Below are 46,601 nucleotides of genomic sequence, written 5' to 3' on the forward strand. Positions count from 1 at the left end.
CCGAGCACCCGGCGAACACCACGCAAGAGGCGACGGCCAGCAGGGTCGCGGCAGCGACCGACCGTCCTCTTCGGCTGTACGGAATCATGCGCCCCCCTCGTCCCCGACGAGCCTCGCTGAGTCCTTCACCTGCCAGAAGTTGTTGCCGTGTAAGCGGATCCCCCCGCATCAGACGGCCGATCGTACGATGAACTCCGCCGATATAACAAGGGGTGAGGAATAGCCACACGGACAGTGTTTGCCGTCGGATCTTCCATTTACGACTCACGATCATTCCGAACTCGGGGTACGGCCCGTCGCGGCAGATCTCCCTGACAGCGGGCCGCCATCCATCGACCATGACAAATGGTAAGACAAGCGCCCCGCGTCATGAATGCGACGGCCGGCGCGAGTGGCACACCGGTTCGTCAATTCCGGCAAATCAGCTCTGGTGCCCCGCTAAGATGACAAAGTTATCGACGGGGAGTGATGGCTGTGGTGACGGTCGACAAGAGCACGGGCTTCGCCACGGTGCCCGCGCAACTGGACGAGGTGCTGGACTGGTTCGCGCGGATGCGCGAGGGCGACCCGGTCAGCTGGGACGAGCACTACGGGGCTTACCACGTCTTCCGGTACGCCGACATCGAGAAGGTGCTCTCCGATCCGGCGACCTTCTCCTCCGACCTGACCGGGCTGGTCCCGCCACAGGAGGAGATCGAGCTGTTCAGCCGGGGCAACTTCGTGCGCATGGACCCGCCCCAGCACACCAAGATGCGCCGCATCGTGAGCAAGGCGTTCACCCCGCGGGTAGTCGCCGGGCTGGCCCCGCGCATCGAGACGATCACCGACGAGCTGCTCGACCAGGTCGCCGGGCAGGAGCGCGTCGACCTGGTGCAGGCGCTGGCATACCCGCTGCCGGTGACGGTGATCGCCGAACTCATCGGCGTGCCCGCCAGCGATCGCGACGTCTTCCGGCGCTGGGCCGACGAGCTGCTCAACGCGCAGGTGCCGGACACCGTGATCCCGGACGAGAAGATGATGCAGCAGGCCGGCGCGCGGCTGCGGGGCATGATCGACTACTTGCTGGCGCACATCCGCCACCGGCGGGCCAACCCGGCCGACGACCTCACCAACGCGCTGATCGAAGCCGAGGTCGACGGCGAGCACCTCACCGACGAGGAGATCGTCGGCTTCCTCGGCGTGCTGCTCATCGCCGGGCACATCACCACCACGACCCTGCTCACCAACACCGTGCTCTGCCTGGACGCGAACCCCGGCGCGGCCGCGGCGCTGCGCACCGACCCGGACCGTGTCGCGCCGGCGCTGGAGGAGGTGCTGCGTTACCGCGCGCCGTTCCCCCGGCTGGCCCGGCTCACCACCACCGCGGCCACGGTCGGGGAACGGCCGGTGCCCGCGGGCAAGGTGCTGATGCTGTGGGTGGCGTCGGCCAACCGGGACGCCGCCCGCTTCGTCGAGCCGGACACCTTCGACATCACCCGTACGCCGAACCCGCACCTGAGCTTCGGCCACGGCATCCACTTCTGCATCGGCGCGCCGCTGGCCCGCCTGGAGGGCCGGATCGCCGTGCAGACCCTGCTGCGGCGCTGCGCCGACCTGGCCGTCGACGACGGCGTGCAGCTCTACGACCCGCGCATGATGACCGGCGCCCGCGTCCTGCCCCTGCGCGTGGGCTGGTCCTGAGCCCATCCGCGCCGTCGCTCACCTGAGCGTCGCACCTGCCCGGCAGGTGGGCGAAAGCGGGCGCAGGATACGCACAGGTGCCAGGCGGGTCCGACGATCACCGCGGCGCGGGTCAGGCCGTGCCCGTGCGCTGATGGGCGCTGACGGCCAGCTCCACACGGGAGTGCACGCCCAGCTTGGCGAGGATGCTCGACACGTGTGACTGCACCGTGCGCCGGGACAGGAACAGCTGCGCGGCGATGTCGGGATTGGACATCCCGGAGGCGACCAGCAGCGCGACCCGGTGCTCGGTCTGCGTGAGCGCCTCCCAGCCGTGCTTGGGGCGTTTGCGCGGGCCCTGCCGGCCGCGGCGCACCCCGAGCCGGCGCAGCCGCGCGTCGGCTCGGAAGATGTCCCGGCTGGCGTCCATCGCGGTGTAGAGGTCCAGCGCCCGGGTCAGCGCGGCCCGCGCCGGTTCGAGGTCGCCCCGTGCTGCCAGCGCCACCGCGGCGTCCTCGGCGGCCTGCGCCTCGTACAGCCGCCAGCCGCAGGCACGGTAGGACTCCACGGCGGCCAGCAGCATGCCCGCATCGCCCTCGGCGAGTCCCCGGCACAGCGACGCGGTCGCGGTCAGGCTCACCGCGGGCTGCGCGGCGGCCAGCTCCTCCGTCTTGGCGACCAGCGCGGCAGCCCGGTCCCGGTCCCCCGCCGCGGCCGCCAGCCGGGCCAGGTCGGGGCAGATGTGGTACATCACGCGGTGCGGCAGGTGTTCGAGCGCGGAGGCATGCTCCCAGAACGGGAAGAGCAGGTCGAGCGAGTGCTGTGCCCGCGCGGGCTCCTCCTGCAGCACCCGCGCCCAGGTGTCCAGGTAGACGTACTGCGCCTCGGCCGAGCCGCCCTGGCCCTGTGCCACGATCGTGGCATCGGGCGCCGGCTCGCCGCGGTGGATGGCGATGAGCCTGCACAGGCCGCGCAGCCACGGCTCGTCGCCCAGCGGGTCCGGATACTCCAGCCCCGCCTCGATCTCGGCGAGCGCGTCGTCCCAGGCCCCGGTGAGGAAGCGCAGCTGCGCCCGCAGCGCGTGGATCAGCGTCAGGTACGGCCCGCCGTAGCGCTGGTTGCTCTCCAGCGCGTCGGCCAGCACCTGCTCCGCCTCGTCCAGCCGGTCCAGTTGCAGCAGGCAGTAGCCGCGCAGCACGCACTGCCCCGCGGGCATGTCGGGCAGCACGCTCTGGCCGAGGTCGGCGATGGCCTGCTCGCTCAGGGCCAGGCCCTGCCCGATGTCTCCCTCGACGAACCGCAGTCCCGCCTGCACCAGCCTGCCCAATCCCACCGAGTACCCGTCACCGGCCCGCCCGCCGTACTCGATCGCCAGCGCGGCGGCGGACGCGGCGGCCTCGTGCTCGCGCAGGAAGAACCGGCACTTGGCGCAGAACCCGTGGAATCGCCCGACGTCGGCCGGGGGCAGGTCCGCCGCCGCCAGCGCCACCGTCGCAGCCTGCACCGCCTCGGCCTGTCGGCCCTGCCGGAACAGCGTGTCCATCAGCAGCCAGTGGAGCGCGCTGCGCCGGTGCGGGTCCGGGTCGCGCCCGATCGCCTCCCGGGCCTCCTGCTCCGCCGCGCGCAGGCTGCTCTCCCAGATCAGCGCCCGCACCAGCTGGAAGCGCAGCTCACCGGCACGCTCCTCGGAGACCGCGGCCAGCGCCCGGCGCAGCAGCCGCACCGCCGCGCCGGGCGCTCTGGTGATCAGCTCGTCGGCGGAGGCCACCAGCCAGTCCAGCGTCGCGGCGTCCAGCGTGGTGCCGGCGACCAGGTGTTCGGCGACCCGCTCGACGGAGGCCCCGGACGCGGTGAGCACCTGCCCGGCACGCAGGTGCAGCGCGGTGCGCATCTGCTCGGGGACTCCCTCGCGGAGCGCCTCACGGATCAGCGCGTGCCGGAACTCCAGGTAGCGCCCGGCGTCGACGACCACGCCGGCGTCGAGCGCCGCGAACATGATCTCCGACAGCGCCATGACCGGCATCTCCAGCACCGCGGCCAGTTCCGCCACATCGATGGTGCGGCCCAGCACGGCGGCCTGCTGCAGCGTCTCGCGCTCCCTGCGGGGCAGGAAGGCCAGCCGGCGCAGGATCATGTCGAGCAGCGACCGCGGCATGCCCGCCTCGGCCGGGTCGGGGGGCAGCTCGGCGCTGCCGCGCGCCACCCTGATCCGGCCCTCGCGCGTCAGCGCGGCCAGCAGCTCGGTGAGGTAGAACGGGTGGCCGCCCGCGTCGGCGACCAGACGGGCCAGCCGAGGGCCGGGCGGCGCGCCCAGCCGGTCGGTGACCAGCGCGGTCACCGCGGCGTCCGGCAGGGCGGCCAGCTCGACCAGGTCCGCGCCGCGTGCCTGCAGGCTGCGCAGCAGCCCCGCGGCCTCGGTGCGGCCGGCGGCCCGGGTGGCGACGGCGACCAGCAGCGGGTACTCCTCGATACCGCGGCCCAGCCGGTGCAGCACCACCAGGCTGGCCGGATCGGCCCACTGCACGTCGTCGACGATCACGGCCACGGGACCCGCCGCGCACCAGGCGTCGACCAGATCGAGGATCGCCTCGGTGACCGCGAGCTGGTGGTTGGCCGCGGCCGTGCTCAGCGCCAGCACGCCCTCGCCGCGCAGCAGCCGCGCGACCTTCGCCTGGGCCGGATCGTCGGTGACGACCAGCAGGCCGAGACACGCGCCGATGGCGGAGAAGGGCAGCTGCTGTTCGAGGTCCTCAGCCGCGCCGCGGCACACCCGCATGCCCAGCCGCCCGCATTCCGCTGCGGCCATGTCCAGCAGGCTGGTCTTGCCGATGCCGGGTTCGCCCTCGACGAGGACCGCGGCACCGGTTCCGGCTGCCGCCGCCCGGGCCAGCGCGCGCAGTCGACCGACCTCGGGTTCGCGGCCCACGAAAACAGGCGCCGCCATGGAACAAGCCTAGTCGTGAGGCATGTCCCAGGCGGCGCCATGGGGCCGAACGTGGGGTGTCCCTGTGCTCCCGCGGGGGCGGGCCGGGGACACACCGTGTCCGGGGTGGGGTGGGATGGGTGCGAGGAACGTCAGTGGTCCGCGCGTCCGGCGTACATCTCGTTGACGACGGTGAGCACGTCATGGATGGAGGTGCGGGCACGGGTGGCGATGTGTTCGACGGGGGCGTTGCTGGCGAACGCCGCCCGGATCGCCGAGCGCAGCGAGCCGGCGTCGCGGCCGGTGGCGACGGCCTGGTCGATCAGGCACAGCGCGTGGTCCGCGGTGACGTACATGCATCATCTCCCAGCTGCCGGCTCGTCGTCATGATCGGTGCGGAGGACCGCGTGCCTCCGCTCGACCCGCTTGACGCGGCCGTAGAGGCGCCGGTGCTTCCGTGACATCCACGATCCGGCACCCGGCAGACCGAAACATCCGCCACCCGGCGGTACTGCGCGCCCGACTCATTCCTGTTTTATAGGAAAAGCTCCGTTCATGCCGTTGTTTCGGCAGGAACGGAGCCCCGATCACGGTCCGCGGCGGGCTCAGCCCGGGTGCACGCCGACGGCGTCCCGGATCTTGAAACCCTCCCGCGCGTCGGCCGAGCGGGCGCAGTGCGCGCAGCAGTAGAAGTGGCCGGACACCTCGACCCCATGTCCGATGATCTTGGTGGCGCAGTGCTCGCACACCGGCGCCAGCAGGTGCACCGCACACTCGAACGAGTCGAATACGTGCACCGCGCCACCCGCGGTGTGCACCTCGAACGACAGCCAGTAGTCGTTCTTGCAGACCTCACACGTGCCCACAGACAATCCCTCCCATCGGCGTATCCATGAACAGTGTCGGGTCAATCACCATGGGTTAGCGGCAAAACGACCCATTTGCCCAGGCCACCAGCGTGATCAGCGCGTACGCAGCTCGACGTACGCCCCCGCGCGGATGCGGCCGGGCGGCCGGACTCCGTAACCTCGCCCTGTGCACCTGCTCCATCGCCTGGCCGCCCACCCCCAGCGCTACGACGCCATGTTCGCGCTGGTCACCGGCGTGCTGGTGATCGGCTGCTCGTGGCCGACACAGAGCGAACAGCCCGACCGGATCCGCCTGGACGCCGCCGCGTTCGCGCTGCTCGCCCTCGGCGCCCTCGCGCTGGCCGTACGCCGCCGCTGGGCGGTGCTCGCCTGTGTGACCACGTTCGCGGTGGTCGCCGTGTTCATCGGCGTCGGCTACCCCTACGGACCGGTCTTCGCCTACGTCATGATCACCGTGTACTCGCTGGCGGCCTGGCGGGACACCCGCTGGTCCGTCCCCGTCACGGCGGTGCTCGTCGTGGTCTACCTCTGGCTGAGCGGATGGGTGGAGAACGAGCCCGACGGGCTGCTGTTCAACCTGATCACCACCACCTTCTGGCTGGCCACCCCGCTGGTCACCGGCATCGCGGTGCGCATGCGGCGGGTGTCGATGGAGCAGTCGGCTCTCGAGGAGCGGCGGCGGCACGCGTACGAGGAGCGGCTGCGCATGGCCCAGGAGGTGCACGACGTCGTCGGGCACAGCCTCGCCGTGATCAGCATGAACGCCGGCGCGGCGCTGCACGTGCTCAGCCGCCGGCCGGACACCGCGCCGCAGGTCGAGGAGTCGCTGCGGGCCATCCGCCAGACGAGCACCGCCGCCCTGGACGAGCTGCGGGTCACCCTGTCCGCGTTCACCGGCGCGTGCCCCGCCCCCGACCGACCCGCGGCCGGGCTGGGCCTGCTGCCCGAACTGGTCGCCGCGACCACCTCCGACCGGCTCGCGGTCCGGCTGACCCTGCACGGCCCGACCCGGCCCGTCCGGCACGCGGTCGACCTGGCCGGATACCGCATCGTGCAGGAGGCCCTCACCAACGTGCTGCGCCACGCCGCGGCCCGGCAGGCCACGGTGGACGTGGCCTACGGCCCGCACGGGGTCGCGCTGACCATCACCGACGACGGCCGCGGCGGTGCCCCGTTGCCCGGCGGCTCCGGGCTGGACAGCATGCGCGAACGCGCCCGCGCCCTGCACGGCGTCCTCGACGCGGCCCCGATGCCCGGCGGCGGCTTCCGCGTGCACGCCGTGATCCCCTACGGCGACGCCCCCGACCCGCGTCCGCTGCCCGCCGGGCCCCAGCCCGGCGAGTCCTTGTCGGCCGAGCCTATGCCCGTCGTGGCCCACCCCGACGGGCCTCCGGCCGGCGAGCCGCTGTCCGGCGTGGCCGCTGCCGGGCCCACTGCCGGCGACCCGCTGTCCGGCGTGGCCGCTGCCGGGCCCACTGCCGGCGACCCGCTCTCCGGCGTGGCCGCTGCCGGGCCCACTGCCGGCGAGCCGCTGTCCGGCGGGCGTCGGACCGCCCGCCCGGTCCCCGGCGGGGTCGCATGATCCGCGTCGCGCTCGCGGACGACCAGGCGCTGCTGCGGCTGGCCATGCGCACCCTGCTCAGCTGCGAATCCGATCTTGAACTGGTCGGTGAAGCCGAGGACGGGATCGGCGCGCTGGATCTCGTCGCCGCCCACCGGCCGGACGTGTTGCTGCTCGACATCCGCATGCCGCGCATGGACGGGCTGGAGGTGCTGCGCCGCCTCGACGGGCCCACCCGCGTGATCGTGCTGACCACGTTCGAGCTGGACGAGTACGTGTTCGAGGCGCTGCGGGCCGGGGCGTCCGGCTTCCTCACCAAGGACGCCGAGCCGGACGAGCTGCTGCGCGCGGTGCGGGTGGTCGCCGCCGGAGACTCGCTCCTGTCGCCCACGGTGACCCGCCGGGTCATCGAGCGGTTCGGCGCGACGCCGGGCGCGGCCCCGCCGAAACGCGTACACCCCGATCTGCACCTGCTCACCGAGCGGGAGCGGGAGATCGTGGGCTGGGTCGCGACCGGCCTGTCCAACGACGAGATCGCAGCCAGCCTCGTGGTCAGCCCCGCCACGGTGCGCACCCACGTCAGCCGCGCCCTCATCAAACTCCACGCCCGCGACCGCGCCCAACTGGTCGTCATCGCCTACCAATCGGGCCTCCCCATCCCCCACCCCTGACCCGCCCCTGATCGTCCGGATCCTTGATCGTCCGACTTGCCAGGCACCTGGGCGAATGCGAGCTCAAGATACGCACAGGTGCCAGGCAGGTCGGACGATCTTGCGCCTGCCGCGCACGGCTGGGCGCGGGGGAACGTAGGCGGGGATACGCGCGCACGCTGATGTGCGCGACGCAGGCGGGGCGCGAGCCTGTCCGGGTTCTTTGACCCGAAGAGGAAGGCCCGCCCATGTCCTCCGCCTGGCAGCGGATCGCCACCGCCCCCGCCGGCCGCCGCACCGCGTGGTCCGTGCTGACCGCGTGGCTGCTCATCGCCGTCGCCGCCACCATGTTCGCCAAGACCGGCGACGTGGAGACCAACGACCTCAGTTCCTGGCTGCCCGCCTCGGCCGAGTCGACCCGTGCCCTCGAACTGGCCGAACGCGAGTTCCCGGCTGCCGAACCGGAGCAGCTGCTGCTGGTGTACGCCCGCGACGGCGGCCTGACCACCGCCGACCGCGACGCGGCCGCGGCCGACGCCACCGCGCTGGCCGCCCTCGCCGCGGGCCCGGTGCCCCCGCCGATCCCGTCCCAGGACGGCGCGGCGCTGCTGGTCACCGTGCCGCTCAGCCCGCAGCAGACGGCCGAGGACGCCGTCGGCCCGGTGCTGGACCAGGCCGGATCGGTGCTGGCCGAGGGCCTGCCCGTGGGCCTGGGCGCGTGGCTGACCGGCGGACCCGCCGCCGGGGCCGACTTCGACGCCGCCTTCGACTCGCTGGACACCACGCTGCTCGCCGTCACCGTCGGCGTGGTCGCGCTGCTGCTCCTGCTCACCTACCGCAGCCCGGTGCTGCTGCTGGTGCCGCTGTTCACCGTCGGCGTCGCCAGCCAGCTCGCGAGCGCGCTGGTCTACCTCGGCGCGAAGTATCTCGGCCTGGTCGTCAACGGGGCCAGCGCGGGCATCCTCACCGTGCTGGTCTTCGGCGCGGGCACCGACTACGCGCTGCTGCTGATCTCCCGCTACCGCGAGGAGCTGACCCGCCACGCCGACCACCGGCAGGCGATGCGCCTGGCGCTGCGGCACAGCCTGCCCGCGATCATCGCGTCCGCCGTCACGGTGATCCTGGCGCTGCTCACCCTGCTCGCCGCGGGCCTGAACTCCACCCGCGGGCTGGGTCCGGTCGCCGCGCTCGGCATCGTCTCGGCGCTGCTGGCGATGACCACACTGCTGCCGGCCCTGCTGGTCATGTGCGGGCGGCGGGTGTTCTGGCCGCTGATCCCGACGGTACGCGACACCGCCGAGCCGGCCCGCGCACCGGGCCTGTGGGCGCGCACCGCCGGGTTCGTGTCCCGGCACGCCCGTCCGATCTGGATGCTCACCGCGCTCGGACTGGCCGCGTTGAGCCTCGGCGCGACCACCCTCGACACCGGGCTGCGCCAGTCGGAGTCGTTCGTGACCAAACCCGACTCGGTACGCGGCTTCGAGGCTCTCGCCCAGCACTTCCCCGCCGGTTCCGGCGACCCCACCGAGGTGTACACCAACACCACCGACGCGGACCGGGTCACCGGCACGCTGCGCGCCCTGCCCGGCGTCGCCGAGGTCGGCGAGGCGGAACCGTCGCTCGCGGGCGGCTGGACCAGGCTGCGCATCGTGCTCGCCGACCCGCCCTCCAGCGACCGGGCCGAGCAGACCGTGCTGCGGCTGCGCGACGCCGTGCACACCGTCGACCCGTCGGCCCTGGTCGGCGGCGCGACCGCGCAGGAACTCGACGAGAACACCACCATGGACGCCGACCTGCGCCTGCTCATCCCGCTGATCCTGGCGGTGGTGCTGGGCGTGCTGATCGTGCTGCTGCGCTCCCTGGTCGCGCCCCTGCTCCTGCTGGGCAGCGTGCTGCTGTCCTTCGGCGCGGCGCTGGGCGCGGCCGCGCTGGTCTACCACGCGATCGGCTTCCCCGCGATCGACCGCTCCGTGCTGCTGCACGGCTTCCTGTTCCTGGTCGCGCTCGGCGTCGACTACACCATCTTCCTGATGACCAGGGCCCGCGAAGAGGTCGCCGTACACGGCCACGCCGAGGGCGTCACCCGAGCCCTGGCGGTCACCGGCAGCGTCATCACCAGCGCCGGCGTGGTGCTCGCCGCGACCTTCTCGGTGCTCTCCCTGATGCCGGTCGTCTTCATGATGCAGGTCGGCATCCTCGTCGGCATCGGCGTCCTCCTCGACACCTTCGTCGTCCGCACCCTCCTCGTCCCCGCCCTCGTCCACCACGTTGGCCCCCGCACCTGGTGGCCCCGCCACCCCTGAAAGGAAGGGCACCTTCACATCGCTATGCGTTGTAGAAGGTGCCCTTCTTAACCGTCCCCGCGAGGGCCCTCTAGTCCAGGCAGGCCACCGGGACCTGCTGCACCGCGTTGTTGGCGAAGCCGCCGCGGTTCCAGGCCTGGTCGACCGGCTGCACCCCGCCCAGCGCATCGACGGCGCGAGCGGTCAGCAGGTGCCGGCCCGGCACCGCGTCCCAGGCGTACGTGAAGCGCCGCCACGCCCACCGGTGACCGGTGTCCGGCTCCAGCTCGGCCGCCGACCAGGTCTCGCCGCCGTCCACGCTGACCTCCACCGAGGTCACCGCGGCCCGGCCGGACCAGGCGCGTCCCTGCACCAGCACCGGTCCCGGGCGCACCACCCGGGCGCGGGACATGAAATCGGGGAAACCGGGCGGGGCGAGCAGCGCCCGCGGCGCGATCCGGGTCACCGGCACGCCCGGATCCTCGGCGTCGCGGCGCACCCGGTACGCCACCGCCTGCTGGAAACCCTCGAACGGCCGGTCCACCAGCGTGATCTCGCGCAGCCACTTCACGTGCGCCATGCCGTACCAGCCGGGCACCACCAGCCGCACCGGGAAACCGTGCTGCGGCAGCAGCGGCGAGCCGTTCATCTCGTACGCCAGCAGCACGTCCTCACCGAGCGCCTCCGCCACCGGCAGGCTGCGCTGGTAGTCCTGCTCGACACCGCGCTCCACGCCGTGATCCGCGCCGGTGAACACCACCTCGACCGCGGACGGGTCGACCCCGGCCGCCGCCAGCACGTCACGCAGCGGCACGCCGGTCCACTCCGCGGTGCCGACCGCCTCCACCAGCCACGGCTGGCTGACCGGGCGGGGCAGCAGCCGGGCCCGGCCGTTGCCCGCGCACTCCATGGTCACCCGTACCGTGCGCGCCGGCATCGCCCGCAGCGCCGCCAGGTCCAGCGTCGACGGCCGGTCGACCAGCCCACCGACCGCGACCTGCCAGGACGCCTCCTCGGCGTACGGGATGTCGTAGTGGATCAGCAGGTAGTGCAGCCCGGCCGGGGTCACGTCGTAGCGCAGCGCCTCCAGCGGCATGCCGTGGTTGCGGGCGGCCAGCGCGAGTTCCTCGGCGCTGATGCCCTCGTCCGGCTCGGCCAGGCGACCGGGGCGGCTGACGTCGTTCAGGGTCGTGTCCACCCGACCAGCATCACCCCTGACCCCGGCGGCACGGAACCCGCCCCACCCTGATCACGGCGCGGTATCCGCGTTCCGTCGACGCCCGCGGTCGCCCCTGGCTGCCGCGGACGGCCCGGGCGGCGTCCACGGGGTTCGCACGGGGCGGCACGGCGCGATGCACTGTGGCACGATCACCCGTCATGAACGGGGAATCTGATCGACAGAAGTCTATTGCAACCGTCGTCGTGGCCGGGCTCGCCGCCTGCGCCGCCGGCATCGTGCTGACCCGCTGGGGTTTGGCCGCGATGCCGCAGCGACTGTTCGCCGGCTATCCGGGAGCACAACTCGCCGTCGGCGCGTTCGAGCCGGGCGTCACCGCGCTGGCGGCGGCACTGACCGTGCTCGCCGCCGGGTTCGTCCCCGCGATCACCCGGCTGAGCGGCTGGGCGGTCAGCGCGGCCGGGGCGCTGCTGACCCTGGCCGGCCTGCAGTTCGCCACCCCGGGCGGCGCGGGCGGCGGTGTCGCCTCGCAGGCACTGCTCGCCGCCGGACTCGGCGTCATGAGCGGCGGCCTGCTGCTCGCGGCCGGGCAGCAGCCGCGCGCCGGGCGGCTCGCGACTGCGGGCGGATTCACCGCCGGACTCGTGCTGGCCTCGTCGGTCGTCCTGCTGCTCGCCCCGCGCGGCTACGATCCCGACGCGTTGTCCCCGGAGATCTACCTGCCCGGGATCGCGCTCGCGCTCGCGGTGGCCGCGGCCGTCGCCGCGATGTCCCGTCCCGTTCCCGCCGCGTCGCCGACCGCGAGCGTGTGGGGTCCGGCGGTCGCGACCGCTGTCGCCGCCGCCGTGCTGTACGCGGGAAATGCCGCCCTCGCCGCCACCGTCGACAGCCTGCGGCTCAGCCGCGACGGCCTCGCCTCTCAGCGGCGCATCGACTTCGTGCAGGACCTCGCCCGCTACGGCATGCTCGCCGTCGCGGTCGCGGTCGGCCTCGTGCTGACCTGGTACGCCTACCGCCGCGGGCGCGCGGACCTGGCCCGGTGGACGGTGCTCTGCCTTGCGCTCGCCGCGCCGCTGCACATGGGCCTGGTCCGCGCGCTGTACCTGCCGTCGGCTCCGTACCTGATGCTGCTCGCGGCCCTCACCGCGGCGGCTCTCGGCGTCGCCGCGGCGGTCTACGCCGACCGGTGGCTGCCCGCGGACGCGCTGGGCATCTGCCTGGCCGGCGCCGGGATCGCGGTCAGCGCCGTCGCCTACCGGCAGGGCCCCTCCTGGGGGTACGCGTCGGCCGTGCTCATCGCGACCGGCACCGGGTTCGCGCTCGCCGCCGGGCTGACCCGGGTGCTGCGCACCGCTGCGGGCGCGCCGGTCGACGTGGCCGGTTCGGCGCTGCTCGGGCTCGGCACGGTGCTGCTCGCCGGGCAGGCCCTCGGCCTGCTGACCATGGAGGCCGCCACCTCGACCGGTTACGGCGGCGACGTGCCGCTGACCCTGCCCGGCCTGTCCGGCGCGCTGGCCGTCGTGTTGCTGCTGCTGTTCGGCCTGTCCCGGGCCGTCGACCGGATCCGCCGCGACATCCAGGACGAGGCCCGCCGCCCTGTGTCGTGACCCGAGGCGGCGGAATCCGATTGCGGAGCACGAGATCATCGAAGGATGACCCCGAACCGCGCCGCGGCGCTGCGATCGCTGCGCGGGCTGGCCCTGGGCGACGCCTTCGGCGAGACCTGGTTCTTCCAGCCTGCCGACAAGTTCGAGTGGCTGCTGTCCGAGCGGCAGGTCCGCTCCGGACCCTGGCCGTGGACCGACGACACCGCGATGGCGCTGTCCCTGGTCCGCGTGCTGACCGAGCACGGCGAGGTGGAGCAGGACGCGCTGGCGGCGGCCTTCGCGAACGCGTACGACGCCGACCCGTACCGCAACTACGGGCCGTCGATGCACGGCGTGCTGCGCGCGGTGTTCGAGGGCGAGCCCTGGCGCGCGGCCACCGGGCGGCAGTTCGGCGGTCAGGGATCGTGGGGCAACGGCGCGGCGATGCGGGTCGCACCGCTGGGCGCCTGGTTCTCCGGCGAACTCGACCGGGTCGTCGCGCAGGCCCACGCCTCGGCCGAGGTCACCCACGCCCACCCCGAGGCGGCAGCGGGAGCGGTCGCGGTCGGCGTGGCGGCTGCCCTGGCGGTCTCCGGAATCGCCGCCGGTGAGCTGATCGAAGCCGTCCTCGCCCGCACCCCGGACGGCGAGGTCGCCTCCGGGCTGCGCCGGGTGGCCCGGCTGCCGTTCGACAGGCATCCGACCTGGGTGGCCGGCGAGGTCGGCTGCGGCCTGCGGATCTCCGCGCCGGACACGGTGCCGTACGCCGTGTGGTGCGCCGCGCGGCACCTCGACGACCTGCGCGAGGCACTGTGGGCGACCGCGTCGGCGGGCGGCGACATCGACACGACTTGCGCCATCGTGGGCGGCATCGTGGCCGCCCGCACCGGCCTCGACGAGGTGCCCGCCACCTGGCTCGACGCCTGCGAGCCGCTCCCCACCTGGGTCGCCACCGCAGGCTGACCGCCACGTTCCACGGCCGTGTTCGCTGTTTCGGGTCGAAACCTGGGGACTGACCGCAGGTTTCGGCACGGAACGGCGATCATGGCGCGGGTGGCCGAGGCTGGTCGGGCCTGGGCGGTGTCAGGGGCGCAGGGTGCCCGTGGGCGGGAGGCCGGCGGAGGCGGTGACGTGGACGGCGGTGGTCCACCAGCCGCTGTCCAGGCGGCCCGCGGCGGTCCAGTCGATGACCCAGTCGAGCATGCTCATCGGCGGCTCGTCGTAGGCCTCGGGCAGCGGGAGCAGGGTGATGCCGCCGTCGGGCTCGACGTACCCGTCCAGCGGCAGCTGCCGCGGCATCGCCAGCCGGGACGGCAGCAGCTTCCACGCCCGGTGGGACGGGTAACTGTGGTCGGTGGCCCAGGTGTCGATGATCCCCGCCCGGACCAGCGGCCGCAGCAGGGACGCGGTGTCGGTGCACAACCGGTCCCGCTTGGGCTGGTATGGCGTGAAGCTGAGCAGCCGCGCCCGGGTCAGCTCGACGCCCGCGGGCCGTCCGGCCGACTCCCGGGTCCGTCCGTCGTGGGATTCGGCCTCCGGCCGCCCGTCCCACTGGTCTGCGGCGGGCTGCCCGTCCCAGGGCTGGGCCTCCGGATGCCCATCCCACGGCTCGGCTTCCGGCCGGGCGTCCGGCAGGTCTGCCGTGCCGGCATGGTCGTCCCACTGCTCGCCGGCCACGGGTCCGGTGTCGTCCGGCTCGGCGTACGCGCGCCGGCGGCGGCCACCGCGCACCTGCCGGTCGTAGGACTCGGCGAGTGCCGTCTCCTCGTCCGGGTCGAGGTCAGCCCCGTGCCGGGCGCGATGCGGCGCGTCCTCGGCGTACGGCAGCTCCTCGACGGCGAGCCCACCGGAGCCGGACACGGGGTCGTCCTCGCGCCGCACGGTCGAAGCTCGCAGTCGTGACGCCCACATCGGCGCACCTCCTGGGGTCCCGGGGAATGGGACGGGACGGGATGAATTCCTGTCCGCCAGAAGGAGTAACGGGTGATCTTTCCGCCGGGTTAGCGGTGATCAGGCAGTACACAAGGCCGATGTGACAAGTTCCTTCCCGGTAACATTCGTCCGAACGTATGTGGCGAGACGCCTTCATGTTGACGAAACATAGCTTCTTGTGCCGGGCCGCCATCGCAACGTACGCCGTATCCACCCCGTCACCAGCGCCATCGCCGCAGTCTTCGCGGTCGCGCTGGTCGTCTCGGGTGCCTTCCTCGTCTATCGCCAGCTCGCCGAGCCGGGCTGCTCCGGGGAGGCGCCGCTGACCGTGGCCGCGCCCGCGGAGATAGCGCCGGCGCTGCAGGAGACGGCCGCCGCGCTGTCCGCGCAGAAGGCCGAGATCGACGGGGCCTGCATCGCCGTCCAGGTGACCGCGGCCGACCCTGCCGACGTCGCGGCCGCGGTGGCCGCGTTGCGCGGGCTCTCGCTGACCGGCGTGGGTCAGCCCAGCGGCAGCACGAAGGTGCCCGACGTCTGGATCCCGGACTCCGCGACCTGGCTGGCCCGGGTGAGCGCCGCCGCGCCCAACACCGCGGTCCAGGAGTCGCCCTCGATTGCGCGCAGCCCGGTCGTGGTGGCCATGCCGGAGCCGGCCGCGACCAGCCTCGGCTGGCCGACGGCGAAGCTGACCTGGCCGGCCCTGCTCCAGCAGATGACCGCCGGCACCAAGCTGCACGTCGGCATCGTCGAGCCGACCCGCGACTCCGCCGGCCTGTCCGGCCTGCTGGCCATGGCGTCGGCGGCGAGCACGTCGTCCAACGCCCAGGCCGCCACGACGGGCGCTCTGCGCACCCTGGCGGCGGGTCGCTCCGCGCTGCGGCAGGACGTGCTGGCGCGTTTCCCACGCGCCAACGACCCCGCCGCGATCGCCTCCGGGCTGAGCGCGGCCCCGCTGTCCGAGCAGGCCGTCATCGCATACAACGCGGCGAAGCCGCCGGTGCCGCTCGCCGGGCTCTACCTGGAGCCCGCGCCGATCGCCCTGGACTACCCGTACGCGGTCATGCCCGGCATCGAGCCGGAGCGCCAGGCCACGGCGGCCCGCCTGCTGGAGGCGCTGCAGACGCCCTCGTTCCGGGACCGGCTCGCCAAGATCGGCCTGCGCGGGCCGGACGGCGGCTTCGGCACCGGCGCGACGACCCCGCGCGGCGCTCCCGAGGTGATGGGCGCCCCGGCGCCCGCCGCCTCGCCGACCGCGGCGACCACCACGGCCGCCGTCGAGCGGCTGCTGTCCACCTGGGTGGCCGTGACGCTGCCGGCGCGCATGCTCGCCGTGATCGACGTTTCGGGCTCGATGCTGCAGCAGGTCGCCACCGCTGGCGGTGCGACCCGTGCCCAGGTCACCCTGGAGGCGGCGCGGCGCGGCCTGGGCCTGTTCGACGACTCGTGGGCGGTCGGCCTGTGGACCTTCTCCACCGAGCTGGACGGCAAGAAGGACTACAAGCAGCTGATGCCGATCGGGCCGCTGTCGTCTAACCGTACGAAGATGCTGTCGACCCTGGCCGCCATCCAGCCCAAGCCGACCGGTGACACCGGCCTCTACGACACGATCCTGGCCGCGTACCAGACCGTGCAGAAGGACTGGGATCCCGGCCGGGTCAACTCCGTGGTGCTGATGACCGACGGCGACAACGACGACAACAACGGCATCTCGCACGATGCGCTGCTGGCCAAGCTCAAGGAGATCGCCGACCCGGCTCGCCCGATCCAGGTCGTCATCCTCACCATCGGCGACGTCAGCACCGACCCGCTCAACAAGATCACCAAGGTGACCGGCGGCGGCGTCTTCTCCGCCAAGGATCCCGCCAAGATCGGCGAGATCTTCCTGAAGGCCATCTCCCTCCGCTCCGGCCAGCCCAGCTGACCCACCAGGGGGGCGGCCCCTCCCGGCCGCCTTCACACCCACGCCCACACCCGGCGCAACTCTTGAAGGCCTGCGGCCTCGGATCACCCCGAAGGCCGCAGGTCTTCAAGAGTTGCGGCCCGAGAGGCGAGGCGGGCGGTCGGTGGGGCGTGGGAGTATCCGGGGATGCTGAGTCAGGAGCTGCGGCGGTTGCCGGGGGTGGCGCGGGGGATCGCCGAGGCAGCGGTGGATGCGGTGGACGCCGCTCGGGTGCGCGACGCCGAAGGGCTGCGTGAGGCGGCCGACCGGCTGGCGGCGGCCGACTCGGAGCACGTCGGGCTGGTGCTCGGCAGCGTCGTCCGCTCGCTGCTGGAGGACCTGCACCCGGACGGGCTGGCCGGCGAGGACATCCAGGACGTGCTGGAGCAGTGCGCACGCGAGACGCTGTCGTGGACCGGCGAGCTGGACGTCGACACCCTGGTCGTGGTGCTGACCGGGGCGCTGGGCGTGCACCAGCAGGAGGACGGGGCGGCCCGGCCCGACCCGCGGCTGCTCGCCTGGCACGCGCCGGTGCTGCTGGCATACCTGCTGACGATCTCGAACCGGCGGCTGGACCCGTATCTGGCGGCCGCCTTCGCGGAGATCATGCGGGCCGAGACGGTGGAGATGCCGTAGCCCCGAGCGCCCTTTGTCCTAATATGAGGTGAACTCACGGGGCGGGGGTACGGGGTGCTCGACTGGCTGGGCGACCTGCTGCGCAGCATCCCCGGGCTGGCCCTGTTCGGCTGCCTGGCGGCCGGATTCACGCTGGGCCGGGTGCACTTCTGGAAGATCACGCTCGGCGGGGTGGCCGGCACGCTGCTGGTCGCGCTCGCCGTCGGCATGCTGGACGTCACCCTGAGCCCGGAGCTGCGCAACGTCGCGTTCGCGCTGTTCATCTTCACGCTGGGTTATCTGGCCGGACCCTCGTTCTTCGCGAGCCTGAACCGCAAGGCGCTGCGGTATGCCGTCTTCACCGTGATCCAGGTGGTGACGCTGGTCGCGCTGGTCTGCGTGGCGACCGTGGCGCTGCGGCTGGACCAGGGCACCGCGGCCGGGCTGCTGGCCGGCGGGACGACGTCGTCGTCGGTGCTCGGCACCGCCGGGGAGGCGATCGGCGCGCTGCCCGTCGGCCCCGCGCGGGTCCGCGAGCTGCAGTCCAACCTGGCCACCGCGTACTCGATCGCGTACATCTTCAGCCTGGTCACCCTCATCCTGTTCACCAGCCAGTTCGTGCCCATGCTGATGCGGGTCGACCTGCGCGAGCAGGCCCGCGCGCTGTGGCGCGAGCTGGGCGGCGAGCCCGAGCGGTCGGACAGCACGACCCAGGCGGTGCCCGGCATCGTGGGGCGGGTGTACGAGGTCACGGCAGCCCACGGGCGCACTCTGACGCAGCTGGCGGAGGCGCTGGGTCCGGACGCGGCGGTGGAGCGGCTGCGTCGCGGTGGCGAGATCACGCCGGTCGAACCGGGCATGGTGCTGCGGACCGGGGACCGGCTCGTGGTGGTCGGCAGGCGGGAGGCGCTGCTGCAGGCGGAGCAGCTGATCGGGCCGGAAACGCTCGGCACCGGAGGCGACCCGCTGAGCCTGGACGTGGCGGAGGTCGTCATCACCGATCCGCGCTTTCGCGGCTGGACGCTGGAACGGCTGCACCAGCAGGTCCCGCCGCGCGGGGTGTTCGTCACCGGCCTGTCCCGGATGGAGCACGAACTGCCGATCAAGCCGTTCACCGACATCACCACCGGTGACACGGTGCGGCTCACCGGTGCGGCGCACGACCTCGACGCGTACACGCCGCTGCTGGGCGTCCGGATCGACCCGGCGGTAAAGGCCGACCTGAGCTTCATCGCGCTCGGTGTCGTGGTGGGCATGCTGGTCGGACAGCTGTCCGTACCGGCGGGCGGGGTGCCGCTGTCCCTCGGCATCGGCGGGGGCTGCCTGTTCAGCGGCCTGTTCTTCGGCTGGCTGCGGGCCCGGCACCCCACCTACGGGCAGTACCATCCCGCCGCCGCCCAGGTGATCCAGCAGTTCGGGCTGGCCACGTTCGTCTGCGCGGTGGGGCTCAGCGCCGGCCCGGCCGCGATCACCCTGCTCGAGCGGTACGGCGTGCTGCTGCCGGTGATCGCTGTGCTGGTCACGGTGATCCCGGCGCTGCTGAGCCTGTGGGTGGGCGCCCGGCTGATGAAGCTGCCCGCCCCGCTGGTCGCCGGATGCATCGCGGGCCAGCAGTGCAGCACGCCCGCGGTCGACGCGGTGCGCAAGGAGGCGGGCAACACCACGCCGCTGCTGTCGTACACCATCGTCTATGCCTTCTCCGCGGTGCTCCTGCCGCTGCTGGGGCCGCTGATCGTGGCCCTGGCGGGGGCGCTGCGATGAGGCGTGATCTTTGGCAGCCTGCCCGGTTAGCGCGTTATGGTCGCTTTGTGAAGTGCCAGGTCAGGCGGCCCGCACGGGTCCGCACCGGGTACCGGGAGTGATCATGACTGTCGACGATCCCGCGGGCCGGACCGAGCGGACCGCCACCACCACGACCGAGCCGCTGCGCGTCGGCGTGGGCTACAGCGACGCCGCCGACGCGGCCGAGGCCGGGCGTGCAGCTTCCGCCGACGCCCTGGCCGGCCTGCACGGTGCGGCCCCGGCACTGATCGTCATGTACGCCTCCGTCTCCTACGACCTGGTGGCCCTGCTGCATGCGGTGCGCCGGGCCACCGGCAAGGCACCCCTGGTCGGCGCGACGACCAGCGGGCAGTTCCACGACGGCAGGCTGATCAACCCCGGCCTCGGGGTGTCCGTGCTCGCGCTGTCCGCCGGGCCGTACCGCTTCGGCACCGCCTCGGTCACCGGCGTCACCGAGGACGGCGACGACGCAGGCCAGCGCCTGGCCCGAGCCGCCCGCGCCGCCGCCGGGCCGGGAACGGCCCCGCACGCCGCCGTACTGCTGCTCACCACCGGACTGGCCGGACACCAGCAGGAGCTGCTCAACGGCGTACACAAGGTGGTCGGTGCGCCGGTGCCCGTGGTCGGCGGCAGCGCCGGCGACGACCGCCTGCTCATCCGCACCTGCGTGTTCGAGAACGACAACGTGCTCACCGACGGCGGCGCCACCGGCGTCTGGATCGCCTCGCCGACGCCGCTGTCGGTCGTCGCCGAGCACGGCTGGCACGACGTGGGCCTGCCGCTGCTGGTCACCAAGTCCGACGGCCTGGTGATCCACGAGATCGCCGGACGCAACGCCGTCGAGGTGTTCCGCGAGCACTTCCACGACGACGTCAACTTCGAACGCCCCGGCCTGATCAAACCCGCGCCCGGCTACCTGTCGGCGTACGCCTTCGGGCTCATCCAGCCCGACGGCAGCAAGCTCGTGCGCGGCGCGTACATCGACGAGGACGGCCTGCTCAAGACGTTCAGCCCGCTGCCGCTGTACGCCCCGGTGCAGATCGTGTCCTGCCGCGCCGAGGACCTGCTGCGCGTCACCGGCGACGTGGTCCGCCGGAGCCTGGCCGGCCACGACGCGTCGGTGCTGCTGGCGTTCAGCTGCGTCGCCCGCCTCGACGTGCTGGCCGAGCAGGGCGCCGAGGAGGCGGCGCTGATCCAGGACGCCGCCGGCGACGTCGCCACGTTCGGCTTCTACACCTACGGCGAGTTCGCCCGGACCACCCGCGTCGCCGGATACCACAACGCGACCCTGACCGCGATCGCGCTGTGACCGCCGCCGTGCCTGCCGACAGCGAGACCGAGCAGCTCAGACGGCAGCTTGCCGAGGCCGTCGACGCCGCCCGCGATGCCTACCGCGACACCACGCGACTCATTCAGCTGCTCGACCTGCTCGGCCGCCCGGCCGGATCGGCGGAGCTGATCGGCGACATGCTGAACGTGCTGTCCGACGCCTTCTTCGCCGACGTCGTCTGCATGGCCCGGGTGACCGGGGACCGGCTCGTCGTGTCCGGGTCCTGCGGACTGCCCGAGGACGACCCTGCGTACGCCGAGGGCTGGCCCGTGGGCGAGGCCGCACGCCGCACGCTGGCCACCACCGAGCCGACCGCCCTGCACGGCGACGTGCCCGGCGAGGACGCCCCGGGTTCGGTGGCGGGACTGGGCATCCGGTCGGCCGCCTGGATCCCGCTGTCGACCGAGCCGTACGCCGATACCCTGCTCATCCTGTTCCGCAGCCTGGACCAGCCCTTTGCCGTCGCCGACCTGCGCATGCTGACCTCGGTCGCGGCCCGGCTGCACATGGCGCTGGAGGAGCGCGAGCGCCACGCGACCATCGAACAGCTCGCCCACTACGGCCACCTGCTGGCCCGCCACCTGGCGGTGGAGCCGCTGCTCGACGAGGCCGCCGAGCTGCTGCGCCGGCTCACCGACGCGGACCGAGCCTGGGTGGTCACCGTCGAAGGCGGCCAGGGGCAGCTGCGCGCCCACCGCGGCCTGCCGCCCGAGCTCACCGCCGCCTGGCCGGTCGCCGCCAAGAGCCTCGACGACCTGCCCGCCTGCGACACCGGGCTGCCCGAGATGCTGAAGGTCGCCGTCTCCCGGGAGAACGGCGCGACCACGCTGCTGTGCGCCGGACGCGAACGCCCCCGGCCATTCGCCCAGGGCACCCTCGAGATCATGACGATCTTCGCGAACTACCTCGGCGTCGCGCTGACCAACGCCGAGCTGTATCGCGCGCTCGCCGACCGGGCCACCCGCGACCCGCTCACCGGCCTGGCCAACCGCAGCGCGCTGGTGTCGCACCTGGACACGCTGCTGCACACCGACGACCCGACCCGCATCGGCGTGCTCTTCTGCGACCTCGACGGGTTCAAGGCCGTCAACGACCTGCTCGGCCACGAGGCCGGCGACGAGCTGCTGATGCAGGTCGCCGACCGGCTGCGCAGCAGCGTACGCCCCGACGACCTGCTCGCCCGGTTCGGCGGCGACGAGTTCGTCATCGTGCTCGACCGGGTCAAGCAACTGTCCGAGGTCGCCGAGATCGGGGCCCGGGTCTGCGCCGACCTGGACGACCGGCTCGTGGTCAGCGGCGAGCAGGTGCACGTCTCGGCCAGCATCGGCGGCGTGCTCGGCATCCGCGGCCAGGCCACCCCGAGCACCATGCTGCGCGACGCCGACGCGGCCATGTACGTGGCCAAGGCCCGCGGCAGCGGCCAGGTCGAGGTGTTCGACGAGGACGCCTCGCACCGCTCCCGCGACCGGCTCGACCTGCGCTCCGAGCTGCCGCTGGCCCGTTCGCGCGGGCAGCTGCACCTGGCGTACCAGCCGATCTTCGCGCTCGACAGCCGCGCCATCGTCGCCTTCGAGGCGCTGCTGCGCTGGACCCACCCGCACCACGGCACGGTGCCGCCGGACGTGTTCATCCCGCTGGCCGAGGAGACCGGGGCGATCGTCGAGATCGGCCAGTGGGTGCTGGCGCAGGCCTGCCGACAGCTCGCCCAGTGGCACCGCCTGCCCGAGGGGCGCGGCCTGGGCATGAGCGTGAACCTCTCCCCCGTGCAGCTGCACCAGGCTCGAGCCGCCGAGCGCACGCTGGACGTCATCCGGGCCGCCGGGCTGCACCCCGCCGACATCTGGCTGGAGATCACTGAACACAGCTACCTGCGCCACGAGGTCACCGAATACGCCGGTGCGCTCGGCGCGGCCGGGGTGCACCTGGTGCTCGACGATTTCGGCACGGCGTACTCGAACCTGAGCTACCTCAAGCGGCTGCCGATCGAGATCCTGAAGATCGACAAGTCCTTCGTCAGCGGCGTGACCGGCGCGGGCGGCGGCCACCTGGACCTGAGCATCGTGCGGGCCATCCTGGCCATCGCCGACTCGCTCGGGCTGGTCGCCATCGCCGAGGGCATCGAGACCGAGGACCAGCGCGCCACCCTGCGCTCCCTCGGCTGCCGCCTCGGTCAGGGCTACCTGCTGTCCCGCCCGCTCCCCGCCGCCCAGGCGGGCCTGCTGCTGCGCCCCCAGGAACAGATGCCCGCCCGCGCCCACCGCGCCGACTGACTCGTTTTCTGATCGACGGTGGCCTATCTCATCGAATTTTCGTCGATCGGATTCGATGAGATAGGCCACCGTCTACGCGAGGGTGGCGGTGCGTCGGGTGGCGGTACGTCGGGCGGCGGTGCGTCGGGCGGCACGGTTGCGGCGGCCCGTCGGCGGTGACGGGGGTTCGGGGCTAGGTGATCAGCAGGGGCGGCGGCCGGCGAAGCCGGTGTCGCTGCGGTGGTACCAGTCGATGCCCTCGTCGCCTTCCAGCCAGCACCAGCGCACCGCGCGGCCGTCGTGCTCACCGGGGAAGTCGAGCAGCAGCGGGGCGAAGCCCTTGACCTCGATGTCCTGGTCGGCGATCTCCTCCAGCGCGGCGTAGAGCCGCGCTTCGAGGGCCTTGGCCTCGGCCAGCCCACCCAGCTCGCTGTGCCCGCCGGTGTCCAGATCGGCGCGCAGCTCGGCGAGGTCGGCCCGTACGCCGATCAGCTCTTCGAGCTGCGGCATCAGTGCGGCGAGCCGGGTGCGCGCTTCGTCCAGGGTGAACATCACCCCAGTATGTCGACCCCGCACCAGCTCACGGCACCGGGGCGACACCGCCCGGCGGGTCAAGGTCATCCGACTTGCCAGGCAGGTGGGCGAAAGCGGGACCAACATACGCACAGGTGCCTGGCAAGTCGAAGGATCGAGGGCGGGCCGGATTCACTCACGGACGACTTGGTCACTCTGCGCGATCCTAATACAACGCTGAAGCGTCGGAGGGGTCGTGATCACCTACTATCGTGATGAGACGGTGGCGGTGACCTCGACGTACGTCCAGGTCGAGGACCGCCGGTTCCGCCTCTCCGAACTGCGCTACGTCTGGCACCGCCAGGAGCGCCCGGACTGGCAGGTACGCCGCCGCACGGCCGGCCGCGGGATCCTCAACCTTCTGATGATCCTGTCAGCCTTCGCCGGTTTCGTCGCACTGGTCGGGTTGATCGCATCTGCCTACGGCGAGTCCCGCGTCGCCGCCGCGCTCGGCAGACTGCCGTTCCCGCGCGACACCCTCCTGCTGGTCGCGGTGCTGCTCCTGGTGCTCGGGCTGGTGCCGCTGCTGTGGGAGTGGGCGCTGCACCGCATCGACGACAGTTACGACCGCGGCAACGCCATCTACGAAGTCTGGGCCGATACCCAGGGCACCCAGGTCCTCCTGCTGCGCATCGACGACGCCGCCCGCTTCGGCAAGATCTACCGAGCCCTCCAACGCGCCCTCGGCCAATAACCCTGCCCGACCCGCCGCCCACCCTGGCGCAACACCCTGGCGCAACTCTTGACGAGTCGCGGTCTCACGGGCCTGCCGAGGCCGCATGTCATTAAGAGTTGCGCCAGGTGAGGCGGCCGCCCGGCAGGGCGGGGGTGACGGGGCGGATGGTGGGGACGGGTGAGGTGGGACGGGTGGGTCAGGTGAGGGTGACGGTGCCGGCGGCGCCGTCGACGGTGATCTGCCGGCCGGTGGTGATGCGCGTGGTGGCGTCGGGGACGCCGACCACTGCGGGGATGCCGTACTCGCGGGCGACCACCGCCCCGTGCGAGTTCGCCCCGCCCATCTCCATGACCAGGCCGCCCGCGGTGAGGAACAGCGGGGTCCAGCCGGGGTCGGTGGACGGCGCGACGAGGATCTCGCCGGGCTCCAGGTGCGCGCCGACCGGGTCGAGGATCACCCGGGCGGTGCCGGTGACCCGCCCGGCCGAGGCGGGCGTGCCGGTGAGCGCCCCGTCGGCACTGCCCGCGGCCGCCTTCGCCGCGGGTTCGGTGCCGTCGGACAGCAGCACCCGCGGGATGTGGCGGCGGCGCAGCTCCTCGTCGTACGCCCGGCGGCGCGCCTCGACCAGCTCCCGCTGGTCCGTTCCGGACAGTGCCGCGCGGGCCTCGGCGAGGTCGAGGAAGAAGACATCGTCGGCCTCGGCTAGCCGCCCGTCCTTGGCCAGCTCGGCCCCGACCAGGGCGACCTGCTGCCGACATGCCGCGATGATCCGCACCATGTAGTACTTGGGCAGTTCGCGCACCCCGGCCAGCTGCCGGGCCCGGCCGAGCATGGCGCGCACCAGCCTGCCGCGCAGGCGGCTGCGCTTGCCGGCTCGGCCGGCCAGGGTGTCCACCATCGCCTCGGCCTCGGCCGCGCCCTGGGCGAACAGCCGGTCGGGCGTCAGCGTGGCGCCGTCGGACGGGTCCATCCGCAGGTAGTTGGCCAGTACGCCGAGGATGTAGCGCGGATCGTCGGACCAGCGCGGCATACCCATGTCTATCTCCGCGACGGCACGGTGGCCGTACCGCGCCAGGAACTCCGCGGTCCCGGCCTGCGCCGCGGCGGGCATGGTGCCGGCGGTGTACCGGTGCGCGAGCTCGTCCACCTTCGCCGCGGCGAACAGCCGGGCCGTGGTGTCGTCGGCGTGCAGCCGGACCGCCAGGTGCCACAGCTCCAGGTCCATGTCGGTGGTGACGTTGTGCGGAATGCCCCGCAGCACCGCCTGCACGTCGCCGACCTGGGCGTCGGACCCGAGCAGCTTGTCGGCGATGCCGAGCGCGGCGAAGCCCGCCGCGGCCACCGGCATGACGCGCGGCAGCAGCGGGATGACCTCCGTCCCGAGCACGGTCTCGACGAAGTCCAGCCGCTGGGCCCCGGTGGCCCGCTCGGGCGCGGTCAGCCGGCTTTCCAGCTCCGCACCGACCCGGTCCACGGCAGCCAGCCCGCGCTGCGGCCTGGCCAGCGCCTGCACCAGCTTCACCGGCACCCGGTGCCGGAACGCGACCCGGCCGACCCGCCGCACGAACGGCAGGCGCGAGCGGCGGGTCACTGTGAACCGCGGGTCCTCGAACAGCTCCAGGAAGATCGCCGCGGAGCGGGCCTCCATGACCCCGAGGATCTTCGGGATCAGGGTGCGGCCGATGGTGCTGCGTACGCCCGTGGTGACGTCGATGAACAGACGCTGCCCGGCGGGGGCGAACACGGCGGGTCCGGCGAGCGGGTCGGCGACGACGAAGCCGAACAGGCGCGCGGCCGACGAGGCCAGCACCCGGAACGCGGCCATGCCCATCGGCGTGATCGGACGGTACAGCCCCTGGGCCACGCTGAAGCAGAAGTAGGCCCGGGTGTCCGCGCCGCTCGCGGCAGTGCTGTCCAGGGCGGTGTGTTCCGGCAGTGGGAACAGTGTCGTGACGGGACGCGCCTGGGTGAGCCACAGCGTCCCGTCCCCGTCGATGGCCCACTCGGTGTCCTGCGGCGCGCCGTAGTGCGCCTCGACCCGGTCGCCGAGCGCGGCCAGCGCGAGCACCTGCGCGTCGGTGACGCAGGCGGTGTCGCCGCCGGCAGGCAGCGCGACGTGCTCGGTGCCGCCGCCGGGCAGCGACCGGATGGCGAGGCGCTTGTCGCCCAGCCGCCGGTCGAGGATGACCCCGCCCGCGGTGTCCACCACGAAGTGGTCGGGGTTGACCGCGCCGGAGACCACCGCCTCGCCGAGGCCCGGGCTGGCGTCGATGACCGCCTGACGGCGGCGTCCGGTCACCGGGTTCGCGGTGAACAGCACCCCGGCCACCGCGGAGTCGACCATGCGCTGCACGACGACGGCCAGGCGCACCGTGCGGTTGTCGATGCCGTTGGTGGCCCGGTAGACCACGGCTCGGTCGGTCCACAGCGACGCCCAGCAGCGGCGTACGGCGTCGATGACGGCGTCCTCGCCGACGATGTTGAGGTAGGTGTCCTGCTGCCCGGCGAAGCTGGCGAACGGCAGGTCCTCGGCGGTGGCCGAGGAGCGCACCGCCACCGGCACGTCGTCGCCGAGCCGGGCATACCCTGCGGCGACCGCGGCGGCGATGTCGGCCGGGATCGGGGCGGCCAGCAGCGCCGTCCGCGCCCGGCCGGCCAGCACGGTGAGCGCGGGTACGTCGGTCGGCGCAGTGCGCGCCAACGCCTGGTGGATCTCGTCGAGCTGCGCGGTGTCGGCGACCACCCGGTATGCCTCGGTGGTCAGGCACAGGCCGGGCGGCACCGGCAGCCCGGCCCGGGTCAGCACGCCCAGGTTGCCGGCCTTGCCGCCGACCACCGCCAGCATCCCGGCGTCGATGTCGGCGAAGTCGAGGACGAGGTCCGTGGCGGGGGTCAGCGTCGCGCTCATGCCTTCTCCTCCCCACGCTCGTCGGCGGCAGGGGTCTCACGCCGCATGTCCTGCTCCCGGTGCTCGCTCATCCAGGTGCCTCCTCGAGGCCTTGCCGAGCAGCGCCATGGCCTGGCTCACCTGGCGCTGCTCATCGTCGGTCAGGTACGTCATCAGCTGCCGCTGGGCCTGCGCCCGTACCCGCTCGAAGGCGCGCAGGTAGTCGCGGCCCGCCGGGGTGATCTGCAGCCGTTTGGCCCGCCGGTCGGCGGGGTCCTCCGTGCGCTCGACCCAGCCGCGCCGCACCATGTGCTCGATCAGCCGGCTGGTCACCGACATCGACCGGCCGACCTGCTCGGAGAGATCGCGGACCGTGGGGTGCGGGCCGCTGTCGAGCACGTAGAGGGTGGCCATCTGCAGCAGGTTGGGCTCCTCGTCGCCCATCCGGCGGAGCAGGCCGAGCAGGAAGTCCGGGATGAGCGCACGCCGGAACAGCCCGATGTCCTCGGCGAGCTGGTCGCGCTGAGTCTCCACGGCACCCCTCTATGTTTGCGACTTCGCAACTAATGCGTTAACACAATCTTAACGCGCCACGTCGGCATCAAGTCAACGTGCGATGAAATATCCGCCGGGTAATGCCCGCCACACGAACGGCCCGGCGCTGCCCGGCTCAGCCGTTGTCCAGGCCCGCCCGGTACGCCATCCGGGCGGCCTGCACCCGGTTCTCCGCGGCCAGCTTGGCGAGGATCGCGCTGACGTAGCCCTTCACCGTGCCCTCGGTCATGAACAGCTCCGCACCGATGTCGGCGTTGGACAGTCCTCGCCCGACCAGGCGCAACACGTCGACCTCCCGCGCGGTCAGCGACTCCAGCTGCGCCTTCTCCTGCGCGGACAGACGCGGCGCCTGCTCGGCGATGGCATCGATGACCTGCCGGGTGACCGCCGGGTCGAGCATCGCGTGGCCCGCGTACACCGCCCGCAGCGCCCGCAGCAGCTCGTCGGCTGGCGAGTCCTTGAGCAGGAAGCCCGCGGCGCCGGACCGGATCGCCTCGTCGACGTACTCGTCGGTGTTGAAGGTGGTCAAAATGATCACGTGGGGTGGCTGCTCCAGGTCCAGCAGCTGCCGGGTGGCGGTCAGCCCGTCCATGCCGGGCATCCGGATGTCCACCAGGGCGATGTCCGGCTTGGCCCGCCGGGCCGCCTCGATCGCACTGCGCCCGTCGCCCGCGTCGGCGACGACCTGCAGGTCCTCCGCCGCGTCGATGATGGTGCGCAGGCCGCGCCGGACGATGTCGTTGTCGTCGACGACCATGATCTTGATCATTAGCCTTCTCCCGCGGTGACCTGGGGTGACGCCACGACACCGTCGCCCGGCGGCACGGCCCTGGGCTGCCCGGCGGGTGGGATGACCGCCGTTACCCGGAACCCGCCACCGGGCAGCGGCTGTGCGGCGAACTCGCCGCCGAGCAGGTCGACCCGCTCGCTCAGCCCGATCAGACCGTGCCCTGAGCTGGGCAGGCCCGCCCCCAGGCCACCCGGCGGTCCGTCGTTGTCCACGGTGATGTGCACGCCGTCGGCGGCGCACCGCACCCCGACCCGCACCGGCGCGCCCGGTGCGTGCTTGACGGCGTTGGTCAGCGACTCCTGCACCAGCCGGTACACCGCGCGCTGGGTCTGGTCGGCCAGCAGCTCGGGGAAGCCGGTGACGTCCAGTTCCACCGGCATCCGGCCCACCCCGCGCATACGCTCCACGAGAGCGGGCAGGTCACGCGCGGTGGGCTGCGGGGCCAGCGGGGCCCTGTCGCCGGCCGCGCCGCGTGCGTTCAGCAGGCCGAGCAGGCCGCGCAGCTCGGTCAACGCCTCGCGGCCCTCGTCGCGGATCCGGTCCACTTCCGGACGCACCGACGGCGCCTGGGCCTCCGGGACCGACTGCAGCGCGGTGGCCGTGACGACCATGTTGCTGACCCGGTGCGCCACCACGTCGTGCATCTCGCGGGCGATGCGGGCGCGCTCGGCCCGGCGCGCGGCCTGCGCCATCATGTCCCGTTCCCGCTCGAGGTCCCCGGTCCTGGCGCGCAGGCTGACCACCAGGTCCTGACGCACCCCCGCGGCGAAGCCCAGCACCAGCGGCCCCAGAGCGAAGGACAGGGTGTACGCCCACGCGCGCACATCGGCCGCCAGTCCTTCGAGCGCCGACAGCGCCTGCACGCCCACCCCGAACACGGACAGCACGCCCAGCTGCCACCAGTGCCGGGCGATGACACCCATCGTGTACATCATCACCGCGAACACGAACGGCGTGAACGCGAGCAGGTGGCACGCCGCCACGAACAGGGTGACGGCCAGCGGCCGGCGCCGCCGGGCGAGCAGCGACAGCCCGGCGGCGAGGGTCAGCACCTCGGCCGCCACCGATCGGCCGAGCAGCCCCGGCGTACCGGCGCCGACCAGCTCGTCGATCTGGCCGACGATCAGCGCGACAGCGGTGATGACGAAGTCGAACCAGGTCAGGCGGGGCTTCTCGGCGGCGTCGCCGGGCATCCGCGGCCGCAGATCCCCCATACCCGACATCTCATCACCAACACAGCGGCGCAGGGGCCGAACGGGCTACTCCACGGCCCGCGCCAGCGTCACCGCGAAGCGGCCCTGCGGGTCGGTCCACCAGCGCGCCGCCTGGAAACCGGCCCGGGTCAGCTCGGCCTCCACGCGTACCCGGTCGAACTTCGCCGAGACCTCGGTGCGCAGCTCCTCGCCGGCCTTGAAGTCCACTTCCAGGTCGAGCGCGGGCACCTCCACCCGCATGTCCCGGGTAGCCCGCAGCCGCATCTCGATCCAGTTGTGCCTCGGGTCCCAGAGCGCCACGTGCTCGAACGCGGTCAGGTCGAAGTCGGCGCCCAGGTTGCGGTTGAGCACCCGCAGCACGTTCAGGTTGAACTCCGCGGTCACCCCTGCCGCGTCGTCGTACGCCGCGACCAGCATCTGCGGGTCCTTGACCAGGTCCGTGCCGAGCAGCAGCCACTCGCCCTCGTGCAGCACGTCGCGCAGCTCCTCCAGGAATGCCGCCCGTTCCACCGGGGGCAGGTTGCCGATGGTGCCGCCCAGGAACACCACCATCCGGCGCCCGCCCTCGGGGATGCGGTGCAGGTCGTGGCTGAAGTCGCCGACGATGCCGTGCACCTCCAGGTCGGGGTAGTCGCCGTCGATCGCCTTCGCGGCCGAGCGCAGCGCCGTCTCCGACACGTCCAGCGGCACGAACTGGGCCAGCGTGCCCGTGTCGTGCATGGCGTCCAGCAGCAGCCGGGTCTTGTCCGACGACCCGGAGCCCAGCTCCACCAGCGTCTTCACGCCGGTCTCCTGGGCGATGTCGACCGCGTGTTCGGCCAGCACCGCGCGTTCGGCCCGGGTCGGGTAGTACTCGGGCAGTTGCGTGATGCGTTCGAACAGGTCACTGCCGTACGCGTCGTAGAACCACTTCGGCGGCAACCACTTCGGGGACGAGGTCAGCCCCTCGCGGGCGTCCTCGCGCAGCTGCTCACTCAGGTCGTCGGGTGTGAGGTACACGTCGAGCTTCATAATTCCTCCACGGTGTACGTGGCCGGGTGCGCCACCACCAGTCGGCGGTCGGGCACCTGCACCCAGCCGGGGTCGTCGTCGAAGGGTTCGGAGGCGACCACCACCCGCCCGGGCGAGTGGTGCACCGCCAGCGCATGCCCGTGGGTCGTCGCGTACGCCTTGTCGCCGTCGGTGAGCAGCAGGTTCAGCCGGGAACCGTGCGCGGCAGCGCTCACCTCGGCCACCGTCGCGCGCAGCGCCTCGGCCGGGCCGTAGCCGGCGCGCAGCCGGTCGCGCACCAGCGTCCAGACGAACGCCGCGTCCGTCGGCGCGTCCATCGTCATCAGATCCGTCACCGGCAGCCGCTCGGCCAGCTTCGCCGCCGTGTCCGGCCAGCCCGCGACGAAGCCGTTGTGGCTGAAGAACCAGCCGTCCCCGCTGAACGGCGCGCAGGCGTCGTCGGTCACCGTCAGGCCGGGCGTCGCCGAGCGCACCGCCGCCAACACCGAGCCGGTGACCGTGACCCGGGCCAGCGCGGCGAAGTTGCGGTCCGTCCAGATCGGCACCGCCCGCCGGTAGCGCACCGGACCGGCCGGGGTGTACCAGCCCGCCCCGAAACCGTCCACGTTGATCGTCCCGCCGCCGCGCATGTCGCGGGGCGCCCAGGACTGGTGCTGCAGCCCGTACGGCGGCTCCACCAGCAGCGCCGCCAGCGGCACCGGCGGACCGAGATAGACCAGGTGGCGGCACATCAGTCGGCCAGCTCCCCCGGACGCGGATCGCGGGCGCAGCGGAAACCGCTGAAGATCTGCCGCCGGATCGGGTAGTCCCAGTTGCGGAAGGTGCCCCGGCAGGCCGCCGCGTCGGTGCCGAACGAGCCGCCCCGCAGCACCCGGTAGTCGTCACCGAAGAACACTTCCGAGTACTCCCGGTACGGGAACGCCCGGAAGCCCGGGTAGCCGCCGATCGGCGAGCTGGTCCACTCCCACACGTCGCCGATCAGCTGGTGCACGCCCGCGGGTGAGGCGCCCGCCGGGTACGCGCCGACCGGCGCCGGCGACAGGTGCCGCTGGCCCAGGTTCGCGTGCTCCGGCGTCGGATCCTCGTCGCCCCACGGGTAACGGCGCGAGCGCCCGGTCGCCGGGTCGAAGCGGGCCGCCTTCTCCCACTCCGCCTCGGTGGGCAGCCGCCGCCCCGCCCAGGCCGCGTAAGCGGATGCCTCGTGCCAGCTCACGTGCAGCACCGGCTCGTCGCCGACGATCGGCTCCCGCCGCCCGAACCGGGTGTACGTGCCGTCGCCGTGCCAGTGCCCCGGGCCGGTCAGCCCGGCCTCCTGCCGGTGTGCCCAGCCCTGCGGGCTCCACCAGCGCGGGTCGTCATACCCGCCCGCATCGATGAACGCCTGGTACATCGCGTTGGTGACCGGCGCGCGGTCGATGAAGAACGGCGGCACGTCGACCACGTGCGCGGGCCGCTCGTTGTCCAGCGCCCACGCCTCCAGCGAGGTGCCCATCTCGAACGGGCCGCCGGGGATCAGCGCCTCGCCCGCCACGATCGCCCGTGACGGCGGGGGCGGCTCGGCGACCAGCACCGGGTCACCGGTACGCAGCTGGTGGGTGGCCAGCATGGTCTCGTCGTGCTGCTGCTCGTGCTGGATGATCATGCCGAAGGCGAAGCCCTGCTCCACCAGCGGCCGGCCCTCCAGCTCCACGGTGTCGAGCAGGTCCAGCACCTTCTCGCGCACGGTGCGCACGTAATCCCGCGCCTCGGCGGGCCCCAGCAGCGGCAGCTGCGGCCGGTCCCCCCGCGGGTGCTTGAACGCGTCATAGAGCTGGTCGATGTCGGCGCGGACCGGCTCGCGGCCGCCCACGTCGCGCACCAGCCACAGCTCCTCCTGGTTGCCGACGTGCGCCAAGTCCCATACCAGCGGCGACATCAGCCGCGAGTGCTGGCGCACCAGGTCGTCGTCGTCCACCGCGTCGGTCAGCCCGACGCTGCGCTGCCGGGTCCGGGCCAGTTCGGCAGCGGCCCGCTCCCGCAGTCCGGTGCTCATGGCTTCACCTCGCTCCGCTCGTCGGCGACGCAGTCCGGGCGATCATCTGACGCCCCCTTCGCGTAGTCGCCGTGCCACCACGTCCCTCACCGCCTCGGCGGTCGCGGGCGGCAGGTCGGTGTGGTCCAGTGCGGCGCAGGCCAGGTCCAGCAGGGGCGGGGCGACCGCGGCGATCGCCGGGTCGGTCAGGCCGTGCCGGGCCGCCTGCACCCAGCGCCCCGCCGCCGGGGCGGCCAGCGCCGCCGCCGCGTCGACGGTCTCCTCCCGGGCGAACAGCGCGACCAGCACCGCGACCGGAACGGCCCAGTCCATGCCGGACTGCATGTCCAGGTATCGCACCTCGAAATAGCCGCGCGCCCGCACCGGTGGGAACAGCGTGCTCAGGTGGTAGTCGAGGTCCGCATAGGTCGGCCCCGGGGGGAGCGCGCCGTCGATCCAGTCCGCGAACGTGACCCCCGGCGGCACCTCCCACGAGCCGTCCCGGCGTACGCACAGCAGCGGTGTGTCCAGCACCCGCCGCGCCCAGCCGGCCACCGGATCGGCGTCGTCGGCGGGCGGGCCGTTGCGCATCGGGTCGGCGGCGAGGCAGGCCCGCATCCGGGCCGACGCCCAGCCGGTGTCGACGCCGGCGTGGCGGGCCGAGTTGGCGAACGCGGCGACCAGTGCCGGGCCCACCGCGTGCAGCGCCCGCCAGCGCGGCGCGACCCGCTCGGGCAGCCCTGCGTCGAGGCACACCTGCACACTGGCCGTCCCGCACATCCACTGCCTGCCGTACGGGCCGAAGCGGTCGAAGACGCGCTCCATGATCGCGTACCGCGGGGTGTCGAGGATGCGTCCCGGCCGGCGGTGGGCGTCGCAGCCCCGCCCGTCCAGTGCCAGGCCCGCGTTTTCGAGGAGGCCGGTCAGCTGCCGAAGATCCGCCGTGGTGGCGTCGAGCAGCCCGGCAAGGGAGTCACTGGTATCGGTGGAGATCTCCACCTGCCCGCCCGGTTCGAGGGTGACCCGGCCGCCGTACGGCAGCGGGGTCTGCGGGCTGTCCGGCACCAGACTGCGCGGGGCGTGCTCGCCCAGCGCCGAGCCGAGTGCTCCCGGATCGACCGGCCGTGCCGGATCGTCCAGGTGGTGCGTGGTCCACTCGAGCTCGATGCCCACCCGTCCGGGCGGCCCGGTCTTGAAGCACACCTTGGCCACATAACCCTCGGCCTCGGCCCGGTCCGCGATCCGCACCCCCGCGTCCCGCACCATCTCCCGCTGCACCACCACATTCACCCCCGCCCATCACCACCGGTACGTGAGACCGCCCAACCTACTCCCCCAACCCCACCCCCACCCCATGATTCCCCCTCACTCACCACCCCCCTTCCCCGTTGATCATGAACTTATGGCACGGCTCGACGGCGTGTCGTCGCCCTAACTTCATGATCGATGCTCGGCGGGTTCGGCGGGCTGCCGGTGGGATTCCCCGATCAGGCGATCTCGAACCCTCGGGCGGGCGGACAATGACCACATGCAGCCCGAACCCCGCGAATCGCCGAGCCTGGACGAGGTGCTCGCCGAGGAGGCCGACTTCGCCAGCGAGCACTCGCGCACCAATACCAGCGAAGCGGTCAGCGCCGGCGAGGACCTGCACTCAGGTCCCGACACACCACGCGGCCTGGGCGGAATGGACATGAAACGCCTCCGCCTCCTCGACTGACCGATCGGCCCCCAGGCCGCGACCCATCGCGTTGATCATGAAGTTAGGGCGACGACACGCCGTCGAGCCGTGCCACAAGTTCATGATCAACGCGGGGGAAAGGGTGAGCCCCGCCGGGCCGGGGGGCCGGGCGGGGCTCGGTGGGCGGGTGGCTACGGGAGGGCGTTGAGGAAGGGTTCGTGGGAGTTGCTGAACTCCCAGTTGTAGTAGCGGTCCCAGTTGATGGACCACGTCATCAGGCCGCGGAAGTCGGGGCTGGTGCCGCCGCGCAGGGTGTAGCCGCCGCAGTTCTGGTTCTTGACCAGGCAGTTGACGGCCTGCTGGACCTGGGCGGGGGTGGTGTAGCCGCCGCCGGCGCTGACCGCGGCCGGCACGCCGAACGCGATCTGGTCCTCGCGGAGCGCCGGGAACGTGACTCCCGTGTTGGCCACCGGGAAGCCCGCGGCCAGCATGTCGGTCATGGCGATGTGGAAGTCCGCCGCGCCCATGTTGTGGTACTGGTTGTCCAGCCCCATGATCGGGCCCGAGTTGTAGTCCTGCACGTGCAGCACCGTGATGTCGTTGCGCAGGGCGTAGATGACCGGCAGGTACGACCCGGCCCGGTTGTCGCAGCCGCTGCAGGTGCCGCCGTAGAACTGGTACCCCAGCTGCACGAAGAACGTCTCCGGCGCCATGGTCAGGATGAAGCCCGAACCGTAGCGCGCCTTCAGCGTGCGCAGCGCGGAGATCAGGTTGACGACGACCGGGGTGGTCGGGTTCCTGATGTCGCCGTCACCGGCGTTCAGGTACAGCGAGTGGCCCTCGAAGTCGATGTCGAGGCCGTTCAGGCCGTACTTGTCGATGATGGCGCTGACCGAGTTGACGAACGCGTCGCGGGCGGCGGTCGACGTGAGCTGGACCTGCCCGTTTGCGCCGCCGATGGAGATCAGCACCTTCTTGCCCTGGGCCTGCTTGGCCCGGATCGCGGCGATGAAGTCGGCCTCGCTCTCCACATTGGGGCACTCGGCCACCGGGCACTGCCGGAACCGGATGTCACCCGAGGTCGCCGAGGTCGGCTCGCCGAAGGCCAGGTTGATGATGTCCCACGAGGACGGCACGTCGGCCATCCGCAGGTATCCGGATCCGTTGGCGAAGCTGGCGTGCAGGTAGCCGATGAGCGCGTGCTTGGGCAGCCCGGTGTTGACACAGCCCGTGGTGGTCGCGCCGACCGCCCCGCTCTTGGCCGACTCGCCGGAGGCGTTGTACGCCGCGACCGTGTAGCTGTGCGCCGAGCACACGGCCAGCCCGGTGATCGTCGTCGAGGTGCCCGAGACGGTGGCCCGCAGGGTCGTGCCCTCGTACACCCGGTAGCCGGTCGCGCCCGAAGACGCGTTCCAGGACAGCGCGATCGACGTGTTCGTGACCGTGCCGACGGCCAGGCCGCCCGGCGTCGGCGGCACCGTGCTGCAGCCGGTCGTACTGGCGCTGACCGCCCCGCTCTTGGCCGACTCGCCGGAGGCGTTGTACGCCGCGACCGTGTAGCTGTGCGCCGAGCACACGGCCAGCCCGGTGATCGTCGTCGAGGTGCCCGAGACGGTGGCCCGCAGGGTCGTGCCCTCGTACACCCGGTAGCCGGTCGCGCCCGAAGACGCGTTCCAGGACAGCGCGATCGACGTGTTCGTGACCGTGCCGACGGCCAGGCCGCCCGGGGTCGGCGGTACGGAGGTGCACCCGGTGGTGGTCGCGCTCGCCACGGACGTCTTGGCGGACTCGCCGGTGGCGTTGTACGCCGCGACCGTGTAACTGTGCGCCGAGCACGCGGCCAGGCCCGTGATCGTCGTCGAGGTGCCGGTGACGGTGGCGCGCACGGTCGTGCCCTCGTACACCCGGTAGCCGGTGACCGTGCCGCTGGACGCGCCCCACGACAACGCGATCGAGGTGTTGGTGATCGTGCCGACCGACGGATTGCCCGGCACGCCGGGCACGCCGGTGCCGCCGGGGCCGTCGAGGCTGATGTCGTCGGCGAAGTAGGTGCCCTGGCCGTACCAGCCGTGCGTGTACACCACCACGCTGGTCTGCGACGCGCCGGTGGCGAACGCCACGCTCAGCTGCGTGAACGCGGCCGCGCCGGGGGTCCAGGTGGACGCGCCGCCGTCGACACCGAGGTACACGTAATTGCCGCGGACCCAGCCCGTCAGCGAGTACGCCGTGTTCGGCTGCACCGCGACGGTCTGGCTGCACTTGGCGTTGTCCGAAGCCGACGCCGCGCCCTGCAGTGCCTTGGTGCCGGTGCGCACCGGGCTGCTCACCACGGAGCCGAGGCCGCCGGTGCAGCTCCACGGGGAAAGTGTGCCGGTCTCGAAACCGGGGTTGGCCAGCAGGTTGGCCGCCGAAGCCGGGGTGGCGACGGCGAGGACGCCGACCGCGACCAGCAGCGACAGGGCGGCGGCGAGTGAGAGTGGTCTTCTGGTCACGGGCCCTCCTCCAAGGATGGATGGCCCTGATTATTAACTCTCTTAACTGTTAATGTCCATGCCAGATTGATGAAGCTCCACAACGGACCGTCAGGCCAGCAGCGCCGTGGTCGCCACGCCCACCCCGACCACGATCACCGCGGACGACGTGACCAGCGGCAGCAGCCGCCAGGCGCGGTGCGACATCCAGGCGCGCGGCGCCCGTTCCAGCCGGTCGCGCATCCGGGTCAGCAGCAGGCCGACGCCCAGCAACGACACCGCCATGCCCGCTCCGTACGCCGTCACCAGCAGCACGCCATACCAGGCCCGCCCCAGCGCCACCGCGCCCAGCAGCACCACCACCGCCGACGGGCTCGGCATCAGACCGCCCGCGAGTCCCATCGCGACGATCCCCCGTCCGCCCGGCCGCCGCGCGCCGTGCCCGGCGCAACCGCCGTGTCCGGCGGCACCGTGCGCATCATGCGCGTCCGCGACGGGTGTGTGGCCGCCGTGCCGGTGCCCGCCGGCCCTGTCCCGGTCGCGCCAGGCCCGGCGCAGCAGGGACAGCCCCACGGTGACCACCAGCGCCCCGCTCAGCACGGTGAGCAGCGTGTACACCCGGTGCGGGACGAAATGCAGCCCGGCCGCCAGCATCACCCCCAGCACCAGTACCCCGGCGGTATGGGTGAGCGCGACCGTGCCCGCCACCGAGACCGCCTGGCGCAGCGAACCGCGCTCGTTCACCAGGTACGTCGCCATCAGCAGCTTGCCGTGCCCGGGGGCCAGCGCGTGGCCCGCACCGAGCGCGAGAGCGACCCCCATCGCCGGCACGGCGAACCCCGGCGTCAGCTCCTGCCGGCCGACCAGCCCGGCGAACTCGGCCGTCAGCCGCCCGAGCAGCAGTCCGTGCTCGTGGCCGTCGTCCGCGAGGCCTACGGCCCCGCCGCCGGTGTCCCCGGTCGCCCACCAGACGGCCACTCCCACGCCGACCAGCCCGGCGACGACCGCCAGGACCGGCGCGGCACGCAGGCCCCGACGCGCCATCCCCGCAGGATCCGTCATCACCCGCCCTCTCGCTCTGCGGGCTCAACGGGGGACATACCGGCACAGAAACGGCTGCCGATCGTGGTATCACGCGCCCGTTTTAGGGGGTCTAGTCCGTGATCGTGCGTATCCGGGGCAGGCGATCCGCGTTGACCATGTGGTGCCGCAGCCCGGCCAGCCCTCCTACCCGCCGCCCACCCGGACGGCCAGAGAAGGACGACCCATGCGTATGTCCCGAGTGCAGTCCCGCCCGGCCTGCCTCGCCGCCCTCGCGACCGCGGTCACCGCGATGCTGGTGGCCTCCGTGATGTTCCTGTTCGTCGCGCCCGGACACACCGCCGGCCCCGACGACCGCGGCAAGCACCGCGGCTACGGCACCCACAGCCCGTCCACCGCCCCCAGCGACGGCCCGTCCCAGTGGCCGTCCGACGGCCCGTCCGAGGCACCGTCCCAGTGGCCGTCCGACGGCCCCTCGGAATCGGCGACCCCGTCGACCGGCGTGTCCGGCGCCCACCACGACGGCGACGACGATGACGATGACGATGACGGCGGTGACGACCACAACGGCGGTGGCGGCGATGACGATGACGACGAGCTGCCGCGAACCGGCGTCTCCGGTCCGTCGACGTCGACGCTGGTGCTGACCGGCGTCACCGTGCTGCTGCTCGGCGCGGGCGCGCTGTGGCTGGCCGCCGCGCTGTCCCGCCGCCTCGAAGGCACCCGCTTGAAGGCACAGGCGGCCGGGGCCGTCGCGGCCCTGCGCCGCCGCCCCAGCCCGCGCCCTCGCGACTGAGCGCACGGCAGGAACCGGCGCAAGGGGCGGCGGCCGGCACAGCCGGCCGCCGCCTGTCGTAGACCGATAGTTTCGCGGCGGTGGACGGGGCGCGCCGGGTGCGCGAAGCTGGCCGTCATGCCCGCACCCTGTACCGCCGAGGTCTTCCTCGACCCGCACTTCACCACCGGTGAGGTCGACCCGCTGCTGTTCGGCTCCTTCGTCGAGCACCTCGGCCGGTGCGTGTACACCGGACTGTTCGAACCCGGCCACCCCGCCGCCGACGCCACCGGCCTGCGCACCGACGTGCTGGCGCTGATCCGCGAGCTGGGCGTGACCATGGTCCGTTACCCGGGCGGCAACTTCGTCTCGGCATACCGCTGGGAGGACGGGATCGGCCCGGCCGACCTGCGACCGCGGCGGCTGGACCCGGCCTGGCAGTCGATCGAGACCAACCGGTTCGGCCTCGGCGAGTTCACCGCATTCACCCGGGCCGCCGGCGTGGAGCCGATGATGGCGGTCAACCTCGGCACCCGGGGCGTCGCCGAGGCCGGCGAGCTGCTGGAGTACTGCAACCACCCGCGCGGCACCACGCTCTCGGACCTGCGTGGCGCGCACGGCGCGCCGGAGCCGTACGGCATCCGGCTGTGGTGCCTGGGCAACGAGATGGACGGGCCGTGGCAGGTCGGGCACAAGACCGCCGACGAGTACGGCCGCCTGGCCGCCGAGACCGCCCGGCTGATGCGGATGATCGACCCGTCGGTGCGGCTGATCGCCTGCGGCAGTTCCGGATCGGGCATGCCGACGTTCGGCGAGTGGGAGTCGACCGTGCTCGCGCACGCATACGACCAGGTCGACTACCTGTCCCTGCACGCCTACTACGACCCGGACGCCACCGACCAGGCCTCGTACCTGGCCAGCGCCCAGGACATGGAGCGGTTCATCACCGACGTGATCGCCCTGTGCGACGCGGCCCGCGCCCGCCACCGCGCGACGAAGCGGCTGTCGCTGGCGTTCGACGAGTGGAACATCTGGTACATGTCCCGGCAGCGGCCCGGCCAGGGCGAGTGGCCGCGAGCGCCGCGGCTGCTGGAGGACGTGTACACGGTCGCCGACGCGGTGGTACTGGGCAGCCTGCTGATCACGCTGCTGCGCCACTGCGACCGGGTGACCGCGGCCTGCCTGGCGCAGCTGGTCAACGTCATCGCGCCGATCATGACCGAGCCGGGCGGGCCCGCCTGGCGGCAGACCACCTTCCACCCGTTCGCCCAGGCCGCGCGGTACGCCCGCGGGCAGGTGCTGCAACTGCACGTGGTGTCACCGACGTACGAGACCCCGAAGTACGGCGACGTGCCGCTGCTGCACGCCACGGCGGTGCACGGCGAGGACGGCGTGCTGACCGTATTCGCGGTCAACCGCGACCCGGCGGCGAGCCTGCCGCTGACGCTGCACCTGGGCGGCTTCGTCGCGGCCGCGCCGGTCAGCCACTCGGTACTGGCCGACGCCGACCCCACGGCCGCGAATACCCTGGCCGAACCCGACCGGGTAACGCCCCGGGACCTGGCCGGGACTGCGGTCGTGAACGGACGCCTCACGGTCACCCTGCCGCCGCTGTCCTGGAACGTGATCCGGCTGCCGGTCGCTTCTGTCCGCTGACCGTCGGCGCGCACCGCCCCCCGCCGGGACCATTGCCGCAGGTGGCGACCGCCTTGGTGTTAAGAAGGGCACCTTCTACAACGCATAGCGATGTGAAGGTGCCCTTCCTTTGCTTGTTACCAGCGGTGGTGGATCTGGGGGCGGATCAGGTCGTCGTAGACCTCGGTGACGACGCGGAGCTGGTCGGGCAGGAGCGCGGGCAGGTCGGCGGCGGCGGCGTTGGCGCGGGCCTGCTCCGGGTTGCGGGCGCCGGGGATGACGACGCTGACGCCGGGCTGGTCGATGATCCAGCGCAGCGCGAACTGGGCCATGGTCGCGCCGGCGGGCACCACGGGGGCCAGGCGGCGCACCGCGGCCAGGCCGGTGGCGAAGTCGACGCCGGAGAAGGTCTCGCCGACGTCGAACGCCTCACCGTGGCGGTTGTAGGTGCGGTGGTCGTCCGCCGAGAACGTGGTGTGCTCGTCGTAGCGGCCCGACAGCAGGCCGCTGGCCAGCGGGACCCGGGCGATGATGCCGACCCCGGCGGCCGCGGCGGCGGGCAGCACCCGCTCCAGCGGCTTGAGCCGCAGCGCGTTGAAGATGATCTGGACGGATGCCACGTTCGGCCGGGCGATCGCGGTCAGCGCCTGGTCGCAGGTCTCCACGCTGACGCCGTACGCCCCGATGCGCTTCTCCTGCACCAGGGTGTCCAGCACGTCGTAGACGGCGTCGTCGGAGTAGACCCCGGTCGGCGGGCAGTGCAGCTGGACCAGGTCCAGCGTGTCCACGCCGAGGTTGGCCCGGGACCGGTCGTTCCAGGCCCGGAAGTTGTCCATGCGGTAGTTGCCGGGTTCCTGGGCGACCCGGCGGCCCATCTTGGTGGCCACGGTGATGCCGTGGCCGGGGCCCCGCTCGCGCAGGAACCTCCCGATCAGGGTCTCGCTGCGGCCGTCGCCGTACACGTCGGCGGTGTCGATGAAGTTCACGCCGGCGTCGACCGCGGTGGCGAGCACCGCCAGGGCGTCGTCCTCACTGACGCTGCCCCAGTCCGCGCCGAGCTGCCATGCGCCGAGCCCGACCACGCTCACGTTCCGGCCTGTCCGGCCGAGGATTCGCTGCTGCACCTCGACAGCCTACGGCCGGCGGCGGTCAGCTCCGGTCCCGGCTGTGGCGCGATGCCGTGGTGTTCGCCTTCTCGATGGCGCGGGCCAGCTCGGCCTTGGTCATGTGCCAGCGCCCGGTGACGTTCAGCTTCTTGGCCACGCCGAGCAGCTGCTCCTTGGTCTGGTTCGACTGGTAGCGCAGCTTGCTGCGCATCTCCCGTTGGATCGGCATCGGGGCCTCCCGCTCCTTCGATCCTGCCTACACGATCCCCAGCGTGCCGTCGCGGGGACGCTCGGGCCCCTCCACCTCGGCGTTGAACTCGTAGCGCCGGTTGATGTCCGGGGTGTCGTCATATTCGTAGATCAGCGCGTTGACCACGTCGATCACGCCGGGAACTCCGCGCACCAGGCGCTCGGCGATCTGGGCGGAGCTGCGCCGGCCGGTGCCGCCGGTCAGCGTCACCACGCCGTCGTCGACGACCGCGTCGATCTCGGGCGGCTGTACGAAGAGCATGCCCTGGATGATGTCGTGCACCACGTCGTGCCGGATGGCCTCGTCCGAGCGGCGGTACGTGCGCAGCAGGTCGCGCCGCGACACGATGCCCACCAGCATGCCCTCGGCGTCCACCACCGGCAGCCGCTTGAGCTGCTCGTCCTCCATGATCCGGGCAGCGGCGACGACGGAGGCGTCCGGCGCGACGGTGATCACCGGGGTGGTCATCAGGTCCTCGGCCTGGTCGCCCTCGGCCTTGGCCCGCGCCACGGCGCGGCGTCGCCGCTCGAACAGGTGCCGCTGCGGTTCCTCGCCGCTCAGGGCCAGCTTGTGCAGCAGATCGGCCTCGGAGACGATGCCGACGACCGTGCCGCCGGGATCCAGCACCGGCACGGAGCTGATCCCGTGCTCGGCCAGCCGGTCGATGATCTCCTTGTACGGCGTCGCGGTGCCCACACTGACCACCGGTGCGGACATCACCTCCCGCACGGTCCGCACCGTCATCGGCGTACCCCCTCATTCGACCGGTGTGACCCACCCGCGCAGGCCAGACTGGAGAGGTGAGCCACCGCGGCCGGTGGGTACATGCCCACTGTGATCGTACCGAGCCGGACGTGCCCGTCCGGCCCGGTTGACCCACCCGGAGGTGCATGATGAGGTCCGACGTGGCCGACCGCAGCGGTATACCGGCCGCCGCGCTCAGTAACCACGAGCTGTCCCGCGAGCTGGCGTCGCTGCACCGCACCCGGCACGACACGTTCGTGCACGGGTCGGACAGCGCGCTGGCCAATCATGATCAGCGCAGCCGCGAGCTGGAGCTGGAGTACCTGCGCCGGTTCCCCGAACGTGATCCCGACCCGCGGCGGCTGCGTCCCGCCGAGTGACGACGGCGGCCCGGCCGGCCACCTCGCCAAACAAAAAGGACGAACTCGTCCCTTTTGGACATGAGACGAGGGGTGTCCGAACCGGTCAGTGCCCGGTGAAGAGGACCTTCACCCGGTGCTGACCCTGCTGCACCGTGGACCCGGCGCTCAGCCGGCCGGCGAGGGTGTCGGCGGCGTCACGGGAATCGGCGGCGTGCTCGGCATCGCGCTGCTCCGGCCAGCGCAACTCGTCACGTCCACCACCATTCGGGTCAAGCGGACGAACACGGCTGACCACGACAATCCACTTGCCGGCGGCCGCCTTTCGCCTCCTCCACCAGAACATCTCTGCCTCCGTCTCCCCAGGCGCCGAGTGCCCACCGTACCGTGGCGCGTTTAAACGAACAGCCCTCGGTCGCGGGGTACGTTGGGAGACCGACCAGCCTCACTGGGGAGGGCAAGGTGACAGGCCTTTTCGCTTCGATAGGCGTCGACCTCGCCCGGGAGAACCTGCGGCAGTTCACGATGTCGGTCGTCACCGCAGGCGTCGCGGTGACCCTGTCCCGCCGTTTCTGCGACCACGTATGGACCGACGCCTCCGGCGCCCGGGTGGTGGCGCGCGCCCGCTGGGGCCGCATCCACCACATGCAGCCCTCACTGGCCGGCGGCGCGGTGGCGGTCGCCTGCGAGAACATCCGGCTGATCGACGACCGCACCGCGGTCATGGACCTGCTCGACGAGACCGACGGTGGCCTCGTCTGCCCGGTCGCGGTGCACCTGGAGGACCACACGGCGCTACACGTCGCCGGCGGCGGGCTGGCCCGCGGCCAGGTGACGCTGTCCGCCCTGGCCGAGGCCGTCGAACTGGGGCCGTCCGCGGACGGCCCCTCCGAAACCGCCCCGCGTGGCCTGGTCTGCGACGACCTGGTCCGCCCCGGACTCGCCGAGCCGGGCTGGACGCCCACCGCCCGAGCCCGCCTGCACGGCACGGTCCGCCAGGCCGAACTGCGCACCAACACCCTGACCGGCGAACCCTTCCACTGGCTGCGCCTGCGCGTGCATCCCCGCATCGACATCGACGTGGCGGCCCCCGCCTCGACCCTGCCCGCCAGCCCGGCCCCCGGCGTTTCCCTGCGCGCCCGCGCCGTCCTCACCGGTCGCCTCGACCTGCAACCCGACACCCTCAAGAAAGGAAGGGCACCTTCTTGATGCCGACCCCGGGAGACCTCGGCCGATACAGTCCGGGACCTGTCTCACCATGCAGAGACAGGTCCCGCCTGACGCCTGAAGGTCGTGCCCAGCGTGGTTGCGCCGCGTCCGGGGACCTCGTGGGACCCGGGCACGGCGCGGCTGAGATCTGGCGCCATCATCACACCCGGCGGTCACCGGCGCGTCCCCCGTCCGACCATGTGCGGACGGGCTTCGGGCGAGGTCACCGCCGACCGGTGGCCAGCCGCAGCGCGGTGTGCGAGACCGGCGCGAAGCCCAGCGCCCGGTAGAGCGGCTCACCGTCGGCCGTCGCCCGCAGATCGACCGTCGACACCCCGCGTCGCGCGAACCAGCCCAGCAACGAGGCCATGCAGGCCCGCGAGAAACCCCGGCGGCGGTACGCCTCGTCCGTCACCACGTTGTACACGTACCCGGTCCGCCCCGACGGATTCGCCGGCCCGCCCAGCCGCAGGTCGATGGTGCCCACCGCGCACGCGGCCAGTCCCACCCCGTCCGGCACGTCCACCACGTACGCCGCCATCGTCGGCTCCGGCTCCGCCAGCCGCGCCTGCAGCATCGCCAGCGCCTCCTGCTGCCACGGCCCCGGCTCGACCGGCTGCCCCGCCATCGCGCCGAGCATCACCGCCCGCAGCCTGACCAGCTCCGCCACATCCCCCGTCACCGCTCGCCGCGTCTCGATCACGACCCGCAGGGTAGTGGGAATGTCGTACGGTGTCCGACCCCGCCCGCCCGGTCAGGTCACGTACGGGCAGTGGCGGCAGCCGCGGGTGCAGCAGAAACCCCGCTCGGCGAGGAAGCCGGCACTGAGCACGAACAGGCCGGAGGACGGGTCGAGGTAGCCCGGGGTGCCGTCGCGCAGCGCCTCGGCGTGCCGGGCCAGGATCTCGGCACGGCCGGGGTGGTCCTCGCGGAGCCGGGACGGATGCGGTTCGTCCAGCTCACGCGGTGCCAGGGGCCATCGTTGCCCGGATGCGGCCATCCGGCGACGATAGCGTGCGGCGCGCGGCCCATCGACCGCCGGTGACATCATCGACACCATGCCAGCCATCGAGATCGTGCTCGGCGACATCACTGCCGAAGACGTCGACGCCGTCGTGACCGCGGCCAACGAATCGCTGCTGGGCGGCGGCGGGGTCGACGGGGCCATCCACCGCGCGGCCGGCCCGGAACTGGCCCGGGCGGGCGGGGCGATCGCGCCCTGCGACCCCGGCGACGCCAAAGCCACTTCCGCGTTCGACCTGGACCCGCCGGTACGCCACGTCATCCACACGGTCGGCCCGGTCTGGGAGGGCGGGACGTACGGCGAGGACGAGACCCTCGCCTCCTGCTACCGCCGCTGCCTCCAGGTGGCCGACGAGCTGGGCGCAGGCAGTGTCGCGTTCCCCGCGATCGCCACCGGCGTCTACGGCTTCCCGCCCGAGCGCGCGGCCCGCATCGCGGTGGCGACCATCCGGTCCACCCCGACCCGGGTGCAGCGCGTACGCCTGGTCGCCTTCGACGCCACCGCCCGCGACCTGCTGCTCGACGCGCTGAACGGATGAGCCTCGGCGGCACGGGCTGCGGTCAGGCCGGCTCGTCGGCGGCCACGCGGGCGAACAGCAGCATGTCGCGGCGCACCCCGCCCAGCTCCATCCAGCTGCGCAGCAGGCCCTCCCGCCGGAATCCGGCGCGCTCCGCGGTGCGCACCGAGGCGGTGTTCCACGGCTCGACATGCAGGTGCACCCGCGGGATCGCGAGGTCGGTCAGCGCCCAGCGGGCCACCGTCGCCAGCGCGTGCCCGGCCGCGCCGCGCCCGCGACCCGAGGGCGCGATCCAGTAGCCGGTCGCCGCCCGGCCCTCGGCCATCTCCGTGAGCCACAGCCCGATCTGGCCCACCGCCCGGTCGTCGGCACGGTCGGCGATCGCCAGTGAATATCCGACGCACTCCCGTGCCCGGTCGTGCTGGCGCTCGACGAACGCCAAGCCCTCGGCCTCGCTGTACGGCACCGGCACCGAGCTGATCACCGGGATGTACGGGTCCGCGGCGCCCTCCTCGATGAGCGGCAGGTCGCCGGTCCGGAACGGGCGCAGCAGGAACGGCCCTGCGTCGAGCTCGGGGATCACCAGTCCGTCGGTCACCGCGCGAGTCTGCCATCCTCGACGGTCCGCCGCAGCTCACCCGAGCCCGGACCAGCCCGTGTGACCGGCCCCGTCGCATGACCGGACCGGTTTGGTCGGCGGGCGGCCCTAGGCTCGGGGGCATGGTGAGGGTGACCCGGCCGGTGGCGGTGGAGCTGCTGTCCCACCTGCGGCGGGCCCGCGACCACATCGACCGCCACCATGCCGAGGCGCTCGACCTGGACCGGCTGGCCCGGGTCGCCGGAGTGTCCAAGTTCCACTTCGTCCGCAGCTTCGAGGCGACGTACGGGGAGACGCCGATCCGCTACCTCACCCGCCGCCGCATCGAGCGGGCCCAGGACCTGCTGCGCCTGGCCAACCTGACGGTCGCGCCCCGCTGAAGCGCCGCAGCGACCAGGTAAAGAATGTTTGACATGGACCCGGCCGTGCGTTCATGTCGACCTGGCGACCGCGTCAGGTGCCGGCCCGACCCGCAGCTGTCGTCATGGCCGACCGGGTGCACCGGCCGCCCCGTACGTGCACCACTCGCAGGCTGTGTGGTTCCTCTCAGCGGCCGACGTAGGCGCGATCCGAGATCCACCATTACCCTACTCATGGGATTGCGCTGATCACGACGTTCTACCGCGTCCCGGACGACGTGTACAGCCGCCTGTCGCGCGGCCACCCTGCTGCCGGGCAGACCGCACCACGGGCGACGGCGTGACTTCCGTGACACGGTGATGCGCGCCTCCGTCCCAGCGGACCCGCCAGCCCGCCGCTTCGTGGCACGGAAACGGCCCCGAGAAAGAAAGTAGCTATGAAGATCTGTGTGGTTGCCCTGGGAAAGATCGGCCTCCCGCTCGCGGTGCAGTTCGCCGCCAAGGGCCATGAGGTCATCGGCGCCGACGTCTCCGAGCGGGTCGTCAGCCTGGTCAACGACGGCG

44 protein-coding genes (1 of these 44 only partly in view) are annotated in these 46,601 nt (G+C 72.7%); 20 read left to right on the forward strand and 24 right to left on the reverse strand.

The annotated features are described in order from the left end of the window. Nucleotides 1-88, reverse strand: the 5' portion of a protein-coding gene (locus FLL47_RS32570) for a hypothetical protein (RefSeq protein ID WP_144126427.1). Its footprint begins 506 nt before the window's first position; 88 of the gene's 594 nt are visible here — the first part of the coding sequence; the start codon lies at nt 86-88; its stop codon lies off the left edge, out of view. 380 nt (nt 89-468) lie between these two features. Between FLL47_RS32570 and FLL47_RS32575 the strand changes: the two genes are divergently transcribed. Further along, on the forward strand, nt 469-1,680 hold the full coding sequence (locus tag FLL47_RS32575) for a cytochrome P450 (RefSeq protein WP_144126432.1): 1,212 nt from the start codon (nt 469-471) through the stop codon (nt 1,678-1,680). A gap of 112 nt (nt 1,681-1,792) precedes the next feature. Here the strand turns inward: FLL47_RS32575 and FLL47_RS32580 are convergent, their stop codons facing one another. The 3 genes from FLL47_RS32580 to FLL47_RS32590 all read right to left on the reverse strand — a co-directional run bounded on the left by FLL47_RS32580 (nt 1,793) and on the right by FLL47_RS32590 (nt 5,448). After that, on the reverse strand, nt 1,793-4,603 hold the full coding sequence (locus FLL47_RS32580) for an ATP-binding protein (protein WP_144126435.1): 2,811 nt from the start codon (nt 4,601-4,603) through the stop codon (nt 1,793-1,795). Nucleotides 4,604-4,734: 131 nt separating this feature from the next. Further along, complete coding sequence (locus FLL47_RS32585) at nt 4,735-4,938, reverse strand: hypothetical protein (protein WP_144126438.1); 204 nt, start codon at nt 4,936-4,938, stop codon at nt 4,735-4,737. Between the two features lie 249 nt (nt 4,939-5,187). Continuing rightward, nucleotides 5,188-5,448, reverse strand: coding sequence for a Prokaryotic metallothionein (locus FLL47_RS32590; RefSeq protein ID WP_144126441.1), 261 nt, complete (start codon nt 5,446-5,448; stop codon nt 5,188-5,190). 169 nt (nt 5,449-5,617) lie between these two features. Between FLL47_RS32590 and FLL47_RS32595 the strand changes: the two genes are divergently transcribed. The 3 genes from FLL47_RS32595 to FLL47_RS32605 all read left to right on the forward strand — a co-directional run bounded on the left by FLL47_RS32595 (nt 5,618) and on the right by FLL47_RS32605 (nt 9,965). Then, nucleotides 5,618-7,033 carry a sensor histidine kinase gene (locus FLL47_RS32595; protein ID WP_144126444.1) on the forward strand — a complete coding sequence of 472 codons (1,416 nt, stop codon included), beginning with the start codon at nt 5,618-5,620 and terminating at the stop codon, nt 7,031-7,033. Then, the gene (locus FLL47_RS32600) at nt 7,030-7,683 is read left to right on the forward strand and encodes a response regulator (RefSeq protein ID WP_144126446.1); all 654 of its coding nucleotides are present in this window, start codon (nt 7,030-7,032) and stop codon (nt 7,681-7,683) included. Before FLL47_RS32595 ends, FLL47_RS32600 begins: the two co-directional genes overlap by 4 nt. A 227-nt stretch (nt 7,684-7,910) precedes the next feature. After that, on the forward strand, nt 7,911-9,965 hold the full coding sequence (locus FLL47_RS32605) for an MMPL family transporter (protein ID WP_144126448.1): 2,055 nt from the start codon (nt 7,911-7,913) through the stop codon (nt 9,963-9,965). Between the two features lie 70 nt (nt 9,966-10,035). Here FLL47_RS32605 and FLL47_RS32610 read toward each other — a convergent pair whose 3' ends face one another. Then, nucleotides 10,036-11,142 carry a sulfite oxidase gene (locus FLL47_RS32610; RefSeq protein ID WP_144126450.1) on the reverse strand — a complete coding sequence of 369 codons (1,107 nt, stop codon included), beginning with the start codon at nt 11,140-11,142 and terminating at the stop codon, nt 10,036-10,038. A gap of 179 nt (nt 11,143-11,321) precedes the next feature. Here FLL47_RS32610 and FLL47_RS32615 point away from each other — a divergent pair, with 179 nt between their 5' ends. Then, a complete protein-coding gene (locus FLL47_RS32615; RefSeq protein ID WP_144126453.1) occupies nt 11,322-12,728 on the forward strand; it encodes a hypothetical protein in 1,407 nt (468 codons plus the stop codon). 45 nt (nt 12,729-12,773) lie between these two features. Further along, nucleotides 12,774-13,670 (forward strand): ADP-ribosylglycohydrolase family protein, encoded by an 897-nt coding sequence (locus FLL47_RS32620; RefSeq protein ID WP_144126455.1) that lies wholly within the window; start codon nt 12,774-12,776, stop codon nt 13,668-13,670. Nucleotides 13,671-13,790: 120 nt separating this feature from the next. Here the strand turns inward: FLL47_RS32620 and FLL47_RS32625 are convergent, their stop codons facing one another. After that, a complete protein-coding gene (locus tag FLL47_RS32625; RefSeq protein WP_144126457.1) occupies nt 13,791-14,618 on the reverse strand; it encodes a hypothetical protein in 828 nt (275 codons plus the stop codon). Between the two features lie 199 nt (nt 14,619-14,817). Here FLL47_RS32625 and FLL47_RS32630 point away from each other — a divergent pair, with 199 nt between their 5' ends. From FLL47_RS32630 to FLL47_RS32650, 5 genes are all read left to right on the forward strand, one after another. Next, nucleotides 14,818-16,560, forward strand: a complete 1,743-nt coding sequence (locus FLL47_RS32630; RefSeq protein ID WP_246158949.1) for a VWA domain-containing protein — start codon at nt 14,818-14,820, stop codon at nt 16,558-16,560. Nucleotides 16,561-16,725: 165 nt separating this feature from the next. Then, nucleotides 16,726-17,214, forward strand: a complete 489-nt coding sequence (locus FLL47_RS32635) for a hypothetical protein (protein WP_144126459.1) — start codon at nt 16,726-16,728, stop codon at nt 17,212-17,214. Between the two features lie 54 nt (nt 17,215-17,268). Further along, nucleotides 17,269-18,954, forward strand: a complete 1,686-nt coding sequence (gene aspT / locus FLL47_RS32640; protein ID WP_246158950.1) for an aspartate-alanine antiporter — start codon at nt 17,269-17,271, stop codon at nt 18,952-18,954. Nucleotides 18,955-19,057: 103 nt separating this feature from the next. Next, nucleotides 19,058-20,284 (forward strand): FIST signal transduction protein, encoded by a 1,227-nt coding sequence (locus FLL47_RS32645; RefSeq protein ID WP_144126461.1) that lies wholly within the window; start codon nt 19,058-19,060, stop codon nt 20,282-20,284. Then, the gene (locus FLL47_RS32650) at nt 20,281-22,575 is read left to right on the forward strand and encodes a putative bifunctional diguanylate cyclase/phosphodiesterase (protein WP_144126463.1); all 2,295 of its coding nucleotides are present in this window, start codon (nt 20,281-20,283) and stop codon (nt 22,573-22,575) included. Before FLL47_RS32645 ends, FLL47_RS32650 begins: the two co-directional genes overlap by 4 nt. Nucleotides 22,576-22,755: 180 nt before the next feature. Here FLL47_RS32650 and FLL47_RS32655 read toward each other — a convergent pair whose 3' ends face one another. Continuing rightward, nucleotides 22,756-23,106 carry a DUF2203 domain-containing protein gene (locus FLL47_RS32655; protein ID WP_144126465.1) on the reverse strand — a complete coding sequence of 117 codons (351 nt, stop codon included), beginning with the start codon at nt 23,104-23,106 and terminating at the stop codon, nt 22,756-22,758. A 217-nt stretch (nt 23,107-23,323) separates the two neighbouring features. Here FLL47_RS32655 and FLL47_RS32660 point away from each other — a divergent pair, with 217 nt between their 5' ends. Next, on the forward strand, nt 23,324-23,821 hold the full coding sequence (locus FLL47_RS32660) for a DUF6232 family protein (RefSeq protein WP_144126468.1): 498 nt from the start codon (nt 23,324-23,326) through the stop codon (nt 23,819-23,821). Nucleotides 23,822-23,999: 178 nt separating this feature from the next. Here FLL47_RS32660 and FLL47_RS32665 read toward each other — a convergent pair whose 3' ends face one another. From FLL47_RS32665 to egtA, 8 genes are all read right to left on the reverse strand, one after another. Further along, on the reverse strand, nt 24,000-26,711 hold the full coding sequence (locus FLL47_RS32665; protein WP_144126469.1) for a PEP/pyruvate-binding domain-containing protein: 2,712 nt from the start codon (nt 26,709-26,711) through the stop codon (nt 24,000-24,002). A gap of 36 nt (nt 26,712-26,747) precedes the next feature. Further along, nucleotides 26,748-27,224 (reverse strand): MarR family winged helix-turn-helix transcriptional regulator, encoded by a 477-nt coding sequence (locus FLL47_RS32670; RefSeq protein WP_144126471.1) that lies wholly within the window; start codon nt 27,222-27,224, stop codon nt 26,748-26,750. A gap of 136 nt (nt 27,225-27,360) precedes the next feature. Continuing rightward, on the reverse strand, nt 27,361-28,014 hold the full coding sequence (locus tag FLL47_RS32675) for a response regulator (protein WP_144126473.1): 654 nt from the start codon (nt 28,012-28,014) through the stop codon (nt 27,361-27,363). After that, the gene (locus FLL47_RS32680; RefSeq protein WP_144126475.1) at nt 28,014-29,249 is read right to left on the reverse strand and encodes a sensor histidine kinase; all 1,236 of its coding nucleotides are present in this window, start codon (nt 29,247-29,249) and stop codon (nt 28,014-28,016) included. The genes FLL47_RS32675 and FLL47_RS32680 overlap by 1 nt, the downstream gene beginning before the upstream one ends. 45 nt (nt 29,250-29,294) lie before the next feature. Then, the gene (gene egtD, locus FLL47_RS32685) at nt 29,295-30,260 is read right to left on the reverse strand and encodes an L-histidine N(alpha)-methyltransferase (RefSeq protein WP_144126477.1); all 966 of its coding nucleotides are present in this window, start codon (nt 30,258-30,260) and stop codon (nt 29,295-29,297) included. Continuing rightward, complete coding sequence (egtC, locus tag FLL47_RS32690) at nt 30,257-30,991, reverse strand: ergothioneine biosynthesis protein EgtC (protein WP_144126479.1); 735 nt, start codon at nt 30,989-30,991, stop codon at nt 30,257-30,259. The genes egtD and egtC overlap by 4 nt, the downstream gene beginning before the upstream one ends. After that, complete coding sequence (gene egtB / locus FLL47_RS32695) at nt 30,991-32,292, reverse strand: ergothioneine biosynthesis protein EgtB (RefSeq protein WP_144126481.1); 1,302 nt, start codon at nt 32,290-32,292, stop codon at nt 30,991-30,993. Before egtB ends, egtC begins: the two co-directional genes overlap by 1 nt. 42 nt (nt 32,293-32,334) lie before the next feature. Beyond that, nucleotides 32,335-33,555, reverse strand: a complete 1,221-nt coding sequence (gene egtA, locus FLL47_RS32700; RefSeq protein WP_144126522.1) for an ergothioneine biosynthesis glutamate--cysteine ligase EgtA — start codon at nt 33,553-33,555, stop codon at nt 32,335-32,337. Between the two features lie 244 nt (nt 33,556-33,799). On the opposite strand from egtA, the gene FLL47_RS32705 reads away from it, so the two are divergent. Further along, nucleotides 33,800-33,988 carry a hypothetical protein gene (locus tag FLL47_RS32705; protein WP_144126483.1) on the forward strand — a complete coding sequence of 63 codons (189 nt, stop codon included), beginning with the start codon at nt 33,800-33,802 and terminating at the stop codon, nt 33,986-33,988. 152 nt (nt 33,989-34,140) lie between these two features. Here the strand turns inward: FLL47_RS32705 and FLL47_RS45235 are convergent, their stop codons facing one another. Continuing rightward, nucleotides 34,141-36,441, reverse strand: a complete 2,301-nt coding sequence (locus tag FLL47_RS45235) for a fibronectin type III domain-containing protein (RefSeq protein ID WP_222106300.1) — start codon at nt 36,439-36,441, stop codon at nt 34,141-34,143. Nucleotides 36,442-36,531: 90 nt separating this feature from the next. After that, complete coding sequence (locus FLL47_RS32715; RefSeq protein WP_186316041.1) at nt 36,532-37,464, reverse strand: sulfite exporter TauE/SafE family protein; 933 nt, start codon at nt 37,462-37,464, stop codon at nt 36,532-36,534. 223 nt (nt 37,465-37,687) lie between these two features. Here FLL47_RS32715 and FLL47_RS32720 point away from each other — a divergent pair, with 223 nt between their 5' ends. Both FLL47_RS32720 and arfA read left to right on the forward strand, forming a co-directional pair. Continuing rightward, the gene (locus FLL47_RS32720) at nt 37,688-38,257 is read left to right on the forward strand and encodes a hypothetical protein (protein ID WP_144126487.1); all 570 of its coding nucleotides are present in this window, start codon (nt 37,688-37,690) and stop codon (nt 38,255-38,257) included. 117 nt (nt 38,258-38,374) lie between these two features. Further along, on the forward strand, nt 38,375-39,892 hold the full coding sequence (gene arfA, locus FLL47_RS32725; protein WP_144126490.1) for an arabinosylfuranosidase ArfA: 1,518 nt from the start codon (nt 38,375-38,377) through the stop codon (nt 39,890-39,892). A gap of 116 nt (nt 39,893-40,008) precedes the next feature. On the opposite strand, the gene FLL47_RS32730 is transcribed toward arfA, so the two are convergent. The 3 genes from FLL47_RS32730 to FLL47_RS32740 are packed head-to-tail and all read right to left on the reverse strand — an operon-like array spanning nt 40,009 to nt 41,971. Next, complete coding sequence (locus FLL47_RS32730) at nt 40,009-40,995, reverse strand: aldo/keto reductase (protein WP_144126492.1); 987 nt, start codon at nt 40,993-40,995, stop codon at nt 40,009-40,011. A 25-nt stretch (nt 40,996-41,020) separates the two neighbouring features. Further along, nucleotides 41,021-41,206: a hypothetical protein gene (locus tag FLL47_RS32735; RefSeq protein WP_144126494.1), complete on the reverse strand. Its 186-nt coding sequence runs from the start codon at nt 41,204-41,206 to the stop codon at nt 41,021-41,023. A gap of 27 nt (nt 41,207-41,233) precedes the next feature. After that, nucleotides 41,234-41,971, reverse strand: coding sequence for a CBS domain-containing protein (locus tag FLL47_RS32740; protein WP_144126496.1), 738 nt, complete (start codon nt 41,969-41,971; stop codon nt 41,234-41,236). A 149-nt stretch (nt 41,972-42,120) separates the two neighbouring features. Between FLL47_RS32740 and FLL47_RS32745 the strand changes: the two genes are divergently transcribed. Further along, a complete protein-coding gene (locus FLL47_RS32745) occupies nt 42,121-42,351 on the forward strand; it encodes a DUF6158 family protein (RefSeq protein WP_246158953.1) in 231 nt (76 codons plus the stop codon). Nucleotides 42,352-42,436: 85 nt separating this feature from the next. Here FLL47_RS32745 and FLL47_RS32750 read toward each other — a convergent pair whose 3' ends face one another. After that, the gene (locus FLL47_RS32750) at nt 42,437-42,676 is read right to left on the reverse strand and encodes a hypothetical protein (RefSeq protein ID WP_144126498.1); all 240 of its coding nucleotides are present in this window, start codon (nt 42,674-42,676) and stop codon (nt 42,437-42,439) included. Nucleotides 42,677-42,792: 116 nt separating this feature from the next. Between FLL47_RS32750 and FLL47_RS32755 the strand changes: the two genes are divergently transcribed. Next, the gene (locus FLL47_RS32755; protein ID WP_144126500.1) at nt 42,793-43,539 is read left to right on the forward strand and encodes a hypothetical protein; all 747 of its coding nucleotides are present in this window, start codon (nt 42,793-42,795) and stop codon (nt 43,537-43,539) included. Nucleotides 43,540-43,762: 223 nt separating this feature from the next. Here the strand turns inward: FLL47_RS32755 and FLL47_RS32760 are convergent, their stop codons facing one another. Further along, the gene (locus FLL47_RS32760) at nt 43,763-44,242 is read right to left on the reverse strand and encodes a GNAT family N-acetyltransferase (RefSeq protein ID WP_144126502.1); all 480 of its coding nucleotides are present in this window, start codon (nt 44,240-44,242) and stop codon (nt 43,763-43,765) included. 51 nt (nt 44,243-44,293) lie between these two features. Continuing rightward, nucleotides 44,294-44,539, reverse strand: coding sequence for a DUF5522 domain-containing protein (locus FLL47_RS32765; protein WP_144126503.1), 246 nt, complete (start codon nt 44,537-44,539; stop codon nt 44,294-44,296). A 58-nt stretch (nt 44,540-44,597) separates the two neighbouring features. Between FLL47_RS32765 and FLL47_RS32770 the strand changes: the two genes are divergently transcribed. Then, nucleotides 44,598-45,101, forward strand: coding sequence for an O-acetyl-ADP-ribose deacetylase (locus FLL47_RS32770; protein WP_144126504.1), 504 nt, complete (start codon nt 44,598-44,600; stop codon nt 45,099-45,101). A 22-nt stretch (nt 45,102-45,123) separates the two neighbouring features. On the opposite strand, the gene FLL47_RS32775 is transcribed toward FLL47_RS32770, so the two are convergent. Then, nucleotides 45,124-45,678, reverse strand: a complete 555-nt coding sequence (locus FLL47_RS32775; protein WP_144126505.1) for a GNAT family N-acetyltransferase — start codon at nt 45,676-45,678, stop codon at nt 45,124-45,126. A 122-nt stretch (nt 45,679-45,800) separates the two neighbouring features. Here FLL47_RS32775 and FLL47_RS32780 point away from each other — a divergent pair, with 122 nt between their 5' ends. Then, entirely contained in the window at nt 45,801-46,058 is a 258-nt protein-coding gene (locus FLL47_RS32780) for a helix-turn-helix domain-containing protein (RefSeq protein WP_144126506.1), read from the forward strand. A gap of 416 nt (nt 46,059-46,474) precedes the next feature. After that, on the forward strand, nt 46,475-46,601 hold a 127-nt coding region (locus FLL47_RS32785; RefSeq protein WP_144122074.1), incomplete at its 3' end, for a hypothetical protein.

It is taken from the genome of Catellatospora sichuanensis (assembly GCF_007483665.1).
GTDB classification, from domain to species: Bacteria; Actinomycetota; Actinomycetes; order Mycobacteriales; family Micromonosporaceae; genus Catellatospora; species Catellatospora sichuanensis.

What these genes read in the sequence shown, in the direction of transcription:
- FLL47_RS32575 (WP_144126432.1), top strand. Translation starts at nt 469, where the DNA reads ATGGCTGTGGTGACGGTCGACAAGAGCACGGGCTTCGCCACGGTGCCC.
- FLL47_RS32580 (WP_144126435.1), bottom strand. Translation starts at nt 4,603, where the DNA reads ATGGCGGCGCCTGTTTTCGTGGGCCGCGAACCCGAGGTCGGTCGACTG.
- FLL47_RS32585 (WP_144126438.1), bottom strand. Translation starts at nt 4,938, where the DNA reads ATGTACGTCACCGCGGACCACGCGCTGTGCCTGATCGACCAGGCCGTC.
- FLL47_RS32600 (WP_144126446.1), top strand. Translation starts at nt 7,030, where the DNA reads ATGATCCGCGTCGCGCTCGCGGACGACCAGGCGCTGCTGCGGCTGGCC.
- FLL47_RS32605 (WP_144126448.1), top strand. Translation starts at nt 7,911, where the DNA reads ATGTCCTCCGCCTGGCAGCGGATCGCCACCGCCCCCGCCGGCCGCCGC.
- FLL47_RS32615 (WP_144126453.1), top strand. Translation starts at nt 11,322, where the DNA reads ATGAACGGGGAATCTGATCGACAGAAGTCTATTGCAACCGTCGTCGTG.
- FLL47_RS32620 (WP_144126455.1), top strand. Translation starts at nt 12,774, where the DNA reads ATGACCCCGAACCGCGCCGCGGCGCTGCGATCGCTGCGCGGGCTGGCC.
- FLL47_RS32625 (WP_144126457.1), bottom strand. Translation starts at nt 14,618, where the DNA reads ATGTGGGCGTCACGACTGCGAGCTTCGACCGTGCGGCGCGAGGACGAC.
- FLL47_RS32635 (WP_144126459.1), top strand. Translation starts at nt 16,726, where the DNA reads ATGCTGAGTCAGGAGCTGCGGCGGTTGCCGGGGGTGGCGCGGGGGATC.
- FLL47_RS32645 (WP_144126461.1), top strand. Translation starts at nt 19,058, where the DNA reads ATGACTGTCGACGATCCCGCGGGCCGGACCGAGCGGACCGCCACCACC.
- FLL47_RS32655 (WP_144126465.1), bottom strand. Translation starts at nt 23,106, where the DNA reads ATGTTCACCCTGGACGAAGCGCGCACCCGGCTCGCCGCACTGATGCCG.
- FLL47_RS32665 (WP_144126469.1), bottom strand. Translation starts at nt 26,711, where the DNA reads ATGAGCGCGACGCTGACCCCCGCCACGGACCTCGTCCTCGACTTCGCC.
- FLL47_RS32675 (WP_144126473.1), bottom strand. Translation starts at nt 28,014, where the DNA reads ATGATCAAGATCATGGTCGTCGACGACAACGACATCGTCCGGCGCGGC.
- FLL47_RS32680 (WP_144126475.1), bottom strand. Translation starts at nt 29,249, where the DNA reads ATGGGGGATCTGCGGCCGCGGATGCCCGGCGACGCCGCCGAGAAGCCC.
- egtD (WP_144126477.1), bottom strand. Translation starts at nt 30,260, where the DNA reads ATGAAGCTCGACGTGTACCTCACACCCGACGACCTGAGTGAGCAGCTG.
- egtC (WP_144126479.1), bottom strand. Translation starts at nt 30,991, where the DNA reads ATGTGCCGCCACCTGGTCTATCTCGGTCCGCCGGTGCCGCTGGCGGCG.
- egtB (WP_144126481.1), bottom strand. Translation starts at nt 32,292, where the DNA reads ATGAGCACCGGACTGCGGGAGCGGGCCGCTGCCGAACTGGCCCGGACC.
- FLL47_RS32705 (WP_144126483.1), top strand. Translation starts at nt 33,800, where the DNA reads ATGCAGCCCGAACCCCGCGAATCGCCGAGCCTGGACGAGGTGCTCGCC.
- FLL47_RS32715 (WP_186316041.1), bottom strand. Translation starts at nt 37,464, where the DNA reads ATGGCGCGTCGGGGCCTGCGTGCCGCGCCGGTCCTGGCGGTCGTCGCC.
- FLL47_RS32720 (WP_144126487.1), top strand. Translation starts at nt 37,688, where the DNA reads ATGCGTATGTCCCGAGTGCAGTCCCGCCCGGCCTGCCTCGCCGCCCTC.
- arfA (WP_144126490.1), top strand. Translation starts at nt 38,375, where the DNA reads ATGCCCGCACCCTGTACCGCCGAGGTCTTCCTCGACCCGCACTTCACC.
- FLL47_RS32735 (WP_144126494.1), bottom strand. Translation starts at nt 41,206, where the DNA reads ATGCCGATCCAACGGGAGATGCGCAGCAAGCTGCGCTACCAGTCGAAC.
- FLL47_RS32740 (WP_144126496.1), bottom strand. Translation starts at nt 41,971, where the DNA reads ATGACGGTGCGGACCGTGCGGGAGGTGATGTCCGCACCGGTGGTCAGT.
- FLL47_RS32745 (WP_246158953.1), top strand. Translation starts at nt 42,121, where the DNA reads ATGAGGTCCGACGTGGCCGACCGCAGCGGTATACCGGCCGCCGCGCTC.
- FLL47_RS32750 (WP_144126498.1), bottom strand. Translation starts at nt 42,676, where the DNA reads ATGTTCTGGTGGAGGAGGCGAAAGGCGGCCGCCGGCAAGTGGATTGTC.
- FLL47_RS32765 (WP_144126503.1), bottom strand. Translation starts at nt 44,539, where the DNA reads ATGGCCGCATCCGGGCAACGATGGCCCCTGGCACCGCGTGAGCTGGAC.
- FLL47_RS32770 (WP_144126504.1), top strand. Translation starts at nt 44,598, where the DNA reads ATGCCAGCCATCGAGATCGTGCTCGGCGACATCACTGCCGAAGACGTC.
- FLL47_RS32780 (WP_144126506.1), top strand. Translation starts at nt 45,801, where the DNA reads ATGGTGAGGGTGACCCGGCCGGTGGCGGTGGAGCTGCTGTCCCACCTG.